The organism is Rhizobium halophilum (assembly GCF_021648825.1).
GTDB classification, from domain to species: domain Bacteria; phylum Pseudomonadota; class Alphaproteobacteria; order Rhizobiales; family Rhizobiaceae; genus Neorhizobium; species Neorhizobium halophilum.
Window position 1 is genome coordinate 55,259 of record NZ_JAKJHS010000012.1, and the last position, 42,658, is coordinate 97,916.

The 42,658-nt window shown below is 58.8% G+C and carries 37 protein-coding genes, 1 tRNA gene and 1 pseudogene (1 of these 39 only partly in view); 21 read left to right on the forward strand and 18 right to left on the reverse strand.

The genetic code is table 11. The features are described 5' to 3' along the window. Positions 1-450, forward strand: partial view of a phosphonate ABC transporter, permease protein PhnE gene (gene phnE, locus LXM96_RS18650; RefSeq protein WP_240000072.1) — the 3' portion only. Its footprint begins 348 nt before the window's first position; 450 of the gene's 798 nt are visible here — the last part of the coding sequence; its start codon lies beyond the left edge, outside the window; it ends in the stop codon at positions 448-450. A 413-nt stretch (positions 451-863) separates the two neighbouring features. Here the strand turns inward: phnE and LXM96_RS18655 are convergent, their stop codons facing one another. Continuing rightward, positions 864-2,699: a putative bifunctional diguanylate cyclase/phosphodiesterase gene (locus LXM96_RS18655; protein WP_240000073.1), complete on the reverse strand. Its 1,836-nt coding sequence runs from the start codon at positions 2,697-2,699 to the stop codon at positions 864-866. 221 nt (positions 2,700-2,920) lie between these two features. Further along, a complete protein-coding gene (locus LXM96_RS18660) occupies positions 2,921-4,210 on the reverse strand; it encodes a GGDEF domain-containing protein (RefSeq protein ID WP_240000074.1) in 1,290 nt (429 codons plus the stop codon). Positions 4,211-5,054: 844 nt separating this feature from the next. Between LXM96_RS18660 and LXM96_RS18665 the strand changes: the two genes are divergently transcribed. Further along, the gene (locus tag LXM96_RS18665; protein ID WP_240000075.1) at positions 5,055-6,116 is read left to right on the forward strand and encodes a D-alanyl-D-alanine carboxypeptidase family protein; all 1,062 of its coding nucleotides are present in this window, start codon (positions 5,055-5,057) and stop codon (positions 6,114-6,116) included. 88 nt (positions 6,117-6,204) lie between these two features. On the opposite strand, the gene LXM96_RS18670 is transcribed toward LXM96_RS18665, so the two are convergent. Continuing rightward, positions 6,205-6,903, reverse strand: coding sequence for an autoinducer binding domain-containing protein (locus LXM96_RS18670; RefSeq protein ID WP_240000076.1), 699 nt, complete (start codon positions 6,901-6,903; stop codon positions 6,205-6,207). A 243-nt stretch (positions 6,904-7,146) separates the two neighbouring features. On the opposite strand from LXM96_RS18670, the gene LXM96_RS18675 reads away from it, so the two are divergent. Genes LXM96_RS18675 through LXM96_RS18690 form a run of 4 tightly spaced genes read left to right on the forward strand, consistent with a single transcriptional unit; the run spans position 7,147 to position 10,846 of the window. Next, positions 7,147-8,163: an ABC transporter substrate-binding protein gene (locus LXM96_RS18675; RefSeq protein WP_240000109.1), complete on the forward strand. Its 1,017-nt coding sequence runs from the start codon at positions 7,147-7,149 to the stop codon at positions 8,161-8,163. A gap of 7 nt (positions 8,164-8,170) precedes the next feature. Next, positions 8,171-9,055, forward strand: a complete 885-nt coding sequence (locus LXM96_RS18680; RefSeq protein WP_240000077.1) for an ABC transporter permease — start codon at positions 8,171-8,173, stop codon at positions 9,053-9,055. Positions 9,056-9,065: 10 nt separating this feature from the next. Then, a complete protein-coding gene (locus tag LXM96_RS18685; protein WP_240000078.1) occupies positions 9,066-9,563 on the forward strand; it encodes an ABC transporter permease in 498 nt (165 codons plus the stop codon). Between the two features lie 20 nt (positions 9,564-9,583). Then, entirely contained in the window at positions 9,584-10,846 is a 1,263-nt protein-coding gene (locus LXM96_RS18690; protein ID WP_240000079.1) for an MmgE/PrpD family protein, read from the forward strand. A 40-nt stretch (positions 10,847-10,886) separates the two neighbouring features. Here the strand turns inward: LXM96_RS18690 and LXM96_RS18695 are convergent, their stop codons facing one another. Both LXM96_RS18695 and LXM96_RS21775 read right to left on the reverse strand, forming a co-directional pair. Beyond that, complete coding sequence (locus LXM96_RS18695; protein ID WP_240000080.1) at positions 10,887-12,266, reverse strand: amidohydrolase family protein; 1,380 nt, start codon at positions 12,264-12,266, stop codon at positions 10,887-10,889. After that, positions 12,263-13,024, reverse strand: coding sequence for a response regulator transcription factor (locus LXM96_RS21775; protein ID WP_240000081.1), 762 nt, complete (start codon positions 13,022-13,024; stop codon positions 12,263-12,265). The genes LXM96_RS18695 and LXM96_RS21775 overlap by 4 nt, the downstream gene beginning before the upstream one ends. 325 nt (positions 13,025-13,349) lie before the next feature. On the opposite strand from LXM96_RS21775, the gene LXM96_RS21910 reads away from it, so the two are divergent. The 4 genes from LXM96_RS21910 to LXM96_RS18715 all read left to right on the forward strand — a co-directional run bounded on the left by LXM96_RS21910 (position 13,350) and on the right by LXM96_RS18715 (position 15,643). Continuing rightward, the gene (locus LXM96_RS21910; protein ID WP_394802000.1) at positions 13,350-13,628 is read left to right on the forward strand and encodes a diguanylate cyclase domain-containing protein; all 279 of its coding nucleotides are present in this window, start codon (positions 13,350-13,352) and stop codon (positions 13,626-13,628) included. A 1,016-nt stretch (positions 13,629-14,644) separates the two neighbouring features. After that, positions 14,645-14,719, forward strand: a tRNA-Thr gene (locus tag LXM96_RS18705). A gap of 119 nt (positions 14,720-14,838) precedes the next feature. Continuing rightward, the gene (locus LXM96_RS18710; protein WP_240000082.1) at positions 14,839-15,012 is read left to right on the forward strand and encodes a hypothetical protein; all 174 of its coding nucleotides are present in this window, start codon (positions 14,839-14,841) and stop codon (positions 15,010-15,012) included. Between the two features lie 448 nt (positions 15,013-15,460). Next, positions 15,461-15,643, forward strand: coding sequence for a hypothetical protein (locus tag LXM96_RS18715; RefSeq protein ID WP_240000110.1), 183 nt, complete (start codon positions 15,461-15,463; stop codon positions 15,641-15,643). Between the two features lie 199 nt (positions 15,644-15,842). On the opposite strand, the gene LXM96_RS18720 is transcribed toward LXM96_RS18715, so the two are convergent. Then, a complete protein-coding gene (locus LXM96_RS18720) occupies positions 15,843-16,016 on the reverse strand; it encodes a hypothetical protein (RefSeq protein WP_240000083.1) in 174 nt (57 codons plus the stop codon). Positions 16,017-16,751: 735 nt separating this feature from the next. Between LXM96_RS18720 and LXM96_RS18725 the strand changes: the two genes are divergently transcribed. Continuing rightward, positions 16,752-17,066, forward strand: a complete 315-nt coding sequence (locus tag LXM96_RS18725; protein WP_240000084.1) for a hypothetical protein — start codon at positions 16,752-16,754, stop codon at positions 17,064-17,066. Here the strand turns inward: LXM96_RS18725 and LXM96_RS18730 are convergent. The 5 genes from LXM96_RS18730 to LXM96_RS18750 all read right to left on the reverse strand — a co-directional run bounded on the left by LXM96_RS18730 (position 17,056) and on the right by LXM96_RS18750 (position 22,343). Next, positions 17,056-17,220 (reverse strand): hypothetical protein, encoded by a 165-nt coding sequence (locus LXM96_RS18730; protein ID WP_240000085.1) that lies wholly within the window; start codon positions 17,218-17,220, stop codon positions 17,056-17,058. The genes LXM96_RS18725 and LXM96_RS18730 overlap by 11 nt on opposite strands. A gap of 1,178 nt (positions 17,221-18,398) precedes the next feature. Next, positions 18,399-18,848 (reverse strand): GNAT family N-acetyltransferase, encoded by a 450-nt coding sequence (locus LXM96_RS18735; RefSeq protein ID WP_240000086.1) that lies wholly within the window; start codon positions 18,846-18,848, stop codon positions 18,399-18,401. A 291-nt stretch (positions 18,849-19,139) separates the two neighbouring features. Then, positions 19,140-19,859, reverse strand: a complete 720-nt coding sequence (locus tag LXM96_RS18740; protein WP_240000087.1) for an SDR family NAD(P)-dependent oxidoreductase — start codon at positions 19,857-19,859, stop codon at positions 19,140-19,142. Positions 19,860-19,972: 113 nt separating this feature from the next. Beyond that, positions 19,973-21,550, reverse strand: coding sequence for an acetolactate synthase large subunit (locus LXM96_RS18745; RefSeq protein ID WP_240000088.1), 1,578 nt, complete (start codon positions 21,548-21,550; stop codon positions 19,973-19,975). Between the two features lie 19 nt (positions 21,551-21,569). Continuing rightward, positions 21,570-22,343: an IclR family transcriptional regulator gene (locus LXM96_RS18750; RefSeq protein ID WP_240000089.1), complete on the reverse strand. Its 774-nt coding sequence runs from the start codon at positions 22,341-22,343 to the stop codon at positions 21,570-21,572. A 185-nt stretch (positions 22,344-22,528) separates the two neighbouring features. Between LXM96_RS18750 and LXM96_RS18755 the strand changes: the two genes are divergently transcribed. From LXM96_RS18755 to LXM96_RS18800, 10 genes are all read left to right on the forward strand, one after another. Beyond that, positions 22,529-24,085: an ABC transporter substrate-binding protein gene (locus tag LXM96_RS18755; protein WP_240000090.1), complete on the forward strand. Its 1,557-nt coding sequence runs from the start codon at positions 22,529-22,531 to the stop codon at positions 24,083-24,085. 100 nt (positions 24,086-24,185) lie between these two features. Beyond that, positions 24,186-25,157, forward strand: a complete 972-nt coding sequence (locus LXM96_RS18760; RefSeq protein WP_240000111.1) for an ABC transporter permease — start codon at positions 24,186-24,188, stop codon at positions 25,155-25,157. Next, a complete protein-coding gene (locus LXM96_RS18765) occupies positions 25,154-25,990 on the forward strand; it encodes an ABC transporter permease (protein ID WP_240000091.1) in 837 nt (278 codons plus the stop codon). The genes LXM96_RS18760 and LXM96_RS18765 overlap by 4 nt, the downstream gene beginning before the upstream one ends. Continuing rightward, positions 25,987-27,624, forward strand: coding sequence for an ABC transporter ATP-binding protein (locus LXM96_RS18770; protein WP_240000092.1), 1,638 nt, complete (start codon positions 25,987-25,989; stop codon positions 27,622-27,624). Before LXM96_RS18765 ends, LXM96_RS18770 begins: the two co-directional genes overlap by 4 nt. Beyond that, positions 27,614-28,900, forward strand: coding sequence for an ArgE/DapE family deacylase (locus LXM96_RS18775; RefSeq protein WP_240000093.1), 1,287 nt, complete (start codon positions 27,614-27,616; stop codon positions 28,898-28,900). The genes LXM96_RS18770 and LXM96_RS18775 overlap by 11 nt, the downstream gene beginning before the upstream one ends. A 148-nt stretch (positions 28,901-29,048) precedes the next feature. Beyond that, complete coding sequence (locus LXM96_RS18780) at positions 29,049-30,497, forward strand: aldehyde dehydrogenase family protein (RefSeq protein WP_240000094.1); 1,449 nt, start codon at positions 29,049-29,051, stop codon at positions 30,495-30,497. A gap of 64 nt (positions 30,498-30,561) precedes the next feature. After that, the gene (locus tag LXM96_RS18785) at positions 30,562-31,914 is read left to right on the forward strand and encodes an aspartate aminotransferase family protein (protein ID WP_240000095.1); all 1,353 of its coding nucleotides are present in this window, start codon (positions 30,562-30,564) and stop codon (positions 31,912-31,914) included. 316 nt (positions 31,915-32,230) lie between these two features. After that, the gene (locus tag LXM96_RS18790; protein WP_240000096.1) at positions 32,231-33,274 is read left to right on the forward strand and encodes a histone deacetylase family protein; all 1,044 of its coding nucleotides are present in this window, start codon (positions 32,231-32,233) and stop codon (positions 33,272-33,274) included. Between the two features lie 388 nt (positions 33,275-33,662). Further along, positions 33,663-34,145, forward strand: a complete 483-nt coding sequence (locus LXM96_RS18795) for an FCD domain-containing protein (RefSeq protein ID WP_240000097.1) — start codon at positions 33,663-33,665, stop codon at positions 34,143-34,145. Between the two features lie 240 nt (positions 34,146-34,385). After that, complete coding sequence (locus LXM96_RS18800; RefSeq protein ID WP_240000098.1) at positions 34,386-34,664, forward strand: HU family DNA-binding protein; 279 nt, start codon at positions 34,386-34,388, stop codon at positions 34,662-34,664. 411 nt (positions 34,665-35,075) lie between these two features. On the opposite strand, the gene LXM96_RS18805 is transcribed toward LXM96_RS18800, so the two are convergent. From LXM96_RS18805 to LXM96_RS18835, 7 genes and pseudogenes are all read right to left on the reverse strand, one after another. Then, on the reverse strand, positions 35,076-36,728 hold the full coding sequence (locus LXM96_RS18805) for an ABC transporter ATP-binding protein (protein ID WP_240000099.1): 1,653 nt from the start codon (positions 36,726-36,728) through the stop codon (positions 35,076-35,078). After that, positions 36,725-37,642, reverse strand: a complete 918-nt coding sequence (locus LXM96_RS18810) for an ABC transporter permease (protein WP_240000100.1) — start codon at positions 37,640-37,642, stop codon at positions 36,725-36,727. Before LXM96_RS18810 ends, LXM96_RS18805 begins: the two co-directional genes overlap by 4 nt. Positions 37,643-37,654: 12 nt before the next feature. Beyond that, positions 37,655-38,569, reverse strand: coding sequence for an ABC transporter permease (locus LXM96_RS18815; RefSeq protein WP_240000101.1), 915 nt, complete (start codon positions 38,567-38,569; stop codon positions 37,655-37,657). 77 nt (positions 38,570-38,646) lie between these two features. After that, positions 38,647-40,155, reverse strand: coding sequence for an ABC transporter substrate-binding protein (locus LXM96_RS18820; RefSeq protein ID WP_240000102.1), 1,509 nt, complete (start codon positions 40,153-40,155; stop codon positions 38,647-38,649). An 87-nt stretch (positions 40,156-40,242) separates the two neighbouring features. After that, a complete protein-coding gene (gene kdgD / locus LXM96_RS18825; protein ID WP_240000103.1) occupies positions 40,243-41,148 on the reverse strand; it encodes a 5-dehydro-4-deoxyglucarate dehydratase in 906 nt (301 codons plus the stop codon). 60 nt (positions 41,149-41,208) lie between these two features. After that, positions 41,209-41,979 (reverse strand): FadR/GntR family transcriptional regulator, encoded by a 771-nt coding sequence (locus LXM96_RS18830; protein ID WP_394801999.1) that lies wholly within the window; start codon positions 41,977-41,979, stop codon positions 41,209-41,211. A gap of 171 nt (positions 41,980-42,150) precedes the next feature. Beyond that, positions 42,151-42,444: pseudogene (locus LXM96_RS18835) on the reverse strand (LysR substrate-binding domain-containing protein); the annotation flags it as partial. Positions 42,445-42,658 lie beyond the last annotated feature (214 nt).

Consider the following 42,658-nt stretch of genomic DNA (forward strand, 5'->3'; position numbering starts at 1 on the left):
GTATCGCTGTTCCGCACCGTCCCGGATCTCGTCTGGGCCTTGATCTTCGTTGCCTCCGTCGGGCTCGGCGCCGTCGCCGGCACAATGACCATTGTCGTCGACACGATCGGCTTCTGCGGCCGCTTCTTTGCCGAAGCAATGGAGGATGCCGACAGGAAGCCACAGGAGGCGCTCTTCGCGATTGGCGCCAGTCGCTTCCAAGTGCTCTGCGGTGCCGTCCTGCCGGATGCGATGCCGTCTCTCATCAACACCACGCTCTTCGCGCTAGAAAAATCCGTCCGCTCCTCCGTGGTGCTGGGGCTTGTCGGTGCGGGCGGGATTGGACAAGAATTGAAGGTTGCTTTCGACCTGTTCCAGTACAAGAATGCCTCCACCATCATCCTCGTGATCTTCGGCATTGTGCTGGTGATGGAGTTCGTGACGGACCGATTGCGCACTCGGGTACAGTAGGCACGAGCAGGCCTTGAACTGAGGCTGACGGAGGAGGCGGCGAGGGCGGCAGAGGCTCGATCCGGGCAGCTTCCTCGTATGGCGGCGAAATGAACTGATACTTCGCGAATTACCTGCCGCAGGTCGCTTCTGCGGCCGTCCGAGTGATGGCTGCTTAGCGAATCGCAGTTATCGGCGGCCGGCAGACCAATGAACTAACGCTTGATCTGTTAGGACTCTCTGACGTGTTTCGTAGGTCCGATCTGCTTCGCCTTAGCACAGCGTTGCGCGGTGAAGTGGGGAATCCTTGCCGCCGCTAACTCTGAATTTGGCTGCTGCTCGGCTGGTGTTGCGTCTGTTGACAACTATCCATTCGAACCAATGATTGATGCGGTTGACCGGGAAAGGCTCCGCGCTTCGACGCCAATCAAGACTTAGGCTTGTAGCGTTCCGCTATCGCTCGCCTTCGTGTCTGGACTTCGAACGCAAAGTCGTTGACCGTGCCGCCGAAGTAAAGTCGTGGCAGCACAGCGATCGACGGCTCGCGAGTAGAGATATCCCTGGCCGAGCTTGCAGCCTAACTGGAGCAGTTGATCGGCTTGCAGTTGCGTTTCGATTCCCTCTGCCACCACCTTCAGCCCCAGATTGTTGGCAATCCCAAGTAAGCCTTCGATGATGATGAGGCCTGCATCGCCTGGTACCAGGCGATCCGTGAACGACTTGTCGATCTTGATGATGTCGACTGGGAATGTCAGCAGGTGTGTCAGTGACGCGTAGCCTGTCCCGAACTCGTCAAGCGCCACCCGTATTCCAACCTTACGGAGCGCATCGATCTCGCTGGCGATGCGATGATCCCGCTGATCAAGATAAACAGACTCCGTTACTTCAAGGATGAGGTGATGTAGCGGAACATCGGCGCGTTCGAATATCTCCGTGAGCCTTTGGCGCAAGCCGCCCGCTTGAAGATCTACCGCTGACAAGTTTACACCCACGTGCTGAAGCGGCTGGCCGTCATCGAGCCAGGAGCGGATATCGCGAGCCACGCGCAGCAACATTTGGTTCGTCAGATCAACAGCGAGTTTGGCGTCTTTCGTCGCCTCATGAAAGTTCTTGGCAGCAATGATCTCCCCAGACGGAGATCTCATCCGGCAAAGGGCCTCAAAGCCGACGATGTCGCCGGTGTCGAGACGAACGATTGGCTGATAATAGGCATCAAGTCGGTCCTCGGCCAGTGCCAAGCGAACATCCCGTATGGCGCGAAAGCGGTGGGTTTGGGCCGTCCCAAGTTCCGGAGTATACTGAATATACCGGCCGCGACTGCATTCCTTCGCATGATAGAGCGCCACATCCGCCTGTTGGCGGACTTCCTCCGGGTCGCAGCCAGCCTTGGCAAGTGCTCCCCCGAGTGTCGCTGAAGGGTAGATGACATGCCCATCGCACAAGGAAGGGGCGGTGAGGGCAGGAAGGATGACGTCGGCTATGGCCGCGAGATCCGCGGGGGCACTGCCGTCCACGATAACGGCGAACTCGTCCCCGCTGAGGCGGAAAGTCTGCGCTGTTGCCGCTGCGGTGGCGATGCGCTCCGCTACCACCTTGATCAAGGCGTCTCCCGCGGCATGACCGAAGATGTCATTGGTCTGCTTGAGATTATCGATGTCTGCGAGCAATATTCCCCAAGGCCCTAACAGCGGACCTGCTCCGTCTGCTATGAGCTGGTTGAAACACGCCCGGTTTGGTAGCCCCGTCAAGGCGTCAGTATAGGTTAGGCGTTCACGCTCCAGGACACGCTCATTTCTGTCGATGGCTATCGAGCACAGATGGACGCAAGCCTCTACAATCTTTTGTTCGACCTCAGTGGGTCCCCGGAGCTCTCGATAATAGAAGGCAAAGGTACCCACCACTCCAATCGCGTTCCTGATCGGCGTTGACCAACAGGCCTTCAAACCGAGCGGCAGTGCCAGCGCCTTGAAGTTCTCCCACAGGGGATCCGTCGCGATGTCCGTTACGATCACCGGTTCACCCCGATAGGCGGCGGTACCGCAGGAGCCGGCGAGAGGTCCAGCTTCAAGATGGTCGAGCGCTGCGGAATAGTCTGAGGGAAGAGACGGGGCAGCAAGAGGATGGAGATGGGATCCATCGAAAGTCAGTACAGAGGCCGTAATTCCAGGAACTGCGGCCTCTACGTTGACGCAGAGCTGTTCGACAGTGATTGCCAAGGGTTCGCCTTTGGCAATCATCTCAAGGATCGTGTTCTGCAACGCGAGGATCATACTATCGCTTCCCGTTCAACCAACTGCCTCAATCACCGTTGGTTTCATCCACCACGACTTAAATTAGCTTTGCCTTATTTGAGGTTAAGAGTGCCGCTCTGTTCTTAAGTATAGCCTGGCCACCCTTTGAGCCGCAGAGTGGCTCAAGCCCGCCAAACGGCGGCTGGCTTGGTGCAAGCTGCTGATCAAGATTCCATGAGGGAACCTCCAGCAGCAGACGCTCATCCAGAGGAGGACGTAGCTGTTGCACTGCCGAAGATCGACACCCGATTGCGACCGTCCTGCTTCGCTTTATAGAGCGCCTCGTCCGCTTGCCGCTGAAGCGCGTCTGCGGCTATCAGTGGGTCGTCTTGTGGGGCAACCGAGACCCCGATACTGACGGTGACGTATGGGCCCGTGGTGGATTGGAGGTTTGGCAAGGACGCCGCTTCTACCCGGCTGCGGATCCGCTCGGCAACGACGGCAGCCTCATCTTCATTCGCGTCTCGAAGGAGGACGAGAAACTCCTCCCCGCCATAGCGAGCGACTTGATCGCGCTCGTCACGCAAGCTGCTCTGGATGATGCCTGCCACTTTCACGAGACAACGATCGCCTTCAGCATGGCCGAGACTATCATTGAGTTGCTTGAAATGATCAACATCGCACATGAGCATGGCGTTTCCTGTTGGCTGGTCTCTGTTGTCATCCCATAGGCGACTCAGCATCTCGGTCATCCACCGGCGGCTGGCGACACCTGTGAGCGGGTCTGTCCGCGCGAGCAATTCCAAGCGAGCATTGGCGTCCGTCAGTTCAGCAAGGCGCATCCGATCCCGGATCTCGAGTAGGAAGGTCTTGTACGCCAGTATGTTAGCCGTATGACGGGCTGCAACTGTGGCAATGACACCGGTCGCGAAGAAGAGTGCGCCAGCCAGAGCACTTCCTCTCTCGATGGCGGAGTTGTGCAGTTGGAAACCCAGATAGAGGCCGAGCCCGTAGGCTGCGACGGTTATAGACCAGGAGATGGGAACCGGGAAAATGATGATGGCGGTGACGGCGACAAACAACATGATTGTCAGGTGACGCTCATAGAACTCTTCTCCAGCCAAGACCCCGACCAGTGCGACCGACAAGAGGATCAGAAAGACGCCAAGAAGAATGGCGGCACCTTGAACCCATAAGGCACGCGGATGCCTGAAAACAAACTCTGCGCCCAAGGCTGCGGGAATGAGGATAGACGCGGGAGCGAACATCAGCCTCACGGTTTCTGCCGGAAGCAAAGCCGCATTGACAGCCAAGGTCAGCACATCGAGGACCACCACCCAGATCATCCAGGCCCGTACGATCTTCGACATTTGAGGCCAGGACCGCTCCCGGAACCGCCGCGTTAGCTCGCGGCTTAACCGAATGTCTCTTGTTCTTCCTGCAAGAAGACGTTCAACTTCCAGCTCTGCTGTGGCCGACAGTTTCTGAAGATTGGTGGGCCCAGGCGTTATGGTTGCACTCAAAGAGCTGGATGTGTGGTGCGTGTTCATCCATCCGATCTAGGGGAGGCTCACTGCACGGCAAGAATGGTGGCTGGGAAGCTGAAGCCGCCGACTAGAACGCGGTTAATGAGAAAGCGCTGGAGGCGGAGCCCGGTGCAACCGCGGAGGGGGCCTGTCGGCGAGGACGATGGATCAAGAGGTTTTCGAAGTTGACCCGGAGCAAGGTTGGATGGTCTCTTCGTCTGTCGTCCATCTGGTCGCTCGGTCGGGGTAGGGCCAAAGACTTCGCAGGGCTGCTCAAGAACAATTCGACGGAGGGCATTGATCACGCCAGGCCGTCTGCCTTGCGCTGGTGCTTCAGGGGGATAGTTTTCTGGAAGATCGGCCTTCTGTTCCGCGTACTTCCCGGATTGTCCGAGATGAGGGTTTCAGGTTCAGGAGCTTCCAGCGAACCGAAGGCAGATTAGCCGCCTGGGACAGACCGATGGGCAGCTTCGCGGGTAGTTTCTACGTCGCTATCGATGTTGTTCTTCGGCTGGCGAGCGCGGAGAAGCCTTGGATCGAGGGGCGCTGTGCCAGGCGAGACTTGCGCGTTCACGCTCCCGGAGGATCGGACGGATGATGTCGGAACACCGCCGTCGTGGACTACGGACTTAAGGAGCAGACTGACGAAGAGCATAACTGGCTTGATGAGGTCAGCATAGCGGATGCTGCCGGTTCCACCTTCGATGATTATGAATCGGCGTGGGTTCCATAATATTTGTTATGCAATCTTTGGTGGCGGAAATCCCATCTGGCCACTTTTGGTAGCTATTGGTGCTAAAGATGCGACGCGGTATTGCGCGCCCTGGGCGCCTTGTGCGAACACACCAGCCTGCACGGAGACATAACTATGTTCAAGGCTATTGTGGCTCGACGGCCATTGAAGCATTTGCTGATCATCGGCTCTTGCTTCGCTGTGCCCCCAGCGAACGCCACACCGGTACTCGTGGTCGATACTGAGACCCGTGAAGTGCTTTATCAAGAAGAAGCGGGCAAACCCTGGTACCCAGCTTCAACAACAAAGCTTATGACGGCCCTGGTGGTCTTCGATGCTCTTCGCGCCACCGAAGTCAGTCTTTCCACGCCCGTCACCATGAGCCGCAATGCGGTCCGCCAACCCTTTTCGAATTCCGACCTTACGGTTGGTCGTACGATGACACTGGAAGATGCACTCTTTGCCATGCTGACTGCGTCGACAAATGACGTCGCTGTCGCAGTGGCAGAATCGGTGGCATCTGACGAGTCGTCTTTCGTCGGCCGCATGAACGAGACAGCAAAGCATATTGGCCTTACCGGCACCCATTTTGCCAGCCCCAATGGTTTGGCCGATCCGCAAACCTATACAACTGCTCGTGATCTCGCGATCCTTGGGATGCATTTAGACAAGACATTTCCCGAATACCGCCGGTTTTTCCAGGCGTCTGCAGTCACGATAGACGGCAAGGAGTTGGAATCCAACAACGAGCTGCTGACGCGCTTCCCCGGCACAATCGGAATGAAGACCGGCTTCCTGTGCGCCTCAGGGCGTACTTTCGTTGGACTTGCGGCACAGAACGGAAAACGCATCATCGTGGTCATTCTCGGGGCAACGACGGAAAGAGAACGCAACGAGCGATCCGCCAAATTTTTGACGGAAGCCTTTTCCGGGCAATTGGTGTCAGATGCGGGTCTCGTGGAGACCTTGGACAATGAGATAAACGGCAAGCCAGAAGATATGCGTGTGCGGCTCTGCACCAGTCAGGCGGAGAGTTACCAAGCCAGCCGCGATGTCGCGTTTCCTATGGGCCTGCCGGGGCATCAGAGTTATTTGCACGATCCGGTCCGCGGCTTGACCCATCCGATCAACACCTGGGTCAACCAGGATGCAGCGGACGTTCCCATACCGCTTCCCGTCCCTCATGATGCGCACTAAGAGCAACCAGTTTCCATGAGAAGCGCTCCATCATTTTCTTCAACTGCTGTTGCCACCAGCACAACGCCTCCTGTCCTTTTTGGCAGCGCTAGATAAGGTTCAATTCCTTGCCGAGGGCTGTGGCCTGCGGCAAGGTCGTCGCCCCCACTGCTGCCTTGGCGTTTTGCAGATGGAAGGCGACGTTGCCGGGACTGTCATTTTCAAGGACGGCGATGTCGCGCATGCGTTTACCCTCTGCACACCAACGCAGGTAGACCCGTTCCACGGCTTTCAGATCGACCTTTGTTTGGGACGTCGGCTGTGCGTTCAGCATTTGCAGATAGCAGTGTACCTGGGCAACGGCAGCCGCCGCCGAGATGGGATTGAACATTCGGCTACCGGCAAACTGCGGATCGCATGATGCCACCGTCAACAAGGCGATGCGGGTAAAACCTGTCTTGATCGGAATGGTGATCCCCGATCGAATCCCGAATTCCGCAGCCTCGCCGAAGAAAGAGCTCAGTTGCTTGGACCCGCTGCCCACGTCACTCGACCAGGCGAATCCCTGCATCCTCTGCCAGGCGCGCTGGATCACCGGGTCGATCGTGGCATAGGACCTTTGGAAATACCGCTGCTGCCATTCTGTGCGATAATTCGAAATCACTTCCTGATGGTCCGCGTACAGGAACAGATAGGCATAGTGGTCGAACCCTGCCTCGGATGCCAGCTTCGCAAGTGTCTCTCTCACGGTAACCGGATCGCGTGATAGCATCACATGCTCGACCAGTCTGTCGAACCACTCATCCATGTGCTTTCCTCCACGGCCGCCAATAGAGAGCGCTCCCGGCTCCCGAGCCCTTTCTCGTACTGAAATATGATCCGGCGCCGAATGGGGAGCAAGCAAGAGCAGCAGCGATTGTCCACGATTCATGTCCACAAGCGATCAATCGGGCTCAATCACTATTGGTAATAGCGCCCCCCACGCGTCCAGAGTCGCCCCATTGCAGCGATGGAGGAGGCGAGCATGAAGACGTCCAAAGGACTGGCGACCATGATTGGCATGATCATGGTGTGGGCGCCGGGCGCGATTGCGCAGGATCTGATCGTCAACAGTTATGGCGGCCCCTACGAAGCTATAATTCGCGAAAGGATCATCGAACCGTTCGAGCAACAATTTGGCGTCGATGTTGTCTATGACGCCGTGGGATCTGCATCGCAGGACTACGCAAAGATCAAAGCAACCGGTGGCCGACCGGGCTTCGACGTCGTCGTCATGACGGCGTCCCAATCGCTTGACGGCTGCCGCGACGGATTGCTGGAGCCACTCACTCCCGCCGCTGTTCCCAATGTTGCCGCCCTCAATCCCCGCGTTCGCGAGATTGCCGGCGAATGTGGCGCAGTCCACGAGCTCCAGTATCTTTCGCTGGTTTGGCGAAAAGACAAGCTCCCGCAGGGCCTCACGTCCTGGTCCGACCTGCTTGACGACAAGCTTGAGGGAAAAGTCATCCTGCCGACATTCCAGAACGTGATGGCGGCCTATCTGATCGCGGTCATGTCCGTCACCCACGGAGGTGATCTTCTCGAGGCCGTTGATCCAGGCTTTCAGGCTGTCGCGGAACTCGCTCATCGCTCTGTCGGATTTGAGCAGGCTTCCTCGGTCATGGAGACCTACATCAAGGACGGTCGCGCCTGGGCGATGCCGTTCTGGAACGGCAGAGCGCAGCTTCTGATGGAGAGCGGCCTGCCGATTGACTACGTATCACCGAAGGAAGGCACAGTACCCCTGGTGGCCACTTTGAACGTTCCAAGTGGCGCGGAAAACAAGGATGCAGCGCTGAAGTTCGTGAACTTCTGGCTGGAGAAGACGAGCCAGGAAGCCTGGGTGACCGGCTACAAGGTTGGCAGTGCTAGACCCGACATTGATGTCCCCGATGACGTCCGAAACCGTCAGATCACCACCGCGGCGGATCTCGATGCTCTGTTGCTGCCAGACCTGGCGGCGCTGTCCCAGCGCTTGCCCCAATGGGGCAGCCGCTGGGAGCGTGAAGTCGTGACCCAGGCGAGGTAGCGGACGAATGACATCATTAGAAACCACCTCCCTACGGCCTCAGCCGGGACGTCTGCCTGTGCGGCTCGGCCCTTTCCTGCCACTTGCGCCACCATCGCTCATCCTGGTCTTTGTTTTCGCCATTCCGATGGGGTTGATGATCGGCCTGAGCTTTCGCGGTTCCAATGGCGAACTCGCGACACTCGACAACTACCAGCGATTTTTCAGCGACGACCTGATGCTGGCCGGTCTCTGGCGCACGGCCCTGATGTCGGGCCTCGTCGCCGTCTGCGTCACCGTCATCGCCTATCCAGTCGCCTATTATCTTGCGCGTTCGAGGTCGCCGTGGCGCACCGTCGTCTTTGCACTTGCCATCGCCCCTGAACTTGCAGGCGTGGTGCTGCGAACCTATGGCTGGCTCGTCATCCTGGAAGATCACGGTGCGATCAATTCGGTGCTGCTCTGGTCGGGACTGATCCTGGAGCCCCTGCCCCTATCCAAGAACCTGCTTGGCGTGGTGATCGGGCTGACGCATGTCGTCCTGCCGTTTGGCATCCTGTCACTGCTGACGAGCATACAGGGCATCGACCCTAATCTTGAGCGCGCCGCGCAAATCTTGGGTGCCTCAAGACTGTCGATCATCCGGCGAATCATCCTGCCTCTGTCTGTGCCCGGGATCATCAGTTCCCTGCTGATTGCCTTCACCATGTCTGCGAGTGCCTATGCCACCCCTGCCCTGCTGGGCGGAGCCGGCTTCAAGGTTCTTGCCACCATGGTCTATGAGCAGGTCCTCTTCTACATCGACTGGCCCATGGCTGCCGTCATGGCAGTGCTGCTTTTGGTCATGATGCTGGGCATGGCGCTTGCTGGCACCCGCGCCGAAGCACGCCTCCAGTGCAAACTTCACATCTGAGGGACGATCCATGGACCGGATTTTATCACTTTGCTTTCGGCTCTCGCTGTTCCTGATCCTGGCCTTTATTGCGCTGCCCATTCTCGTGGTATTTGCAGCCTCGGTCAGTCCCTCAGCGGCGATCAGCTTCGATCCTTCGCAATGGACCTTGGCGTGGTTTGCCGAGTTGGCCGACCGCCGCTGGCTTGATCCTTTCCTTCTCAGCATCAAGCTCGCCGCGGCTGTGACTGTCTTGAGCGGCCTGCTCGGCTTCCTGGCAGCCTATGCGGTCGCCTACCAGAAATGCCCCGGCCATGAGGCGATCATGGCCATTCTGGTCTCGCCCTTGGCGGTTCCGCAGATCGTCAAGGGAGTGGCCATTGTCTTGCTTCTCTCGTCGACCGGCTTCTACTCGCTTCTCGGTACGCCCGGCCTGGTGATGGCACATATCATCCTCACGCTGCCGTTCGTGGTGCGGATGATTGCGGGCGCCATGTACAACTTCGACACAAGCCTCCTGAAGCCGTAAGGCAACAGGCCCTGCGCTGCATGGCAGATGCCGTCACCGCCACAGTGACAGGATATAGTTCCGAGGCGGCAAGCGCTTGCAGGGCAGCGGCCGCCACCCTCTTTGCCGGCGGCGTGTCACCCCTCTGGCTTGCAGGATGTTCACTTGGTCCGGTTGGAGCTGCCTTTGCCAATTCCGCCGCCATGTCGGCACTGGATTATGACGATGGTCACAGGAGGGCCCGCGGACATCCCGGCGCGGCCGTCATACCCGCTGCCCTTGCCGCGTTCGCCGATGGCGGCGAAGCAGACGACCTTATTGCTGGCATTGTGGCAGGATATGAAATCTCCATCCGGATCGCAGCGGCACAAAATCCCGCAAGCATCAAGACGCGCCAGAGCGGGCGCTGGACGGCCTTTGGAGCGATAGCAGCCGCGGCATTGATCGGCCGTGCGCGCGCGAACGTGACCGCATCGGCCATGGCGATCGCCGGCTGCTGGTCGCCCAACCAGGAGGCCAATGGAAGCTCCGGCTATGCCCGACGGACAGGCAACCATGCGAAGGAAGGTATTCCCTGGAGCGTCGTCACGGGTTTGACGTCTCTTGAGCTGGCCCACCGGGGGTTTACCGGGCCAGGTGACCTCCTGGATCATGCCGCTTACTATGATCCTGCGACAGTTCTGGAAGGACTCGGAGAGCGCTGGGACATTTTGGGGGTTTACTTCAAGCCCTACTCCTGCTGCCGCTATATCCATCCTGCTATTGACGCTGCGTTGCGCCTCCTGGAGGACCACCGGATACGTCTGGGTGACATAGAGAACATTCAAGTGCGAACCTTCGAGTGGGCAAACCGTCTGCAGAACAGCCACGAGCCGACCAATCTGGTGGAGATTCAGTACAGCCTGCCATTTTGTGTTGCTGCAGCCCTGTGCAAGGGCGCTCAATCGCTGTCCCCGATCGACGAGCGCCTCCTTCATGATCCTGACGTTCGTCGTCTGGCGGCAAGAGTCGACGTGGTGTCGGCTCCTAACCTGGACCGGAGATTTCCCGCAGAGACGCTGGCTCAAGTTATCATCCAGACGCCGGGCGGCTCAGCCTCTTCCGATATCGTCTCACCGCGCGGCGACGCCGGCGATCCCCTCACCTGGAATGGCCTCTTCGAAAAATTCAGGATCTCGACAGCGCGGCTACTGGAAGAGGAGTGCCAGCTGGATTTCCTCGTGGGTTTTGAGCGTCTGAGGGCGGGAGATCCCCAGCCACTGATCGCTTGCCTGAAGAAACCGATGCGAGCCGGCGGTTCATGAGTTCGCGCCTCGCCAGCTGCTCAAACATGCGGTCCACGTTTTATCTGCAGGCGGGCCCTGACCTTTCGAGGATCGCACCATTGGCCACCACCAACTTCCCCTTAATGATCACCTCACGGACGCGCGCACAATTGGTACGATCAGCGATCACAAGATCGGCTCGCCTGCCCTTCTCGATTAAACCGCGGTCAGCGGCCAGCTGCGGGAAAATGCGCGCGACATTTCCGGTTGCCAGGGCGATTGCGGCCGCAGGCGTCATCTGCTGCTTGCGAATAATGCGGTGGATCGCCTCCAGTATCGCGTCCCAGTGGCCGCCTGCAAAATCGGTGGAGAGTGTGTCGACCAGGCCTGACGACACCAGCGCATCAAGGTTGGACGCATGATTGCGCCAGCGTGTTACGATACAGTCAAGGGTCGATACATCGATTGCAACGCCGCGTTCTTTAAGCTGCGTCGCATAGGCGACAGCCTCCTCCGGCAGGAACATCGGATGGTTGGAATGGCCAGCAACCAATCTCGCGCCCGGATGCTTGCCGGAGATCTCAAGAAGCGTGCCCACGGAGGGAGTGGAATTGTGAAAGATGGCCGGGTAACCGGTTTGCTCCGAGTGCCGGGCAAGTTCTTCGAAGCCGGCAAGAGCAAGGTCGACGGAGGGCATCACGGAGGCGACGATGAGATCGCGAGCTGAGGTCGGGGTCAGCACATTCGCAAGCCGACACGACACGAGCACGGCCTGGAGCTCATCGTCATCCACTCCGTCTTGCGGCCGCAGATAGCGGCCGACAATCGCGTCGCGCAGCCGTCTTGCAACATGCGGATGGATGTCGCAACCCGTGAAGCGCTTCACCGCTTCCGGGATGAACCTGTATTCCTGCGCGCCGCCCCCCAATGTCTGTCCACCACCAACCTCTCCCAGTGCTTTCGCACCCATTGCCAATGCCAGCTCTATGGTCATGCAAAGATGGCGTTCGCGCAGCCCCGCACCGTCGACAGACTGAGCGGCGCGAAAGTTGGCCGGGCTGTGGGCGGTGGACAGATGGACGTCAAGCGGATGGGGATCGCAATCCTCAAGCTCTTGGGGCAGCGCAAACCCACAGACGTTGAGGAGCGTCGTTGTCCCTGAAAGCAGATGGCGGTTCCTTTGCCAGCTGACTGCCGCTGGAATGGGCGGGGCGGACCCACTCGGCATCGATGGCCCGATGACACAGTTGTGCGCATGCGCGTTGATGATACCTGGGAATACCAGGCACCCTGTGGCGTCGATCGTCTGCCTGGCTGACACGGGTTGCTCCAGCTTGCCCGGCAAGACCATCTCAACATACCCGTGCAACAGACCGACGGAGGCAGTGTCCAGGCAGGTACTGCCATCGCCTGTAATTACCGCCCCGCCATGGATGAGGCAGTCCAGAACAGCTGTCATGGCTGACCTGCTTCCCATCCCGGCGCCGGACCAGCGGCATTGGCGCCGCCACAGACGGAGCCGAACACATAGCCAATCGAACGGACCGTCCAGATAACACCCTGCCCCTCCCGGTTCAGGGCTTTGCGCAACCGGCCGATATGGACGTTCAGCGTGGCGCTCTCCACGAACCGTCGCCCCGGCCAGGCGGCAGCAAGGAGCTCGATGCGACTGCAGACCCTGTTGGGCCTCGTCATCAGGCAAGCCAGCAGGGCGAATTCAGTTGGAGCCAGATGAACCGCTACACCACTTCGCGTGACCGTTCGCTCATCGAGATCAAGGATCACACCTGAATGCATCAACACGCCGCTCTGACGCAGGAGAACCTTCTGGAGCGAGCGCCGTCGATCGAGATAATCGAGCAGCCTTGCGGGCGCGAAGGGGCGCACGAACACCTCGTCGACACCCGCGGAGATAAGCTCGATGTGGCTTGCGTTTGCGTGAGCCGCAACAATGGCGACCGTTGCAACATTTCGCGATGCCACATTCTGCGTGATGGACCGGCACGCCTGCACCGCCGAAAAGCGGCGTTGCTGGTCGTCAAGGAGGACCGCCCTGATGTCTGATCCGGTTGCGGAGCTGCTGACGTCACCATCTGTCGTCGCCAGCGTAACGCGATAACCATCGGTCGTCAGAATATGGGCAAACAAAAGGAAGAAATCCGTATCTGCCGAGCCGATCACAATCCGTCCCTTAATCAACGTCCTTCCGCGGCGCACCGCCACAGCTCCTGCTCATTCCGCGGTACTCCTACGTTTGAGAACTGCTGCCGTGCGCCATCGCGCACATCCCTCGCAAGGAGCCGCTCTATCGCTGGCGTATTTTGGTCGCGTGACCAGCAATCACGATGCCCTCAGCATTGTCGGGAAAGAACCAGAGTTTCTACTCTCGAAAGTGATAGTTGCCGGAATGAGAGCAGTGGTCTTACTGCCTGAGACAACAAGGACCCTCACGAAAAGACACTGGCGTCTCCGCAGCTTGAAGGAACTTAAGGCGGGATAGACGTGGGGGCATGGGGTCAATCACTTTGATGGGAGTCTGGCAATCCAGGCCTTCGGCAAGTTGCTTCGCAACCATGCACTCGCCACCTCAGCCATCGGCCGCGAGGAGTTCGCGGTCTTTTTGCCAAGCACCCCTGCCGACGTCGCCCTGTCTTTTGCGCAGACGCTGCAAAAGGCAACGACAACCTTTGAGGATCTACCAGTGACACCAACTGCGAGTTTCGGTGTTGCGTCACTCGCCTCGGCACCTGAACTGCAGGATGCATTCAGGCGTGCGGACATGGGCTTTATGAGGGGAAGAACGCGGGTCGACATAGGGTGAAGCTGGCGACATCGCCGCTATCAGAGCCCTAATGATAACGGGGAAGACACAGCGCGAGATAGCGGCAACATATGGTGCCTCTCGTTCTCTAGTTGGAATGATCATCAACCATAAGCGATAGGGACAGGTCACGTAGCAGAACACGCCGCTCCCACCACGCCGCAGCACCGCGAAGAACGCTTCGCGATCCATGATCTTCTCCTGATTGTCGAGAGGGTTGAAGGACGATAACCAGATCGAAGGGTTTTGCCGGCAGATTAGTCTTGTTCCCGGTCCCACCGATCTGGGAGCACTTTTCGGAGAAGCCCGTCAGCCGCCGCTGGCGGGCTTTCTTCGTTTGGTCGAAAGAGGCGCCCGACCTTCGGCAGATGCTCGAAGCTGGCAGACAGGTATGTTCTCTTCAGCGCCCCGCCTTGGCGCTATGGAGCACGCGTCCGCCCCCCTCACCCTTGCCCCGGCGGGCGCGTGCCCTTCCTGCTCAAGAGCCAATCGCTGCCAGCGCTTTAGAGAGCGCTCCCGATGACGTCGAAGACCGTAGTGCTGATCACCTCAACGTTCATGCCCTCCTGGTCGGATGGCTTGTGCTGATCAGAGGAAGCCCGACCTCTCCTGATTCAGGTGGTCAGCCCCAAGCAAGGGTTGGGAAACACGTTGCGCCCTATGCCTGACCTGATCCCAGATGAGATCGAGACATTGCGCATGCTCGCTGGTCACCTGCCGAGACGACTTGGCTTGAAACATTTCATCTGCGCTCTTGAACTTGCAGACTTCGGGCTCTGCACTTCGGAGGAACCTTATCGGATGACCGGTCCAGGCCTCGAGGCTCTGGAAGCTGTCACTGGCACTATCGACCTTCGTTCACGCCAGATCGCTCATCCGCGGCGCTGGTATGCGAGGAGGCCATGAACTTCTCCTGATTCGTAAATTTGCAGGCGCATGAGTCACCTGCCCTTAAGAACCGGCTGATATAACGGCTCGTGTCGAGAGGACCGTGTGCAATCCATCCTGCACGCCATGCCCTTGTAGCTCAGCGGTAGAGCACCTGCTTCGTAGGCAGGAGAGCCAGGTTCAATTCCTGTGCGAGGGCACCATTCTCATCACTCCAAGTCCGAATTTTCCGTTGGTCAGCCTCACACAGTCCTTGCGGACGAATGCTGTGCAGCTAATTTACCGTGCGCTGTTGGTGCGGACAGATCATGAGGATCATGCAATGCAGTATGATTGGACAGGCGTCAGAACCCGCCGAATTGCTCTGGTAAAGATTGCCCTCTATGTCCTCGGGGCGATCCTCGCAATCACCATGCCCGTATTTATCATTCCGGACGCCGATCTTTCCTCAGTCACAAAGCTAGTAGCTGCGGATGGGGTGCAGGATCTGCATTAACACAGGCTTGGTCTAGTTGTGCGGTATGGCCGTTATCCGGACGATGAAGAATGACACTCATCCATAACGAGGGGACAAAACCACTAGCGAACGCGCTGGATAGGCTTTCGACGGCCACGATCCCGGTTAGCGTACTAGGTCAAGCGTTCTCACTCACGGCCTATCGATGACGCTGAAACACTCTTTTAGATCGTGTTCCCTGTGGCAGCCGGTGCTTGCACGCTAGGGTGGATCGCTTATGACCGCCACAGGCAGCGGGCGCACCCCAGCGAATAGCTCCACTTGTCCCCATCCAACCCGAGGCAACCCTTCGGGTTTTTATTACCTGAGACCCCTCCACTATTTCCTGATACAGACCCCTCTTCGGCGTCCGACATGGACACCAAAGGAGGATAATGTGATCTCGCAGAAATTCATCGTCATCCCCTACAAGAAGAGCAGGGGCGGAATGACTCCTGGTGAGATCCGACAGGCAAGTAACGCAGTGACGGCCGAACGGATCGCTACTGCGATGGCTGATCGTCATCCGGGTGTCGCGGCATATTCCGTTATGGTTGACACCGAGACCGGCGACATGACGTCCCCCACCCTAATAGTCTCGTTCGGTGAGATCCCGCCTCTGGAAGATTGAGCCTGCATCATCTTCAACCGCGACGTGGCTTCGTGCTGCCCCTCTTGAGGCTCTAGCGGAACATTCCCTTAATCCCGCTGTTCCGGCAACGCGTCTCTTCTCGACGCTTGGAACGCGCGGCGACCATATGAAACCTCTGTTGGCTTGCACAAGCCGCGCGTTCCACCCCCTTGAGCTCTGCTGACCTAGCGGCTGCCTTTCAGTTTCTTTTTGGCACGGCCACTGGCTGCGCCAGCCGCAAAGCGCGAAGCCGCTCAGTCTTCTTCTCGCGATCAGCCGCTTCCTTGTCGATGATTGCTAGTGCGGCTGCATCGGTGGCCGCTCGCTTCTCCACTAGAGACCGTTTCCTTGGGGTAAGTTCAGCGTCAGACATACGAGCTCCTTCTTCTGAAGGAAGAGATAGGGCCCTCAGGTACCAGGGAAAGGCTGCTGACGCTCAGGAACCATTTTCAGGGCATTGACGTTTGACCTCAGTCGCGAGGGCGTTTAGCTCCCCCTCAGCTTACCTCCCGCCCGGACCGCTCTCGCGAACCCCCCTCAGAGCCGCCCTTGCTGCCGGAGTCCCTGCCCCGGCTCTTTACATCAATCACGGCGTAAAGCCCGTCCCCCTCCCACGCCGATCTCATGCACCATATGGTGAAGACGGCTGTCGCCGAGACGACGAGCCGAAGGCAAAGCTGGTATGGGGTTGGCCGCTGGAGGCGATGGCCGATCATCTTGAGGCTGTCAGCCGGGGGGGGATAACGCGCACCTGATCAACTGCCGGCCGGGGCTGATGAAGTCGTGCTTCACTCGGTCTTCCGGGCAGCTTGGGGCGCTGCTCCAGGATCGGCCATCGTTAGCGACGAACCCGGCAAGCGTCTTGCACCGTGCGCGGATCCGGTCGGCGTTCTGCTCTAAGTCCCGGCGCTGCCGCTCAGCCTCCCGCCTCGCCCTCTCCTCTCCGCTTTGCGCCGTCTGCGACGATGACTGACGCTGCACAGGCAGCTTCACGCTCATCGGGGGTCGTCATGGCGGCTGTTAACCATAGCCTCGTTTGCTTCATGTCTTTCAAGCCCAGCGCCCCTATAACTCCATTAACCGTATCGCTCTCGCTTGGAGGTGACGCATGAGCTTCATTCTGCAAAAGCACCAGCGCCACGTTCTAGAGACTGTGGCCGCCTACGAAGCGCGAATAATAGAGATAGATGCAAATATCCGTCTCAGGTCGATGTCCAACGACACCAACATCGGAGAGCTCCGTCTTCTGCATCGCCTCAAGGAGGAGTGCTCCGGCCTCCTCTACCGCTACCAAGGTCTCAACGAAGGCTTCAAAGCTCTTGTTGGTGATGCCAGCGTAGCTGCTGAATACAGGAAGCCCCGCCCCAGACTAGTCCGGGACAGGGCTGTGTCCGTTGCCGCGACGGCGCTGATCAACGCTTAGAGGACCCGGCCTTCCGGCTCTGGCTATGCGCTCCGGTCGTTTTGGCATCATAGCCTTGACCGTAGTTTGTGCCGCCGAGGTGACCGCCACCACTTGTATTGACGATCTGTCGCTCGGCGCGCTTCAAAAGCACGGCAGCATCTGTCTTCTTCATGAGGTGTCTTTCCGGGTTGCCGAGATGAGAACCGCAGGCATTCGCTGCGTCCCATCGTCCCTCGACGGCTCTGCCAATGAATATGCGATCAGAGCCTAAAGCGACGGCAGCATTGCGAGCGCTGAAGATGTTCAGCTCTCATCAGCAATGCCGATGCTGTTGATATGGGGATTCCTGGCCGTCTTAACAAGCTCAGCTCGCCATCTGAATATCGTCTGCCTTCCCCCAAAGATCACTCGAAGCGGAAGCCGCCGACCTCTCTCCATCCTCTTCGCGAAGACGTTCACTGAAGACCTTGCGCTTGGGGCCGAGTTTCAGCGGCTCTTTTCTTTCCTGCCGCACAGATATGTTGCCATCGCCGGATACTCAGGCCTCACACGCCTGGTGGGAAGGGCTATGCCAGGAACGGACATCAGCAGCTTGCCCGTCGCAATACGAAACTCCGCCCCCTGCTTGACGGCAACCCCTTTGCCGGAGTTGATAACCCCGGCGCTGATGCGCCTCGATAGATCAATCTCACCACCAGAGGCGCGCCGCGCTCTTCCTTCTTGCCCGGCGGCCCTTGGAGACCAGGCGGCCCAGCCTCGCCACACTCTCCTTTGTCCCCTCGGGCCAGACAGGACGCAGATCACTGACGTGTTGCCACTTCAACAGACAGGCCCAATGAGGGCCACACGACCGCCGCCCGCTAACACCGTTATCATGAAGTTCGAATTCTCAGTCATTCGCGCCCCCCGGCTGCGAGTTCACCGCAACTTGCAACGTATGCGCTCCGAAGTCGAGAAGATGGCAATCCTGTTGTTCAGTTGCAGGTCTTCACTATGCGATGTCCATGTCCTTGGCCGCGACAACCACCCGCCCGTGTACCCGAGGAACATCATCTCCAGCCGGCAGTTCGGATGTTTTGCTGGAGTTCCCAAATGAACGTCTGGTTTTCGCGGCTGATACTTGTGCTCCTTGCGACAGCCTTGATGGCCATCATATTCAGCATCGTCCTTCTGGATGACCGGCCGCGTGATCAACTGGAAGCTGATGTTGAGCTAAGGTATAAGAGATCTGAGCATGACCTTGTTGTTACGGACTCCCTGCGCAATCATCCCTGGCTGGGGCAAGGAACTTCGGTTGTCGAGAGCTCCGACTGGTTCAAGGGGCTACTGTCGAGGGGAACATCTCTGTGCCTAAACTTTGATGTCGTAAGTTATCCAGTTCGTTTTCGTAGCCAGCCGGTCGTAGACCGCCCGACCTCGATAGTTCGTTTCTGCGGTGATCCAACGAACGATTGACCAGTTTTCCCGCGCGGCTATGGCGCGGACTCTTGCGATCAGGGCGTCAGCCGCTCCAGATCCGCGTGCCTCCGGAGAAACGTAGAGATCATCAAGATAGCAGCCGACCGTGGCCGATAGGGGCCTCGCAAACGGCCGGTAATGCGCGAGCCCTATGACGAGACCAGTGGCATCCTCCGCGACCAGACCTCTCGATTCCTTTTTGTCGTCATGTAGCCAAGACCAAACAGTGCTTCTCATCTCATCCGTCTGCTCGACTCTGTAGAAGGTGGCATAGCCCTTGTACAAGAGGTCCCACTGATCGCGGTCCGACTGGCAGACATCCCTTACGACTGGAGTGATCATAGTCTTCGTTCCTTTAACCAACTTAGTACTAGGTGAAAGCCATCAAACGTGCGCTGACCAAGCCTACTGTGTAATCCCGCCCAAAGCGGCCCACTGCGGGAGTAGTTCTGCCACAGCCAGCCTTCTCGATCTACGCTTCTGCCTGCGTTCGCAATCTATGTCCTGGCGCAATACCCTGAGCTCGGATCGGCCGCCGGCCCCAGGCGGCCGCTACGTGGACAACTAGATAGCGGCGATTGTCGACCGGCTCGACGTGAACAAGCCGGTGATTGGCGCAGCAGCCGCCAACACTCAAACGTGCTGACCACCGTTGATGTGAACCTCCGCCCCATTGATGTATGATGATGACGCGTCGCAAAGGAAATAGATTGTCTCCGCAACTTCACGTGGCTCGCCCAATCTCCCCATCGGCACTTCTGCCGCAACCAGCTCATTTGTGCCGGGTGACAGGATCGACGTACCGATCTCGCCGGGTGCGATAGCGTTCGCTCGAATGCCCCGGGGCCCAAATTCAAAGGCCATTTCCCGCGTCAGCGACCCAAGGGCGGCCTTGGATGCTGCATAAGCAACACCGGCGAAAGGATGGACACGCGACCCTGCGATTGACGTGACGTTGACGATCGATCCTTTGGCCGCTTCGAGCTCCGGCAGAAGCGCGCGAGCGATCAGTGCCGTTGCGACAAGATTGACGTTAAGCACCTGTGTCCAGACCTCAGCACTGGTATTTGTTATGCCTAGCCGGCCTGATCCCGCTGCTTTCGGTGAGATGCCGGCATTGTTGACGAGCGCATGTAACCTGCCGTCCGGCAGACGCTCGCGGACCGACTGTGCCAGTCGGTCGATCTGTGTCAGGTCTCCTAGGTCGGCTTGAATATGGCTATCTCGACCGGACTGCCAGGAGCATTCCTCCGAGAAAGGTTGTCGTGACACGGTGAGAACCCGCCAGCCCTTCGTCATGAACAACTTGACCGTCGCGTGACCGATACCCCGGCTCGCTCCAGTCAGCAACATGTATTGCGTTTCTTGGGTTATGAGCACTCTCCTTGGATAATCATCGCAACGCGATTGCCGAGGCAGGCGGTCTTGCCCCACCCTTCACCTGGCCCGTCGGGCATCGCCGCATTTCAGGGTTCAGAGGGCGTAACGACGATGAGCGTCGGCCCGTCTTCCCTAAGTGCTGCAGCAAAAGCAGCATTGAACGTCTCCAAATTGTCGACCTTGGTCGTTGAGACGCCCATCCCTTCTCCTAGTCGCACCCAGTCCAGATCGGGCTTGTCCAGGTCGATCATGGCGATGGCGTTCGGCCCGGGGACGCCAAATCCAACATTGGCAAACTCGTGGTGAAGCGTTGCATAGGAGCCGTTGGCCAGTAGCACCGTCACCACATTGGCCCGCTCCCGCGCCTGCGTCCACAGCGCTTGTAGGGTGTACATCGCGCTACCGTCGGCCTGCAGGCATACGGTTTTCCGGTACGGCGCGGCAATTGCTGCGCCAGCGGCAAGCGGGAGACCCATACCAATCGAACCGCCAGTGAGTTGGAGATGATCATGGGGCGCCGTATGCCGCAAAGCTGGAAGGAGCTTGAAGCTGGCACTGATCGACTCATCAACGAGGATTGCGTCGTCAGGAAGTAGGGCAGAGATCGATGTCCCGAGCCCTTCTAGCGTCATGGAGCCCCTTCCGAGCTGGCGGGCTCCTCGACCGAGATGCAGGGCCTTCGAAGGGGCTTTAGAGGCGCCGAGGTAGTCTGCAAGCGCATCAAGGAACGTCGCAACGTCGCAAGCGCTAGCAACGAGCGTAAATTTCTCGGCCTCTGGCGGCAAGACGAGGCTCGGCTTGCCGGGGTACGCGAAGAACGCAACTGGCTCCGCCATGCCGCAGAAGACGGCATGGCGGACCTCGCAAAGTGCCTCCAAAGCGCGATCGATAACATAAGGCACACGCTCGACCCCCACCGCTCCAGCACCCCCTCGCGCGCGGGCTGCGCTGGTGGGGCCAATAAGCCGACAGCCGGTTTCCTCCGCGATACGCCCTGCAGCTGTTAATCCCGGTTCGAGCAGCCCAGGGCCGCCGATGAAAAGCGCCGCACCATCCTGTCGCAGCATCGCTGCAGCCTGTGCGAGGGCGACCTCGTCGACAGTGACTGTCGCAGACGGGGCAGCGGCAACTGCGGGCTGCCCCCCCGAACTCCATGCGACGTCTGCCGGCACGATCAAGGTAGCCACGGCTCCTCCGCCGATCTTCGATGCCACTACTGCGGCGGCGACATCACCTCCCAAGTGTGTCGCGTTCGTGCTCGTGCGCAACCAGTGCGACACCGGCTTGGCAAGACCCTCGATGTCACTTGTTAGCGGTGCATCGTACTGCCGGTGATATGTCGCGTGATCGCCGACAATCGACAGCATCGGCGTGCCCGCCTTTCGGGCGTTGTGGAGGTTGGCAATGCCGTTTGCCAACCCCGGTCCAAGGTGGAGGAGAGACGCTGCCGGCCGACCGGTCATGCGGGCGTAGCCGTCCGCCGCTCCCGTCACCACCCCTTCGAAAAGACCAAGTACGCAGCGCATCTGGCTGTAGCGGTCAAGCGCGCCGACGAGGTGCATCTCCGACGTGCCCGGGTTGGCGAAGCATGTATCGATCCCGGCGCCAAGCAAGGTCTCCACTAGGCTTTCCGCACCGTTGAGCTGGTTTGAATGCGCGTCCATGGTGGCTTCGGCCTCCGTTTCAGATTATCTTGCGGCCGATGGCACGCGATGCCTCGCGCAGAAGAGCGACGTTGCGCTGGAGTTCCGACCTGAGGGGTTCCGTTAATCCCGATATGCTGAGAGCTCCGGCCAACTTGTCGTCACGGTCAAAAATTGGAACGCCGAGGCCGGCCAGACCGAGCACGAAATCGTCGACCGCGAACTCGTAGCCCTGCTCGTGAATGCGTTGCGCTTCCCTTCGAAGAGTTGGCGGGTCAGTTACGCTGGCAGATGTTCTTTTCAGCAGCGGCTGAGACAGCGCGCGCTCCTGGTCCTCAGGTGACATATAGGCGAGAAGCACGCGGGGTCCGCCGCCGCAGTTCAAGGTGGTGCGGGCACCGACAGTGAACCATGGCGCGTCGACACTAGGGACGGAAGCGCGGACCCGTTCGACGCACAGTCCCATTCCGTCGTGAGGTATCCAAAGAAAGGATGTCCCGCCTACCCGGTCAGCCAGGTCGCCAAGATAGGGAGCTGCGACCTCCCGCAGATCCCGCCCGGTCTCAACCGCAGACGCGATTTCGAGCACTCCAACGGTCAGCGAATAAAGACCGCTGCGGGTGTCGTGCTCTACGATGCCGGAGGCTTGGAGTGTGTAGAGAAGCCGGCGCGCCGTGCTTTTATCAAGCCCAGAGGCTTGGGCAAGCTCGGTCAGGGTTCGTCTTGGAAGAGAAGCTGAGAACGCGCGTAACAAGTCGACGCCGCGCTCCAGTGCTCTAACGACAGGTACCCCCGGCTTAGCTTCAAGCCTCATCCTCTCAATTTCTCGAGATCCGCTACTGTTCATGCAAGATACTTCATCTGTGTCATCAGATGATATAGCTATCATCGGTTGACACGGGTGTCCACCATTGCTCTACTCGAAAGGTCAGGCTGACAAGACCGGGAAACGGCTGCACGCCACAGGGAACGATCGCGATAAACTGGAGATGGAATCCGATGATAATGCGCACCTATTTCGTGGCCGGCGTGGCCGCGCTCGCGTTTGCTTTATCTTCTGCAGCCCAGGCGCAAGTCCAAGGGGGCAGTGTCAGCGTTGTTGTGACGCCCGAGCCACCCATGCTCATGCAGGCGCTCAACCAGAACGGCCCCACAAACATGATCGCAGGGAACATCTATGAATCGCTCCTGCGCTTCAACGAACGGCTTGAGCCACAACCATCCCTCGCCCAGAGCTGGGAAGTTTCGGAAGACGGCACGGTCTACACCTTCAAGCTTCAGGAAAATGTGACGTGGCATGACGGTAAGCCCTTCTCCGCCGATGACGTCGTCTTCTCGCTCGATGTCTTTCTGCGCGAGGTCCATCCGCGCTGGCGGCCGATCGTCAACAATCAGGTCAAATCCATCGAGAAGGTCGACAACAACACCGTCCGCCTTACGCTCAAGCAGCCCTTCGGCCCGCTTCTCCTGGCGATGGAGACGGCTTCAGCCCCAATTGTGCCCAAGCATATTTACGAGGGAACGGCCTACGCTTCCAACCCGATGAACAACACACCGATCGGAACTGGTCCGTTCAAGTTCAAGGAGTGGAACAGAGGTTCTTATGTTCACCTCGTAAAGAACGAGGACTACTGGATGGACGGTAGACCCTATCTCGACGAGATCTACTGGCGATTCATACCCGATGCTGCCGCACGTGCAGTCGCGTACGAAACCGGTGAAGTCGACGTTCTCAGCGGCGGTGCCGTTGACATCTTCGATGTCCCGCGGCTTTCGCAACTTGAGAACTCGTGCGTGACCAGCAAGGGGTGGGAAATGTTTGCTCCGCACGCCTGGATCACGATCAACCACCGTAACGGCATTCTGGGCAACCAACAGTTCCGTCAGGGGCTGATGCACGCAATCGACCGCGAGTTCGGTCGCGACGTGGTGTGGAACGGATTTGGACAACTTCCAACTGGTCCGATTTCCTCCAAGACCCGCTTCTACGACGCTGAGGTTGTGACGTACGACTACGACCCTGAAAAGGCACGCGAACTCATCAAGGCATCAGGCTATACCGGAGAGCCTTTGGAATTCCTTGCCCTGCCCTACGGCGAGACCTGGACGCGCTGGGCCGAAACGATCCGTCAGAACTTTGCCGACGTAGGCGTCAATCTACAAATAGTCACCACCGACGTACCCGGCTGGACGCAGCGCACCAGCGAGTGGAACTTCGACATGACCTTCAACTTCCTCTATCAGCTGGGCGATCCGGCCATCGGGGTCGCGCGAAGCTACATTTCATCCAACATCATCAAGGGAAGCCCCTTTGCCAATGTCGGCGGCTATTCAAACGAGAAAGCCGATCAGCTTTTTGCGGAAGCCGCAATCGTACCGAAAGAGGAAGAGCGTCAGGCTCTTTACACACAGGTACAGAAGCTCCTTGCTGAAGACTTGCCGGTGCTCTGGCTGCTGGAGATGGATTACCCCACCATCCACCGCTGCAACGTCAAGAACCTCGTCACAACTGCGATTGGCATCAATGACGGGTTCCGTGACGCCTGGAAGGAATAGGCCTTTTGTCAGCCACTTTACCCCCGGGCCGCGGGCGGCCCGGGACAGGAGAATGACGTGAGGATTTGCATGATGGTGTTCGGAAAGGCAACAAATGGATTTGCTGCGCTTCGTCTTGATGCGGCTTGGCAAGGGTGTGATCGTGCTCTTCGCCATCGCAGTCTTAAACTTCTTCCTCGTCAGAGCCGCGCCAGGCGACCCCGCTCAGGTCATGGCCGGAGAAGCTGGCGCCGGTGATGAGGTCTTTTTGGATCAGTTGCGCCAGCAGTTCGGGCTCGACCGTCCGCTCTACGAGCAACTGTGGGCCTATCTTTCCAACTATGCGACCCTCGATCTTGGCTTCAGCTACCGTCAACAGCAGCCGGTACTCGACCTGATATTGGAACGCCTTCCTGCCACCCTCCTGTTGACGGGCGCCGCCTTCTTCATCTCCCTCGTGCTGGGGGTTGTTCTCGGTGCGCTTGCCGCCCGACGTGTTGGGAGGTGGTCCGATAGCGCCATCACCACGCTTGCGCTTGTATTTTACGCCACGCCCTTGTTCTGGATCGCACTGATGAGTCAGATCGTCTTCTCGCTTAAACTGGGCTGGCTGCCCAACGTTGGCTTCGAGACCGTCGGTGGCGGCTACACCGGGATCGATCGTGCGTTGGACATCATCCAGCATCTCATCATGCCGGCACTAACACTGGGGCTGTTTTTCACCGCAATATATGCCCGCATGATGCGGGCCTCCATGCTGGAGGTTGCTGGAGCCGACTTCGTCAAAACTGCATACGCTAAGGGATTGTCACCAGCTGTCATCACGCGCCGTCATATTGCGCGCAATGCAATCCTGCCGGTCGTGACTTTGGCCGGGCTGCAAGCGGGACAATTGGTGGGTGGAGCGATCTTAACAGAGACAGTTTTTGCCTGGCCGGGAATTGGCCGACTGATGTTCGAGGCACTTGCCCAACGCGACTACTCGGTGCTTCTGGGCGTTTTCTTCATCTCGTCCGCGATGGTCGTTATCTTCAATCTCGTCACCGACATCATCTACCGGATCGTAGATCCGAGAATCGGGGCATCAGCATGAATGCGTTCACCCGCTTTGCCTCAAACCGGGGCGCCATCGTCGGATTGGGGCTCCTCCTGCTACTCGTCGCCGTCGTCCTCCTCGCTCCTCTCCTCTACCCCCAGTCTCCCTGGCGTATGGTCGGCCGGCCTATGGGCGCTCCCTTGGCGGGCAGCTTCTTGCTTGGCACTGACACGCTCGGTCGCGACGTAGCGGCTGGCATCGTTCATGGCGCGCGCGTATCGCTTCTGATTGGAGTGGTCTCAACGGTCGTGGCTCTTTTGATCGGGGTCCCGCTCGGCGCAGTCGCTGGCTACTTCGGCGGCCTCATTGACGACCTCGTCATGCGCTTTACGGAGTTTTTCCAGACGATACCAAGCTTTGCCCTCGCGATCGTTGTGGTGGCTATTTTGCAGCCTACCCTTCTGTCAATCGTTCTGGCCATCGCGATTGTCTCATGGCCTCCCGTCACGCGGCTGATCCGAGGCGAATTTCTGTCGTTGAGATCGCGCGAGTATGTTCAGGCTGCGATCACAGTCGGCCAGTCGACGCCGCGTATCATCTTCACCCAGATCTTGCCTAACACCTTGGCGCCGATCATCGTGATGGCCTCGCTGATGGTGGCGACCGCTATCCTTCTAGAGTCCTCCCTCTCCTTCCTCGGACTTGGCGATCCCAATCTGATGACATGGGGATATATGGTCGGTGCTGGCCGATCTCGCATCATCGACGCCTGGTGGATCAGCTTCTTTCCAGGCGTCGCGATCTTCCTCACCGTTCTGGCACTCAACCTTGTTGGCGAGGGTATCAACGATGCCCTCAATCCGCGCCTGCGCAAAGAGGATCGCAAATGACGGAACGGGTTCTCCACGTCGAAGGGCTGTCGCTTTCCTTACCGAACGCCGCCGACCGTAGATTTGCACTTAAAGACGCTTCCTTTCAGATAGGCGCTGGGGAAACAGTCTGCGTCGTCGGCGAGTCGGGTTCAGGCAAATCGATGACGGCCCACGCAGTCATGGGATTGCTGCCGCCGGCAGTGAAGGTGGCGGCTGGCAGCATCAGGCTTGCCGGCCGCGAGCTCCTCGGGCTCGACGAGCGGGACATGCGGCGGTTGCGAGGCTGCGACATCGGTATGATCTTTCAGGAGCCGATGACGTCACTCAACCCGCTGATGCGCATCGGCGACCAGATCGGCGAGATGTTCGAGGCTCACGGTGCGCTTCACCCAGCTGCTCGCAACAAACGTGCGCTGGAACTGATCGAGGAGGTCGGCCTGCCCGACCCCGCGCACATCGTCCGCGTATATCCGCACCAGCTTTCTGGTGGCCAGCGGCAGCGCGTCATGATCGCAATGGCGCTGGCGCTCGAGCCCAAGCTCCTCATTGCCGACGAGCCGACCACAGCGCTTGATGTCACCACGCAGGCGCAAATTCTGCGGCTGATCGACCGACTGCGCAGCGAGCACGGCACCGCAGTGCTTTTCATCACCCATGATTTTGGCGTGGTCGCTGAAATCGCCGACCGGATCGTCGTCCTCCAGAACGGGGAGATATGCGAGACGGGAAAGACAGGCGACGTGCTGCGCACGCCCTCGCACGACTACACGAAAAGACTGATCGCCGCTGTGCCTTCGCTTACTCCGCCAGAGCCACGGAGACTTGCGACCGCAACACCCGCTCTGAAGATCGATGGCCTTTCCAAGACCTACAGGAGTGGTGGCTTTTTTGCCAAGGGCCGCGAAGTTGCAGCGGTGGACAATGTCTCTTTCGAGATTCTGCCGGGAGAGACGCTTGGCCTCGTGGGTGAATCAGGGTCTGGCAAGTCGACAGTCGGCCGCTGTTGTCTTCGACTGATCGAGCCCGACGGTGGAATGATCCGGCTCGAAACGGTCGAAATCCAGGGGATGACACAACGTATGCTGCGGGCGCATCGCTCCCGCATCCAAATGATCTTTCAAGATCCCTACGCCTCGCTCAACCCCCGTCGGTCCGTTGGGCGTATCATTGCGGAAGGTCCGGTAGCCCAAGGAGTAGACAGAAGCACAGCCATGCTGCAGGCCCGCGAGCTGCTTGACCTCGTAGGTTTGGCGCCTGCGGCGGCCGATCGTTACCCGCATGAATTTTCTGGCGGACAGCGACAGCGCATTGGCATTGCCCGGGCGCTCGCGCTTAACCCGAAGGTGCTTGTCGCTGACGAGGCGGTATCAGCCCTCGACGTCTCGGTGCAGGCACAGATCCTTGACCTCATCCGCGAGATCCAGAACCGGCTGCAAGTGGCTGTCCTCTTCATCACACATGATCTTCGCGTTGCGGCCCAAATCTGCGACCGCATCGCGGTGATGCAGCGCGGTCGGATCGTCGAGATGGCGGCCACGGCTGAGCTATTCGCTAATCCCGCTCACGATTATACGCAAATGCTGCTCGCCGCTGTACCCGGTCGAGAAGCCTTCGCACACACGCACGAAACGGAGACCAATCATGTCACTTGAGCCGGACCTGCGCCACAGGATCATCGCCGCCGTAGAGACCGGATTTGACGAACAGGTGATGTTGACTCAGGAGATGATCCGCTTCCCGTCGTTGCGCGGCGACGAGCATGCCATCCAAGATCACGTTTTCCGCCTACTGCGCGCGCGGGGCTATGCCATGGACCGCTTCCACATGGACGAGGACGCAATCTCACGCCATCCCGGAGGTGCGCCATTCACGCCGGAGCATTCACGCGCACCGATTGTCGTGGGCATACACCGTCCGCGCGCGGAGGCTGGTCGCTCGCTCATACTGCAAGCCCATGTCGATGTCGTACCGCCTGGCCCTGCAAACATGTGGTCACACCCTCCCTTTGAGCCCGCAATCGACGGCGATTGGCTCTATGGCCGAGGCGGGGCAGATATGAAAGCGGGTCACATTGCCAACATTGCAGCGCTTGATGCATTGCGCCGCATCGGCTTCCAGCCAGCATCAACCGTTTATGTCCAGTCCGTCGTGGAGGAAGAATCAACGGGGAACGGGGCACTGATGACCCATCTGCGTGGCTACAAGGCGGATGCAGTGCTGATCCCGGAACCTGAAGACGAGATGTTAGTGCGCGCCAATGTCGGGGTCTTGTGGTTTCAGGTGGAGCTGCGGGGGCTCCCAGTCCACGTCCGCCAGATGGGGGCTGGAGCAAACGCGATTGACGCTGCTTACCGGGTAATCGCCTCTTTGCGCGAACTCGAAGTGAAGTGGAATCAGCGTAAGAAGGACTACCCCCACTTCGAGAATGAAGTGCATCCAATCAACCTCAACATAGGCAAGATCGAAGGCGGCGACTGGGCTTCTTCAGTCCCGGCATGGTGCCGCATCGACTGCCGAATTTCCATCTTTCCCGGCGTCTCGGCCGAGGAGGCCACACGTGAGATCATCGATCATCTTCAGGCCGCAGCACGTGCCGACGCATTCCTGGCCAATAACCCGCCTCAAGTCACCTTCAACGGATTCTATTCGGAAGGCTACGTGCTTGAGCCAGGATCGGAGGCAGAAGCGGTCCTTGGTCGCGCGCATGAGAGCGCAACTGGGTCGCCCCTGAAAACATTCATGACCCCCGGTTATCTCGATACAAGAGTTTACGCGCTCTACGACCGCATACCCGCTCTCTGTTACGGGCCCATATCTGAGAACATTCACGGTTTTGACGAGCGCGTCAGCCTAGCGTCGCTGAAGCGCATTACAACCGCAATGGCGCTCTTTGTCGCGGAATGGTGCGGCGTGGAGGCATCGGGCTGAACGGGCGCCCAAATTCGACATCTCCCTTCCGGATCTGCAGCGCGGTGCCTCCATGAACTTGTCGTACTTCGGCTTAACGGTTCGGTGTTCATTCAACTACGTGACCTAGAAATCTGGCTCATGTTTTTTCTCAAGCGAGGACTCAGCCATGCTACAGGTGCCTGAAATCATCAAACGCACGTCATTCTACATTGACGGAGCATGGCGTGAGCCTGCCGCCTCAGAAGTGATTGAAGTTATCAATCCAGCAAATGAGCGCGCCTACGCCGTTATCTCTGCGGGTACGGCGAATGACATTGACGCAGCCGTCAGCGCGGCGCGCGCGGCGTTTGATGACTGGAGTGCCCGCAGCAAAGAGGAGCGCCTCGGCTTCATCCGTAAGATCGCCGACGTATACGAGGCGTGCAGCGACGAAATGGCTCAGGCCATCTCCTGTGAGATGGGCGCACCGAGGAAGCTTTCCCGCGAATCCCAGGCTGCGGTGGGCCTGTTGCACCTGCGGGCATTCATCAAGGCTGTCGAGGACTACAGCTTTGAGTACATGCCAAGCCCGGAGCGCCCCGAGCAGAAAGTTGTGCACGAACCGATCGGTGTATGCGGTCTCATTACGCCTTGGAACTGGCCGATGAATCAGATCGTTCTTAAGGTCATTCCCGCTATCGCAGTCGGCTGCACCGTGGTGCTCAAGCCCTCTGAGATTGCGCCCATGTCCGCTATGCTATTTGCTGACTTCGTTGATCGCGCCGGACTTCCCAAAGGTGTGTTCAACCTCGTCAATGGAGAGGGCGCTGTTGTTGGAGAGGCGCTCTCGAGACATCCGGAGGTGGACATGATTTCGTTCACCGGTTCCACGCGCGGTGGCACGGCCGTCTCACGCGCGGCGGCGGCGACAGTGAAGCGCGTTTCCCTTGAGCTGGGTGGAAAATCACCAAACATCGTGTTTGCCGATTGCGATCTGGCAACCACCGTCGCCATGGGTGTCGCTCATTGCTTCGAGAATAGCGGGCAGTCCTGCAACGCACCAACGCGCATGCTCGTGGAGCGATCGGTTTACGACCAGGCGGTTGCCTATGCCGCGCAAGCGGCCCGTGCGACAAAGGTGGGTGACCCCGCCAAAGAGGGAGATCACATCGGGCCTCTGGTGTCGAAGCTTCAGTTCGACAAGGTGCAGGCTCTCGTTGATAAGGCCGTTGCGGAAGGCGCACGGCTAGTTGCTGGCGGCCCCGGCCGTCCGGAGGGTCTGTCGGAGGGATATTTCGTCCGTCCGACAGTCTTTGCGGATGTCACCAACGACATGACGGTGGCGCGCGAAGAGGTCTTTGGGCCGGTGCTGGCAATAATCCCGTTCCACACGGAGGAAGAGGCAGTCCGCATTGCCAATGACACACCTTATGGTCTGTCCGCCTACGTCCAGACGCGTGACGAGGCGAGGGCGCAGCGCGTCGCGCGCAAGATGCGGGCAGGAATGGTGCAGATCAACGGCACGCCTCGCGCTCCTGGAACCCCGTTCGGCGGCTACAAACAGTCTGGAAATGGCCGCGAGGGCGGCAAATGGGGCCTGGAAGACTTCCTCGAAGTCAAACTGATCAGCGGCTGATGCGGCGCGATCGGACCGACACCACTCTCAATTTGGGCAGCAGAGCCCGGCCAAGGAGAAGCAAATGACTATCATGCCAAACTCGATTGAAGGCCGCGACATGGCGTATCAGATGCACCCAAACGTCAACCTGCGCCAATACGAGAAATCCGGCGGCTTGGTGATCGAAAGCGGCGATGGCATCTACGTTACAGACATAAACGGCAAGCGATACATCGAGGGTCTGGCTGGTCTCTGGTCCGTGGCGCTCGGCTTTGGAGAGAAGCGACTTGCGGAAGTTGCGAAGGCGCAGATGGAAAAGCTGCCTTACTACCACACCTTCTCCTACAAGACGCATGGGCCGTCGGTCGAGCTCGCCGAGATGCTGATCAAGATGGCGCCGGTCCCCATGTCCAAAGTCCATTTCACCTCTTCTGGGTCTGAAGCCAATGATCTTGCGTGCAAGATGGTTTGGTACCGTTCAAACGCGCTCGGCAAGAAGGAAAAGAAGAAGATCATCGGCCGCATCAAGGGCTACCATGGCGTCACCATCGCCGCGGGATCTATCACCGGCCTGTCACGCAACCACGACAGCTTCGACCTGCCGCTCGACCGGATGATCCACACGTCCTGCCCCTCCTTTGTCCACTTCGCAAACGAGGACGAGAGCGAGGGCGATTTTACCAGGCGTATGCTCAAGGATCTGGAAGATCTCATCGTCAAGGAAGGCCCTGAGACGATCGCAGCGTTCTGGGGCGAGCCAATCATGGGTGCCGGCGGTGTTCTCGTCCCACCCGACGGCTATTGGGCTGGGGTGCAGGAGATCCTCAAGAAGTATGACATTCTGCTGGTCGCGGACGAAGTTATCTGCGGCTTTGGCCGGACCGGCAAGATGTTCGCCTGCGAAACGCTGGACATCAAGCCAGACGTGCTAGTCGTGTCCAAGCAGCTAACGTCATCCTATATGCCCCTCTCCGCGATCATTATGAACGATCATTTCTATCAGCCCATCGCAGATGAGTCTGATCGCTTGGGCGTGTTTGGCCATGGCTACACGGCCTCTGGTCACCCAGTTGCGACAGCCGTCGGTCTAGAAAATCTGAAGATCATCCAGGAACGGGATCTCGTTGCCAATGCAGCCAGCCTTGAGGCCCAATTCCTGGGTGGTCTTGCGGCGCTTGCCAAACATCCGCTTGCCCACTCGTCGCGTGGCATTGGTCTTCTTGGCGCGCTGGAACTCAAGCCGTGGCCGGATGCCAAGGCTGGTGATGCAGCCGCTGCAGTTGCCGCTGCCTGTGAGGAAGAGGGGCTGATTGTTCGCCACGTCGCTGAAGCGATCTGCTTCTGCCCGCCACTGATCATCACGTCCGAACAGCTTTGCGACATGCTCGACGCCGTCGAACGCGCGCTCAGCAGGGTCCAGTCCGCCCGCGCGTGATCGATGAGGAACGGCTCAATGCTCACGATCACAAGAGGTTTCTGGGGGTGCCTAGCCATCTCGCTCAGGGGTTATCGGACGAACGGGCTTCTCCTTGGAGGCCGACAGGGCTTGGCTGGAGTATCATATGCCTCAGCTCTCAAGCGTATTCCTTCGCCTATCCCATGCCCGAGGTGGCATTGGCAGAGGCGAAGGAGCCGGAAGCTCGCTTGAGCCGCAACGATATGACATGTTCATCCCCTTCGATGTGTGCTCCTTGGTGCTTCGTCGCCCCCCTTCGTTTCGTTAAAGGCTAGACGCTCTGGAGTTCACAATCATGCGCGCGTTCCATCATCCCGATCAGTCACTGCATTGTCCTCGCCAATATTTGCGTTTTGGCAAGATTGTAGACCCCAAAGACCTGCCGCAACGCACCGCTGAACTCCTGGGGGCACTGGACAGACTGGGGATTTCGGTCGAAAGCCCCACCAATGATGCGGGCAAAGCCATCACCAACGTCCATGACACTGCCTACGTCGAGTTCCTTCAGACTGCTTGGAACCGGTGGCTGGAACTACCATCGGAACGCGGTCCCGAAGTGTGGCCCAGTACGTTCCCGTACTGGAGCGGTACGCGCGAGCAAACTACAAGGCCCGCCTGCCGACCTAGCGGCCTGCTAGGGCAGCTGGGATGGTATCTGGGGGACTTATCGGTTCCAATGGGCCAGCACACCTGGCTTTCCGCCCTACGCTCCGCAGAGACCGCAATAGCAGCCGCTGACGTTGTTCTGGCTGGCGAGAACGGGTACGCCTTGTGCAGACCTTCTGGTCACCACGCCCGCACGGATCGAGCCAGTGGCTTCTGTTACTTGAACAACACGGCGGTGGCAGCACAACACTTGAGATCGAAATATTCGAGAGTCGCCATCCTCGATCTGGATGCGCATCATGGCGACGGCACGCAGCAGATTTTTTACCAGAGGAATGACATTCTTACGATATCCGTGCACGCGGATCCGGATAACTATTATCCGTTCTTCACCGGCTACTCTGATGAGATCGGTTTTGAAGACGGTGAAGGTTGTAACTTGAATCTGCCGTTGAGACATGGGGCGCGGCAGGACGAAGCGCTTGCTGCGATTGAGGTCGCCCATCGCAAGGCGCATGATTTTGGTGCAGAAGTACTCGTGGTGGCTTTGGGGTTTGATGCCCACAAAGACGATCCTATTGGAGTTCTTGCACTGGAATCCGACGACTTTGCTGCCCTAGGGAAGGCATGCCGCGACTTTGATCTCCCCACCCTCATCGTTCAGGAGGGAGGATATGCGATCCAAGCAATCGGTGAATCTCTGGCAGCTTTCGTCCGAGGGTTCGCTCGGTAGTGCTAGTCAGTTGTGTAATTATCTCGCCTAAACCCGCACTCGACCGCCTGACGGACGTAGCTTGCCTGGCGACACTGGGTGGACGCAGCACTGTGGTCACCACCCAACGACCCTCCGGTTTACTAGGTCAAGGGCAGCGTGAAGCGATCTGCCATCGACCACTCCGACATTGGAGCTTGCGCCTGCCGTGAATCAAATTTGCGGTCATGACCCTGCCTGAACGATCTGCTCAAGCGTCACCAGGCCCTCATCGCAGAGACGCTGGTCGTTCGTGCCGCAGGCGGGGACCTATGTGTTCACGCCCACGCGAAAAGGAAGTTCACGTGATGAGCCCTTTCCGCACAATGCTTGAACGCGAAGCTCTCGAAAGAGCGCTCGCGCGATGCGGATGGTACACGAGCTTTTGGCAGCAATCCTGCAGATGCAGCAAGCCATCGAAAAGCAGGAACTTGTTCTCTACAGCCGTGCCAACAGCGCCTATCACCGCGTGATCCTGCAGCATGCGGGCAACCGTTATCTGGAAAAGGCCTATGATCTGACAGCCACAGCGCTCGATGCGCTGCGCGCACGACTGCAATCCTGTGAGGGTAATTTCTGGCAGCGCTCCTATGCCGAGCACACGCAGATGCGTGACCTGATTGCGCAGCGCAAGTTCGACGAGGTACAGGCTCTGCCGAAGGAGCATATTCTGATCATCAACCGCTCTATATCCTTGCCATTTGAAAGCGCTGGTAAGCGTACCAAAAGCGTTTGCCGTTCGGATGAAGAACATGAGCTCTGCTTTCGAGCTAAAACATTCCATTTAGATTCCGATGGCTGCATTCTCAAGGTGAAGTCTGGGTCTAACGCCCCTAACGAGACCATACCGTAACCTTGGGCCGATAGATCGTGGGGAATCGGCAGACCCTGCAGAGCAAGCCCGAGATGTCCGAAACAGAGAGAAGGAAGCGGCCCTACGCTTGTCGAAGTTGCTCGAGGCAAAAGCGGAAAGGGTTACAACAGGGAACAAGTTGTGGACTAGCGGCCGTTCTCAAAGTCTCCGACGCGAACAGCCGTGACACGACGTCTGCGACGAGAGATGATCGCGCACGGATAAACACGGGGATCATCCATGACCACCACCAACGAAATCGCCGACAAGATCGCAACCGAGCAAAACCTTTCCAAGGCGCAAGCCAAGGCCATCATCGAAAGCATTTTTGCGCAGATTGTCGAATCTGCGAAGGCCGGTGCGGAAACATCGATCCCGTCCTTCGGCAAGTTCAAGGTCAAGGAGACACCCGAGCGCGAGGGCCGCAACCCGTCCACGGGTGCGACGATCAAGATCGCCGCCGCCAAGAAGCTGACCTTGACGCCGGGCAAAGCGGTCAAGGACGCACTCAACGGCTGAGGCAACTGTCGCGCCAGTTGGCAGTACCTGCACCTCCTTAAGATAGATTCTCGCTCCAACAGCCGCCCTTCCGGGTCAACGGCGGCAAGAATGGCGGCTGCCGCGGACAGAGGCATGCAAGCTGTCGAATTCAGATCTGGGGTGAAGTAGCTCCTGGCAACGCCGTGCGGGGCCTCCGCTCGCTTGATCCGCTGCCCATCGTGGCCAAGGAACGGGTATCCAAGCTCCTGAGGGATGAATGGGGCATGCTTCTCATCAAGGGATGGAACAGTGAAGGGGACCCTTTGGTGCGATCGAGAGTCGGCTGTCGCGCTAGCGGTTGATCTGGGAATTACGCCAGATCTAGCTGCCCTCTTCACGATCTCCCTCTGCCTGGCCTCTGTCTCAGGCGGCACCTGAATCCGCTTGAGGTCACAAATGTCGGGTGAGCGAGTTGCCATGCCATTTCGGACGCGGGACGGAGTCCAGGAGCGACTTCGTGTAGGCGTGCTTTGGGGAGTTGAAGAGCATCTCCGTATCGCTTTCCTCCACCACCTTGCCCTGCTGCATCACCAGGATACGGTCGGCGAATTCCCGAACAATCGGCAGGTCATGCGTGATGAAGATGTAGGAGAGCCCCAGCCTGTCACGTAGATCGGCCAGAAGCCCAATGATCTGCATCTGGATCGACACATCGAGCGCGGATACAGCCTCGTCGCATACGATCAGATCCGGTTCGCTGGCCAGTGCCCGCGCAATTGCGACGCGCTGCCGTTGGCCACCTGAAAACTGATGGGGATGCCGGTGAGCATGTTCGGCCTTCAGCCCGACAAGTTCCAAAAGCTCCACAACGCGGTCATCCCAACGTGGTCTTGGCAAGATGTCGCGGTGAATAACCCACGGCTCCGAAATGATCGAGTAAACGTTCATCCGCGGGTTCATAGAACCGAACGGGTCCTGAAACACCATCTGAACGCGCCGCCGAAAGCTATTGAGCGCCCTACCCTCAAGCGTAAGGATATCTTCTCCGGCAAAGAACGCCTGGCCAGTTGTCGGCTGGTCGAGCCTGAGCAGCATACGGGCGATGCTCGACTTGCCCGAGCCGGACTCCCCCACAATGCCGACCGTTTCGCCTTGATGGACGGTGAAGCTGACGTCATCGACCGCCCTGAATTCCTTCTTCGGCGAAAACGGACCAGCACCCAGAACATAGTGCTTGCTCAAGTGTTGAACCTGCAACAGCGCTTCGCCCCTGACCTTGGTGCGTGGCCGCTCCGGGCACGCGCCACCAAAAGGTGCAGCCGACATCAACCGGCGGGTATAGGCATGAACGGGATTGGTGAAGACATCCTGCGCCTTGCCGCTCTCGACCACCTTGCCGCCATTCATGACAATGATGCGGTCTGCCATGGCAGCGGCGACTTCGAGATCGTGGGTGATCATGATCAGTGCCATGCCGGTTTCGCGCTGCAGGTCGCTGAGAAGTTCGAGGATCTGTGATTGTACGCTGACATCGAGCGCCGTCGTCGGTTCGTCCGCAATAAGGATTTCGGGTTTCAGCGCAATCGCCATGGCAATCATGACCCGCTGACGTTGGCCGCCGGAGAACTGATGCGGATAGTAGTCGACACGCTTTGCCGCATCCGGAATGCCGACACGTTCAAGCAGTTTGACGACCGTGTCGCGCACAGACCCCACATCGCCATTTCCATGGGCTTCGAAGACCTCTGCGATCTGCCTTCCGACAGTGTAGACCGGATTGAGATGGGCCAGCGGATCCTGGAAGATCATCGCGATACGGCGCCCGTTCAGCATGCGCCGGGCGTTCTCGTCGAGGCGCGACAGATCCGTTCCGTCGAAGATTAGCGAGCCGGCAACGATGTCGCCCGGCGGGCAGTCGATCAGTCCCATCACAGTTCCGGTGCTGACGCTCTTCCCCGACCCGCTTTCGCCCAGAATGACCAGCGTCTCGCCGGGGCAGACGTTGAACGACACGTTGTCGACGGCACGTACCGGATCGCCTTCGGACAGAAAGTCGACCGTCAGATTCTCGATAGTGAGGATAGGGTTGTCCGACGCGGTCATCGCGGGGCCTTTCGCAGCGATTGCAGACGCCAGCGTTGTAGCGGATCGGCAACCGTGCGTGCCCAACTGGCGAGAATGTTCAGGGAAAGGGTTGTCAGTAGGATCGCCAGACCCGGCCAGAAGGCGATCCACCAGGCGGACGAAAGATAACCACGGCCATTGGCCACCATCGCACCCCAAGTAAAGTCCGGCGGCTGGATGCCAAGGCCAAGAAAGCTGAGCGAGGATTCTGCCAGGATGACCGTCGCGAAATCAATCGCCGCGATCGTTCCAAGCGTTGGCGCCACAAGCGGAGCGATGTGCCGGAACAGGATGCGCCCAGAACTCGCGCCCATAGAGCGGGCGGCGCTGACGAACATTCGCTCGCGCAGTTCCAGGACCTCTGCGCGCGCGGTCCGGATGAAGATCGGGATGCGGGTAATCGCCAGGACGATCACGAGGTTCGTCATGCTGGGGCCGAGCGTGTAGAGCACGATCAGCGCCAGAAGCAGCGACGGAAAGCTCATGATCACGTCCGCGAGACGCAGGATGACGTGACTGTACCAGCGTTCCGAATAGCCTGCGATCAGGCCTAACATACCGCCCGCAGCCATGGAGCAGAATACGGCGGCGGCAGCAATGGCGAGCGTGTTCTGCGCGCCGACGATCAGCCGGGCCAAAATGGGGCGCCCCAGCGTATCGGCGCCAAGGACGTACACGAAACCCTGTTCTGCCGAAAAAGGTGCCAGATTACGCTGCCGCAGCCCAAGCTTGCCGGCAAGGTCGCCCACCAGCAGCGGCCCGAAGAGGACGCAGGCGAAGAGCACGATGAGGAAGAGTGCTGCGCAAAGCGCCAGTTTATCGCGAGCCAGGTAAATCGCCAGTTGCCGCGCGTTTCCCGGCGACTTCAAGGATGGCACTGTCACATCAACCATGGTTGCCCTCCCTCAGTACCGAATGCGTGGATCGAGGGTGACGTAGAGCACGTCGATTGCGATGTTGACGATGAAGATGGCGACTGCCGTGACAAGTATGGTCGATTGCACGACGGCAAAATCCCGCTGGATGATGGAATCGATCATCAGCTTGCCTATGCCTGGCCAACCGAAGATCGTTTCCACGACAACGGCGCCGTTGATCAGTCCGGTGGCCAGATCCCCGGCAACCGTGATCACGGGAAGCAGCGAATTCCGCAATGCATGCCCAAAGATGATCTTGCGACGCTTCATGCCCTTCGCTTGAGCCGTCTTGATATAGGGCGAAGCAAGGGCCGAGATCATTGTCCCGCGCACCACCTGTACAAGAAGACCGAAGGGGCGCAGCATCAGAACGGCGATTGGCATGATCCAGTGCAGGCCTGTCCCCGTGCCGGAGGTGGGCAGAAGCCCGAAGCCGACAGCAAACACAAGAATGCCGACGATGGCAATCCAGAAGTCGGGCATGCTGGCCCCTGCTAGCGACACAAGTCCGGCAATGCGGTCAAACAGGCTGCGGGGCCGGGCGGCGGCCAAGGCCCCCACCAAAATCGCCAGCGCCGTTGCCAACGTCATGGCGACGACGGCAAGTTTCAGCGTGGCCGGAAAGGCTTCGAGCGCAACCTCGATTGCCGACCGGTTCTGACGCAGGGATTGACCGAAGTCCAGCGATAGCAAATTCTGAAGGTATTGGAGAAACTGAACGTGAATGGGCTGGTCCAGACCATTCAGCCGCGCAAAGGCTGCTCTTGCCTCGAGGCTGGAATCGAGTGGCAGATACAGCGCCGAGGGATCGCCCGTCAGGCGCGTCAGGAAGAAGACGAGTGTCAGCAGACCGATCAGCGATATAATGCTATGATACGCCCGCCGGCTTATATAGCCGAGCATGATGCGGAACCTCTGGTTGAACCTGGAGCTCAAGCGAGCGCGGGGTACCTCTTCCACGCTCGCAGATCTGTTGCGGCCTAGTTCTTGAGACCGATGTTGGCGAGCGGTATCTCGCTGTTGGTCGTGATGTCCGGCTTCCAGTCCAGACGCGTGCCAACCCGGGTGTAGCCGATCATATGGAACATCGGGATGTCCAGAGCCAATTCATCATGCACCTTATTGAAGATCGCCTGAAACTTGGTCGTCCGATCCTCTCCGGTGGCCGCCAAAGCATCGGCGATTTCCTTGTCGAGTGCAGGATCGCTGACCGTGGAATAGCTGCCCTCTGAGGTATAGAAGATGGGAATGGTGAACGCGGCATCACCCTTGTTGTTGTCATGCATCATCTGCAGCAGGTTGGGACCACGGCCATCAGGGAACGGCTTTTGCAGGTAACGCAGCCAGTCGTTCACATCCAGCATGGTGAGCGTGACGTTGAGACCGACATCCTGCCACATGGCCATCATGGCTTCCATGGCTTCCGTACCGTTTGGATAGATGCCGTTGCGGCCGATCAGTTCGATTTCGGTGTCGACCGGAACACCCGCTGCCCTTGCCTCGGCAATGAGCGAACGCGCTTGCTCAGGGTCGTACGTCCAGGCCGCCAGCTCGTCGTCGTGGCCGTTGATCCCGGCCACGACCATTTGCGAGGCACGCTGGGCATCGTCTCCGAAGAGTTGCGCTAGCCCCTCCCAGTCGATGGCAAGGTTAAGCGCCTTACGAACACGGACATCGTCAAGCGGGGCGAACCCGGCATCAATGCGCAACGCAGTCGTTTCCGAGTTCAGATAGGCAAAATCCGTGTCCGGATTGGTTGCATCCTGGATCGCGATCGACGGCGTCAGGTCCGCTTCCCCGGTCTGCACCATTGCGGCACGGATGGAGGATTCGGGGCGCCAGACATATGTAGCTTTGGATATCGCCGGTTTTTCGCCCCAGTAGTCGTTGAAGCTTTCCAAAACAACCGTCTGCTGCGTGAAGCTTGCAAGCTTGAACGGGCCGGTGCCGACTGGATCGTTGACTGCTTCATCCAGCGGGGTGTTCGGAGAAACGACCATGACGACGCTGAGCAATGTCGGCAGGATCGGCTGCGGCGTATCCGACTTAATCTCGACAGTCAAATCATCGAGCGCCGTCACCGTGAGGTTGGCAGCGCCAAACTTGGCAATATTGCTGCACGTCACCTTGCCGCTGGTCATACGCTCGATTGAGAACTTGACGGCTTCGGCATTGAACGGGGCGCCATCGTGAAACGTCACGCCTTCGCGCAGCTTCAGCTGCCACGTGTTCGGATCGGTCTGCGTCCACTCCGTGGCAAGGCCAGGCACGGCCTGACCGCTTTTGGGATCAATGATCGTCAGCGGCTCAACAACGTTGCGGCTTAGGATCTGGCCGACGTTGGTGATGATGGTGCCGCAAGGCTCAAGGTTTGCCGGCTGCTCCGGCAGAACGATGTTGATTTCCGACGCGTTTTGCGCCGTGGCGTGACCGGCAAAACTCGCCGCGAGTATAACACCTGCTATAAGATGGACAGATTTGATCGTCATTTGCACTCCTCCCAAAAGTGAAACATTGATTTGGCATTACGTCATGGGCGGGAGCCATGCTCCCGGGGCGCCTGCGCACCGTCCTTCTCAGCCTCGCGCTGCGTCGATCAGGCGTTCCAGCATATCCCTTTCCTCTCCCGTCAGATCGACCAGCGGAGGACGAACCGGACCCGGGCCATAGCCGACAAGGTCGACGCCCGCTTTGATGATCGAGACGGGGTAGCCCGCCCTGCGATCGCGAAGCGCCGCAAAGGGGAAAAAGAAGGCATGAAGGATAGCTTCCATCGTCGCACGATCACCGGCACGCATTGCGCGATAAAAGCGCAGGGCTAGTTCTGGCACGAAGTTGAAGACGGCCGAGGAATAGGTGGTAACGCCCACACCGTTGAAACCTTCGGCAAAGAGCTCGTGCGTCGGCATCCCACCGATATAGCAGAGCCGGTCGCCTAGCTTAGCTGTCACATGCCGCACCAGGTCTACCCTGCCGGTGCCATCCTTGAAGCCAATCAAGTTGGGGCAGGCATCTGCCAAGCGCGCCACCGTATCGGCATTGGCAACGGAATTGGCTCGATTATAGAGAATGACGCCAAGGCTTGTGGAGTCACACACCGCCTTCACATGAGCGTAGATGCCATCCTGCGGCGCTTCCGTCAGATAATGCGGAAGAAGGAGAATGCCGTCGGCACCCGCTTTCTCCACGATCGCCGCCGTCTCGACGGCAAGAGAGGTACCATAACCGCACCCTGCGATGATCGGGACATTGCCGGATACGTCTTTGGCGGCCCGGGTCACCTCACCCACTTCGGATGGCGAGAGGGAAAAAAACTCGCCGGTTCCGCCTGCGGCAAACAGGGCAGCGGCCTCAAACCCCGACAGCCATCCCACGTGGCGGCGATAGCTTTCGAGATTGAGCTTGTAGTCCGAGGTGAAGTGCGTGACTGGAAAGGATAGAAGTCCAGAACCGATACGCGTCTTGATTTCTTCAGGCGACAACGAATTTCCTCCCACGCCATAAGCTTGCGAGGAAATTCATATGATGACTTTAAAGACGAGTCAACCAGCGTCATCTCTTTTATGCCCCTGCCCCCATGACGTCAGCGACCGGTACCGCTTGATGCCCGTCACCAGATGTCGCCGCATCGCCTCACGTGCCCGATCAGGATCACGGGCGAGGATGGCCTCCGCGATATCCCGGTGCTCGTTGAGTATCGGGGCATCCCGGTTTGGCAAAGGATCGATCCCGCCCATGACCGTTCGAAACTTCACGCGCGGAATCATGCGCCGCCCGACATGTTCGAGGAAAGTGCGAAACCGTGCATTATTGGTCGCCGTCGCAATGGCCATATGGAAATGGAAGTCCGCCTCGTCGGTGGGCTTTCCCTCCGCCACCAGACGGGAAAACCGCTCCACCTGCGCCTGGATCTCGGCCTCCTGCGCCGGCGAGCTTCGTGCAGCTGCGAGCCCGGCTGCCTCAACCTCTATGCCGATGCGCAGCTCTAGCTCCTCGATGATATCGGAAATCTTGTCCGTCTCGCCGGTAAACAGCCGAAGTCCGGGGTCGCCCTGTTGTGGACCGATCACGAAGACCCCCGAGCCCTGCCGCGATTCCACCAGCCCGTCTGCCCTCAGCGCAGCGATCGCCTCCCGGACGACCGTTCGGCTGACGCCGAATTTATCGGTCAACGCAGGCTCGGTAGGCAATTTGTCTCCGGGCGCATAATAACCAGCGTCAATCTGCGCTCGAAGCGCATCTTCAACCTCTGCTGACAAGGGTCTGCGACTGCGCGCGCGTTTTGGTTCAGGCATTGCGTCCCCGGCATTCATTCTTATATTCATCACAATAGTCATAGCACGTATCATTGCCATTTGCGATCATCTATAGGGAGTTGTGCGCTTGTTGCACATGCGGTCGTGCTAGGCATCCAAATTCAGACAGCTTACAATTGACGAAATAACGCTCTATGGCCCAGAATGACGGCGATGCGCCCAATGCGGCTAGCTACCCACATAGGCTGCCAGTTCTTCGGCAGTCCCGGAAGGAAACGCCTCCTTGAGATAGTCCATAAATGCCCCTACGCGCGCACTGAGAAGGCGGCGTGACGGATAAAGTGCCCATAGGACTGTTTCCGGTCCATAGACATCTCCCCAACGGACCAGCCTACCGTGAGCGAGATCATCGCTTGCCAGCGACAGAGGAAGTTGGCCTGCACCGACGCCCATTCGCACGGCATCGCGTACCATAGTCACTGAAGACAGATTGAGTACTGGGTCGATCTTCAGGTTGATACGGAGAAAGATTGGAGGGAGCCGCCTGATTGGCTTGGAAACAGCATTCGACGGTGCAGTTGGTTCTCACCATGTGGCGTTGAGGCGGAAGACCATGTCGCTATCGCGAAAGTCGCTTCTCGTCATCGATCAGCGTCAAACGCGCGGGGGCGGCCGCACCCCATTGCCACAGGACCAGGTTGAGATCGTCCGCGTTCGCGCCGGGCGCGAAGCTTCT

Coding starts and splice junctions, on each gene's coding strand:
- LXM96_RS18655 (WP_240000073.1), bottom strand. CDS start 2,699: ATGATCCTCGCGTTGCAGAACACGATCCTTGAGATGATTGCCAAAGGC.
- LXM96_RS18660 (WP_240000074.1), bottom strand. CDS start 4,210: ATGAACACGCACCACACATCCAGCTCTTTGAGTGCAACCATAACGCCT.
- LXM96_RS18665 (WP_240000075.1), top strand. CDS start 5,055: ATGTTCAAGGCTATTGTGGCTCGACGGCCATTGAAGCATTTGCTGATC.
- LXM96_RS18670 (WP_240000076.1), bottom strand. CDS start 6,903: ATGGATGAGTGGTTCGACAGACTGGTCGAGCATGTGATGCTATCACGC.
- LXM96_RS18675 (WP_240000109.1), top strand. CDS start 7,147: ATGATTGGCATGATCATGGTGTGGGCGCCGGGCGCGATTGCGCAGGAT.
- LXM96_RS18680 (WP_240000077.1), top strand. CDS start 8,171: ATGACATCATTAGAAACCACCTCCCTACGGCCTCAGCCGGGACGTCTG.
- LXM96_RS18685 (WP_240000078.1), top strand. CDS start 9,066: ATGGACCGGATTTTATCACTTTGCTTTCGGCTCTCGCTGTTCCTGATC.
- LXM96_RS18690 (WP_240000079.1), top strand. CDS start 9,584: ATGGCAGATGCCGTCACCGCCACAGTGACAGGATATAGTTCCGAGGCG.
- LXM96_RS18695 (WP_240000080.1), bottom strand. CDS start 12,266: ATGACAGCTGTTCTGGACTGCCTCATCCATGGCGGGGCGGTAATTACA.
- LXM96_RS18710 (WP_240000082.1), top strand. CDS start 14,839: ATGCAGTATGATTGGACAGGCGTCAGAACCCGCCGAATTGCTCTGGTA.
- LXM96_RS18715 (WP_240000110.1), top strand. CDS start 15,461: ATGACTCCTGGTGAGATCCGACAGGCAAGTAACGCAGTGACGGCCGAA.
- LXM96_RS18720 (WP_240000083.1), bottom strand. CDS start 16,016: ATGTCTGACGCTGAACTTACCCCAAGGAAACGGTCTCTAGTGGAGAAG.
- LXM96_RS18725 (WP_240000084.1), top strand. CDS start 16,752: ATGAGCTTCATTCTGCAAAAGCACCAGCGCCACGTTCTAGAGACTGTG.
- LXM96_RS18730 (WP_240000085.1), bottom strand. CDS start 17,220: ATGAAGAAGACAGATGCTGCCGTGCTTTTGAAGCGCGCCGAGCGACAG.
- LXM96_RS18735 (WP_240000086.1), bottom strand. CDS start 18,848: ATGATCACTCCAGTCGTAAGGGATGTCTGCCAGTCGGACCGCGATCAG.
- LXM96_RS18740 (WP_240000087.1), bottom strand. CDS start 19,859: ATGTTGCTGACTGGAGCGAGCCGGGGTATCGGTCACGCGACGGTCAAG.
- LXM96_RS18745 (WP_240000088.1), bottom strand. CDS start 21,550: ATGGACGCGCATTCAAACCAGCTCAACGGTGCGGAAAGCCTAGTGGAG.
- LXM96_RS18750 (WP_240000089.1), bottom strand. CDS start 22,343: ATGAGGCTTGAAGCTAAGCCGGGGGTACCTGTCGTTAGAGCACTGGAG.
- LXM96_RS18755 (WP_240000090.1), top strand. CDS start 22,529: ATGATAATGCGCACCTATTTCGTGGCCGGCGTGGCCGCGCTCGCGTTT.
- LXM96_RS18765 (WP_240000091.1), top strand. CDS start 25,154: ATGAATGCGTTCACCCGCTTTGCCTCAAACCGGGGCGCCATCGTCGGA.
- LXM96_RS18770 (WP_240000092.1), top strand. CDS start 25,987: ATGACGGAACGGGTTCTCCACGTCGAAGGGCTGTCGCTTTCCTTACCG.
- LXM96_RS18775 (WP_240000093.1), top strand. CDS start 27,614: ATGTCACTTGAGCCGGACCTGCGCCACAGGATCATCGCCGCCGTAGAG.
- LXM96_RS18780 (WP_240000094.1), top strand. CDS start 29,049: ATGCTACAGGTGCCTGAAATCATCAAACGCACGTCATTCTACATTGAC.
- LXM96_RS18785 (WP_240000095.1), top strand. CDS start 30,562: ATGACTATCATGCCAAACTCGATTGAAGGCCGCGACATGGCGTATCAG.
- LXM96_RS18790 (WP_240000096.1), top strand. CDS start 32,231: ATGCGCGCGTTCCATCATCCCGATCAGTCACTGCATTGTCCTCGCCAA.
- LXM96_RS18795 (WP_240000097.1), top strand. CDS start 33,663: ATGGTACACGAGCTTTTGGCAGCAATCCTGCAGATGCAGCAAGCCATC.
- LXM96_RS18800 (WP_240000098.1), top strand. CDS start 34,386: ATGACCACCACCAACGAAATCGCCGACAAGATCGCAACCGAGCAAAAC.
- LXM96_RS18805 (WP_240000099.1), bottom strand. CDS start 36,728: ATGACCGCGTCGGACAACCCTATCCTCACTATCGAGAATCTGACGGTC.
- LXM96_RS18810 (WP_240000100.1), bottom strand. CDS start 37,642: ATGGTTGATGTGACAGTGCCATCCTTGAAGTCGCCGGGAAACGCGCGG.
- LXM96_RS18815 (WP_240000101.1), bottom strand. CDS start 38,569: ATGCTCGGCTATATAAGCCGGCGGGCGTATCATAGCATTATATCGCTG.
- LXM96_RS18820 (WP_240000102.1), bottom strand. CDS start 40,155: ATGACGATCAAATCTGTCCATCTTATAGCAGGTGTTATACTCGCGGCG.
- LXM96_RS18830 (WP_394801999.1), bottom strand. CDS start 41,979: ATGAATGCCGGGGACGCAATGCCTGAACCAAAACGCGCGCGCAGTCGC.